This window comes from Mycobacterium sp. AZCC_0083 (genome assembly GCF_014202335.1).
Taxonomy (GTDB): Bacteria; Actinomycetota; Actinomycetes; order Mycobacteriales; family Mycobacteriaceae; genus Mycobacterium.
Window position 1 is genome coordinate 1 of record NZ_JACHGP010000020.1, and the last position, 56,827, is coordinate 56,827.

Genomic DNA, 56,827 nt, shown 5'->3' on the forward strand with positions numbered 1-56,827 from the left:
CCGCTATACCAGCGCAGACCCCGTCCGCAACCGCAACCGGCGCGCACAATTTTCGATCACCACGGTGGAGAGCGAAGCGCCCCAGAGAAGCTAATCTGAATCAATCATTGCCCGCGACCGGGGCACTATCTGCGGTTACGATCACGCTCTGGGGGAGGGGAGTGGATCGAGATGGGCGCTCCGCGCACGCTGGACGCGCGGGCTTCTGTGGCGTGGCTGCGACGTTTTGCCCGCACGACACCTGGTGTCGTCGCCGTGATCGCGGTCGCCGTTACGGCGGGCTGCGTGATCGCTGGGTTGGTGTGTGGGGCGCAGCTCGACGGGCGGATCGCCGAGCGCAACGCCGTACTCGACCATTCCGAGCCGCTCGCCTACGCAGCGCAGAACCTGTACGCCGCCCTGTCGGCCGCCGACGCCGCCGCAGCAACGGCATACCTCTCCGGGATCGAGACACCCCCGCAGCGGGCGAAGTATCAGCAAGCCCTTGCGGACGCCGCATCGGCACTGGCGGATACGAGTGCGGGAGCCACCGATGCGGATACCCGCAAGGCGGTGGCGGAGATATCGGCCCAACTGGCTGCGTACACGGGGCTGGTTGAGTCGGCGCGGGCGAACAACCGGCAGCTGCTCCCCGTCGGGTCCGCCTACCTACGGGAAGCGTCGTGGTTGATGCAGACCACGCTGCTTCCCGGTGCCGAGAGGATCTTCACCGGCGATCTTGCCGGGGTCGACGACGACCAGCGCGCCGTCGGCTCGGCGCCGATAGTCGGCCTCGTATTGCTGGTGCTGGTCCTGGTGGCCGTCGGCGTCGGCTCGGTGATGCTCAGTGGCCGCACGAACCGGCAGTTCAACATCGGGCTCGTCGTCGCCGCGGCCGTAGTGGTGCTGGTCATCGCGTGGATCGTCGTGGCCACTCGCTTGGCGGCAAGCTCCATAGAGGACAGCCGAGCCGAGGGCACCGCGAGGTTCGAACAGCTCGCGAAGGCTCGCATCCTCGCGCAGCAGGCCCGGACCGACGAGACCCTGCAGCTGATCGCGCGTGGCGACGCGACCGCAAGTGAAGCATCGTTCAATGGCCATATCGACGATCTGCGCACCCACCTGGGCACGGGATCGTCCGCCGCAGCGGACGGCGTCGCGAAATGGACCGCCAGCCACCACAAGCAGATGGAGGCGTACTTGGGCGGTGATTACTCTGCCGCGGTTACGCAGGCGATCGGCACCGATCCCGGCGCTTCGGCCGCACAATTCACCGCCGTCGAAGCCAGCTTGCGCAGCGAGATCGAACAAACGCGTGCCACGCTCCGCGATCGGGTGTCTGCAGCGGGGACGCGGTTGGCGTGGAGTCCAACAGGGACGCTCGTGATGATGGTGGCCGCTGCAGTGGCGGCTGTCGTCGGTTTGTGGCCACGGCTCAAGGAGTTCCTGTGAGAGTCCTAATTGCGACAACGCTGTTCGCACTTGCGCTCGCCGCCGCCGGATGCGAATCCTCGGCGTCGCCTGCGCCGGTGACGGTCTCGCCGGTCGCGGTGTTGCCATCGGGTACGCAGTACGTCACGACCGCCCCGGATGCCGTAAATACAGACTGCGGCGATCCCGAGGCCAGCCTGCGCCCGGGGCCGTTGCCTGCTCCTGGCGCCATGCCACCGGGTTCGACGATGGCGGAGATCGCCAAGCGCGGCCGGCTTATCGTCGGTGTCGACCAGAACACGTATTTCTTCGGCTCTCGAAATCCGGCTTCGGGCCAGCCGGAGGGCTTCGATATCGACCTCGCCAAAGAGATTGCCCGCCGCATCTTCGGCGATCCGGACCGCATTGATCCGCGTGTGGTCGATGCGAGCCAACGGGAATCGGCCTTGCAGTCGGGTTTGGTCGACCTCGTGGTCCGGACCTACACGATCACCTGCGCCCGCAAGGAAAGCGTCGACTTCTCCACGGTGTACTACACCGCCCACCAACGCATCCTCGCCATGAAAGGTTCAGGAATCGATTCTCCCGCCGCACTTACGGGCAAGCGGGTGTGTGCGGTGTCGGGCACCACCTCACTGTCGAGATTGTTCGCGCTGAACCCCAGGCCGACGCTGTTTGGTGTGAGTACCTGGACAGACTGCCTGCTGCTGCTCCAGCAAGGACAGGTCGACGCAATCAGCACCGACGATGTGGTGCTGAAGGGCCTTGCAAAGCAGGACCCGAACGTGGAAGTGGTCGGTCCCGACATGAGCGTCGAGCCGTACGGCGTCGGCGTCAAGAAAGAGAACAGCGACCTGGTCGGGTTCGTCAACGCAGTCCTCGAGCAGATCCGTGACGACGGTACATGGGAGCGCCTCTACGACAAGGATCTGCTGGTCGCCCTCGGACCGTCGCCCGGTCCGCCGATGCCGCGGTACCGGAACTGATCATGACCGAGGAAGGCACCGAAGCGATCGATCGCGAACTCGCCTCGCGCACCAAGGAAGTCGCAGCCATGTCGGCGACGTTGATCGAGCTGGAAAGCCACCAGGGACTGGAGCACGTGCGTCGCTATGAACCGACGGGCATGACCGCGCAACGATGGGCTGTGATCGAGAAGACGTTCGCGCAATTGTGGGAGGACTTGGGCCGGATGACGTCGATCCTGGACTCCGCGCGGACGGTGCGGGCACGCCGATCGAAGCCGGATGACGACGATCGCGCCGAGTTGACGAGATTGCTGTTCGGGCGTCCGCTCGAAGTATCGCGCCAGCGAATCCCGTTGGCTCAGCGCACGATCACGGGTCCCGCTGAAACGGTCGAGTCGGTTGGGCTCGCCGGCATCGTGGATCGGATGCGCGCCGACTACCCTGCGGTGGCGGAGTTCTTCGACTCCGTCGACCGAGTCAACTCGCTGGTCGCGGAACGGCTCGCGCCGGTGCAGGACCGGCTCGACGAGGCGGGCGCGGCAGGCCCGAAGGAGATCGGCGACCTGCTGGCTGTTTCCGCGACCGATCCGCTCTCGTTGACCCTGCATGAAGTCGAGCGGCGCATCGGCGCCATCGAGGACGATATCGAACGCCGATCAACCGAACTCGCTGAGCTGGCTGCGCTGCAAGGGAATTGGCCCGATGTCCTTGCGGCGACGGCCTTGCAGCTGGATGCGCTGCGCGACGCGACACAGCGAGCGGCACGGGTACGCGCGCACGCCGAACAGAGGGTGGTGTCCGGGCCGCTACCGGTGCACGCCGATGCCGAACCGGACCTGCGCGTGGAGCTCAAGTCCATCACCGCAACGGATCCGGCGGCGCTACGGTCGCTGCGGCAACGGATCGAGGCGGCACTGCGGGTCGTTGGCGAGGACGAACAGCTCGCGCAGGGCCTGCTGGACCGTCGCAGCGAACTGTCGGGGCGGCTGACGGCATACCAGGCAAAGGCGGCCCGGCTCGGGCTTGGGGAGGACCCAGATCTGTTGGCGTCCGGCCGGATCGCTGCCGGCCTGGTGTCACGAAAGCCGTGCGATCTCCGCGCCGTGACCCGGGCGATCACGGACTTCCAGCATATGATCATGCAGAAGCAGGGGAAGACGACATGACGTGCGCCGAACCCGGATGCGAGGGGACCGTCGTCGGCGGCTACTGCGACGTCTGCGGCACCGTGCCCACGACCGCTCCGCCGGAACCGCCGGCGACAGCGAGGGCAGAGAGCAGTCCGAGCGCCCGATCGGCGCGAACAGCTCGCAGCGGGTCGTCGAAGTCTGCCAGCACTCGCGGCCGCCTCGGCGCCGGGGTCGTCGCGATGCCGCGCATACCGAAGGGCGATCCAGCCGCCGCGATCATGACCAACCCGCAGGTGCCGGAGGGTAGCCGATTCTGCGGCAACCCCGAATGCAACAAGCCCGTCGGGCGTGAACGGGACGGACAGCCCGGGCTCACCCAAGGCTTCTGCACCCAATGCGGCACGCGATACTCGTTCGTGCCCAAGCTTTCTCGCGGGGACCTGGTGGGCGGACAGTATGAGGTGCAGGGTTGCATCGCGCACGGCGGACTCGGCTGGATCTACCTGGCGATCGACCGCAAACTCGACAACCGCTGGGTGGTGCTCAAGGGCCTACTGAACTCCAGTGATGCCGACGCGATGGCCGCCGCCGCCGCTGAGGTCAACACGCTCTCGAACGTCGATCACCCGAACATCGTGCACGTCTACAACTTCGTCGAGCATCCCGACGAGGGCGGCGTCCCCGTCGGATACATCGTGATGGAGTACGTGGGCGGCAAGTCGCTGAAGCAGATCCGCAAGGGGCGGGGTGGTCCTCTTCCGCCGGACCAGGCTGTCGCCTACATCATCGAGATCGCTCCCGCGTTGGACTACCTGCACACGCAGGGCCTCGCGTACTGCGACTTCAAGCCGGACAATGTGATGCAGACCGACGAGCAGCTCAAGCTCATCGACCTTGGTGCGGTGATCGCCATGGACGACGAGGAAAGCGCGATCTTCGGGACCGTCGGATATCAGGCGCCCGACATCGCCAGGACCGGCCCCACCGTCGCCAGCGACGTCTACACGGTCGGCCGGACGCTTGCCGTTCTGGTGATGGACGTTCCGCAGGAGAAGGGACACTTCGTCGAGCAGCTACCCGGGCCCGCGACGGTGCCGGTGCTGGCGAAGCACGAATCGTTGTACCGCGCGATTCTCCGCGCCACCGACGCCGATCCGGAGCGACGGTTCGCGTCGATGGCGGAGATGGCCGACCAGCTGACCGGGGTGCTGCACGAGATCGCGGCCGCAGACACCAACATTGCGCAGCCCCGAATGTCGAGCTACTTCAGTCCGCAGCGCGCGGTCTACGGCGCGGGCCGGGACGTGCCGGTCGAACCCGCTGACGTGATCGCGGCACTGTCGGTCCCCGTGGTCGACCCGAGCGACTCCGGCGCCGCACTGCTGGCTACCACCAGCGGCACGCCGCCCGCCCAACTCGAGCACGCGCTGCACCTGGCCCGAGGCGGCGAGAACCAAGCGAAGAGTTCCTCGGTTGAGATACCGCTGCGACTGGTCCGCGCGTCGCTCGAGATCGGTGCCCCAAAGGACGCCAGGAAGCGGCTTGCCGAGCTGGAGTCGGTGATGTCCGGAGACTGGCGGCTGACCTGGTACGGCGGACAATGCGCACTGCTGGAGGGCGAATTCGACAAGGCCGCCGCCGATTTCACTGCGGTGCTGGCCGAGTTGCCCGGCGAACTCACCCCCAAACTGGCGATCGCTGCCACCGCCGAATTACGCGACGCGCACGATGACGCTGCGCGCTACTACGAGATGGTTTGGCGGACCGACCACAGCTACGTCAGCGCCGCGTTCGGACTGGCGCGGCAGCGTGCCCGGGCGGGTGACCGGGTCGGCGGGATCACGGCGCTGGACCAGGTCCCCACTGAGTCGGCGCATTTCGCCACCGCGGCCGCGATCGCGATCGAGATCCTGCTCGACGGCCGAACACCCAAGGACCTGAACGAGCGCACGTTGCTCGATGCCGGAAAGCGTGCCTCGGCATTGACCCTGGAGTCGGCGGCCAAACGGGCAACGATCCGGCGGCTCGCGCTCGGTGCGGCGCTCGGCTGGCTGCAGGCGGGGAACACGCCCAAGGCCGCGCGGTTTCTCGGCGAGGACTTCGACGAACCCGGCATCCGGACCGGGATGGAACACTGCTACCGCGAATTGGCGCACGAGACGACCGGCACGTGGGAGCGCATCGCGTTGGTGGAGAAGGCAAATGCGATTCGGCCGAGGACACGGGTATGACTGGGTTTGATGTCACCGGCCTTCCGGCTCCCAAGGAGCAGGCGGCGTGCCCGCATTGCGCTGCGATCGGGGACAGCGCGGACCGGTTCTGTGGGAGCTGCGGCGCAACGTTGTCGGACATCCGCCGGGTCGCCATCCCGCGAGGCCGAGACGCCATTGAAGGCGCCGAGGCGCCGTGCTCCGATTGTGGCAACGCGACCTTCGTCGACGAATACTGCACGGTGTGCGGTCACCGCAGGGCCGAACCCGATCGGGACGAGACGGAACTCGGTGCCATCGTGTTGATCACCGACCGTGGCATCGAACACGCCCGCAACGAGGACGCCGCCGCGGCGGGAATGGTGGTCGACGGCGGCACGGAGCGCCCGTACGCCGTTGCCCTCGCCGTGTGTGACGGCGTCTCCACGTCGGGTGACCCACAGATCGCCGCCGTGGCCGCGTCGAAGGCGGGCGTCGATGCGATGCTCGCGGCGCTCGCCGCGGCAGGCAGGGGGCGCGCCGTCGTGCTGGCAGGTCTGGTCGCAGCGGCGAATGCTGCGGCGACGGCGGGAACGGATCCGTCGAACCCGCCGTCGTGCACGTACACCGCGGCGGCCGTCGTCCCGACCCCTGAAGGGACACTGCAGATTACGGTCGGGAACGTCGGCGACAGCAGGGCGTACTGGTTCCCCGAGGAGCCGACGCCTCCCCAACAGCTGACCGTCGACGATTCGTTGTCCCAAGAACTGATCGCGGGCGGTGCGTCGGCCGAATCGGAGGTGGTGCAGCGCGGCGCTCACACTCTGACCCGTTGGCTCGGCGCCGACGCGGAACCGAAGCCGTGGTCGGATTCGAGCGTGCTCACGGTCACCACCGCGGGGCCTGGTTGGCTCTTGTTGTGCTCGGACGGACTCTGGAATTATCTGCCCGAACCGGCCGACATCGCACGGTTCTGTACCGGTGTCGAACCGGCTGCGGCGGCACGTGCGCTCGTCGGGCATGCGTTGCAGTGCGGTGGCCACGACAACATCACCGTCGTGGTGTTCCCGATCGGAGGAGTTCATGAGTTCGCCTGAGGTATCTGGCATTTCCGTTGACGTCGACCACAATCCCTATCTTGCGGAGGGGACCGGGACGGTCGACGCGATCGTCAGCATCACCGCGGGGGACGACGTGGTTGCTGCGGTGGCCGCGCCACCGGATCGGCTCGAGGCCATCATCATCGACTGCTCGACCTCGATGCAGTCACCCATCGGCAAGTTCGATGCGGCCAAACGCGCGACCGCCGCCGCGATCGACGAGCTCGTCGACGGTACGTACTTCACGATCATCGCGGGCACCGAAAAGGCAAGTGCCGTCTACCCCGACGACGGATGGCCGACTCCGGCGAGCGCCGCGACCAGGGTGGAGGCGAAGCGCGCCGTCGACGGCCTGCGGCCCGGCGGTGGCACGGCGATGGGCACCTGGCTCGCCCACGTCCGCGGAATCGTGGTCGGGCACCCGGGGATGCTCACGCACGCGATCCTGCTCACCGACGGCAAGGACGAGCACGAGACCCCCGAGCAGATGCGGCAGGAGATCGCACTCAGCGAGGGCCAATTCACCTGCGATTGCAGGGGAGTGGGCACCAAGTGGCACGTCGAGGAGCTGCGTGCGATCTCGTCCGCGCTGCTGGGCACCGTGGACATCGTCGCCGATCCCACGGATCTGGCGGACGACTTCGCCGACATGATGCGGACGTCGATGGGCAAGTCGATACCCGACCTGACCCTGCGCATGTGGACACCCGCAGGCGCCCGGATTGCGTTCGTCAAGCAGGTCGCGCCGACCGTGGAAGACCTGACGCACCGCCGGGTCGAGGCGGGGAACCAGCGCGGTGACTATCCGCTGGGGTCGTGGGGCGCCGAGGACCGCGACTACCACATCCAGGTCGAGGTCGAACCCGCCGCGGCCGGACGCGAGAAGCTGGCCGCGCGGGTGAGTGTCGTTGCGGGGGAGCAGGTTGTGGGCGAGGGCTTGGTGAACGCGGTGTGGACCGCCGACACCGAGAAGTCGGCTCAGATCAGCCGGCGGGTGGCGCACTACACCGGCCAGGCGGAGCTGGCGCAAGCCGTCCAGGAGGGTTTGAGCGCACGCAAGAGCGGCGACGTCCCGACCGCAACGGCGAAATTGCAGCGGGCGATGGAACTCGCCGTGGAGTCGGGCAACGACGGAACGGCCAAGCTGCTCAGAGGGGTCATCGAGGTCGACGAGCGGACCGGCACGGCCCGGCTGCGACGCGAGGTGGCGGCGGCCGACGAGATGGCCCTGGATGCGCGATCGACCAGGACCGCCCGGGTGCGGAAGGAGGACTGATGCCGACCTGCATCGAAGGCCACGCCTCAGTTGCCGAGGACTACTGCGACGTCTGCGGGTCCCCCTTGGGAACTCCTGCAGCACTGCCCACTCCGGCACCCTCGGCCGGGGTGAGGAAGTGTCCCGCGTGCGAGGCGCCGGTCAGCGGCCGGTTCTGTGAATCGTGCGGGCACGACTCGGCGTTGCCCGAACCGGCCAGGTCCGGTTCAGTGCCGCCCCCGCAGCAGGGCGGCGTGGTGTGGACCGTCGTCGTCGCTGCCGACCCGGAGTTCTACGAACGCGTCCTCACCCGCGGAGGCCCCGATACGGTCGACTTCCCGCCGTACTTCCCGGAACGCCGAATCACGTTGCAGACCAACACCGCATTGATCGGCAGGCAGAACCGCAACCAGGGCGTGCAACCCGAGATCGATCTCGGCATCCACCCCGCCGACCGCGGCGTCTCCTCACAACATGCGGTGCTGCGGATCCGCGATTCGGGGCTCACCATCACCGACATCGGATCGACCAACGGCACGAGCCTCAACGGCAGCGATGACCTCCTGGAGAGCGGCGAGGAGACCCCACTCAACGACGGCGATCGCATCCACGTCGGTGCGTGGACCACGATCACGGTGGTGCGAGGCCGGTAATAGTGCGCTTGTCGTGGCCGTTGACCGGCCGTTCGGAGGAGATGCGTGCCATTGAGGCCGCCGTCTCGGATCCGGACGTCTCCGGGATCGTGGTGGGTGGGGCGGCAGGGGTGGGAAAGAGCCGGATTGCGCGTGAGGCGTTGGCGGCTGCGGTAGCGCGGGGCTGCGAAAGCCGGTGGGCGGTCGGCACGTCCTCGGCGCGGACACTTCCACTGGGTGCCTTCACGGCGTGGGAACAGTCGGGGATCACCGACACCGTTCAGTTGGTGCGCGGGGTGATCGAGTCGCTGACGGCCGCGCCCGCGGGCACCACGGTGGTGGTCGGTGTCGATGACGTGCATCTGCTCGATGACCTGTCGACATTCGTCGTGGAGCAGATCGTGCAGCGCGGCGCGGCGAAACTGGTGCTCACCGTGCGCGACGGTGAACCGATTCCCACCGCGGTACAGGAGATTTGGCGGGGCGGCCAATTCGACCGGCTCGAGCTGCAGCCGCTGTCGCTCGACGAAGCCGTGAACCTGATCTCGGCCACGTTGGGCGGATCGCTGGATCCGGACGCCGCTGCGCGGCTGTGGACGCTGACTCGCGGCAACGCCTTGTATCTGCGCAACATCGTCGAGCAGGAGGTCGCCGACGGTCGGCTCGAGTTGGTGGACGGGTACCGGGGCGAGCGAAGCGACGGGAAAAGCCGCTGGCGGTGGACCGGTGACCCGATCGTGGCGCCGGGGCTGGTTGAGCTGATCGAATCCCGCATCGGGGACCTGCCCGCGCCGGTCGCCGATGTGATCGATGCGCTGGCCGTGGGGGAGCCGATCGGGCTGGCGACCCTGACCAGGATCACTGATCCGGCGGCGGTCGAGGAGGCGGACACGCGTGGCCTGATCATGCTGGAGCCCGCCGTTGGCGGTGTCGAGGTGCGTGTTGCGCATCCCCTCTACGGTGAGGTGCGCAGGAAACGTGCGGCGCCCGTCCGGCTGCGGCGACTGCGCGGATTGGTCGCCACCGAACTGGCCACAGCCGATGATTGCGACGACGTTGGGGTCGTGGTGCGCCGCGCCACACTGAGTATCGACTCCGACCTCACACCCGACGCAGACCTGCTCGTCAGGGCAGCCCACGGTGCGGTGTGGCTGGCGGATCTACCGCTCGCCGATCGACTGGCGCAAGCGGCGATCGGTGCTGGAGCGGGGCCGGAAGCGAACTTCGTTCGTGCGCACGCACTCTCGTGGCTCAGCCGTGGCGAAGCGGCCGAAGTGCTGCTCGCCGAGATTCCCACCAGCCAGTTGACCGACGTCGACCGCGCCAGATTTGCGTTCCTGCGGGCCAGCAACATGCTCTGGGTGCTTGCCGACCCCGTGCGCGCGAAGGAGCTCATCGACGACGCGTCGCGCACCACATCACCGCAGGCTCGCAGTTATATCGATGCCTTCCTCACGGTGTACTGGTTTGCGGTGGACCAGCCGGGTTTGGCCACGCAGGCGTCGGAACGGCTTGCGCTGGATGACCTGCCCGCCGTCGTCGACGCCGAGATTGCCTGGGCGCTCGCTGCCATATCCGCGGATGCCGGGCGCACCACCGACGCGGTGGCCGTCGCCGACGCCGGATACACCGTTGCGACACGCTCTTTCGACGCTCCGCAGATGAGGTTCAACATCGCCGATGCGCACGTCAGTGCGCTGTTGCTGTCCGGCCGGGTCACCGAGGCCGTCGAGGTGGCCGAGCGGGTGCACGAGCAAGCAGCCGATCTCCCGGGAGCGGCACACTTGCTCGGCGCCGCGGTGGCCGGTCGGGCCGCGCTGGGTGCCGGCCACCTGGACACCGCGTCCACGATGCTCGAGCAGGCGGCAGTGGCATTGTCGGCTTCGGGTCACGCCCTCGGCTGGGGATACCGGTATCACTTCCCACGCTCGACTGCCCTCGCCATCCGCGGTGCAACGGGCGAGGCGGCCGCTGCGCTTGCCGCGCTCGATGAGCTGCGACGTCCATTCCGGTCGCTGGACTACGAGCGGAGCCTGGCCCGCGCGTGGCTGGCCGCCGGTCAGGGCGCCGTCAGCGAGGGGATCACCATCCTGCTGTCGGCGGCCGAAAGGGCCGGAGCGAGCGGTCAATTCGCGGCGGAAGTGAGCTGCCTGCAGACCGCCACCCAGTTCGGGGACCGTTCGGGCGCCCCCCGGTTGCGCGAGCTCGAGGCGATCGTCGAGGGGCCACGCGTCGGCCTTGCTGCCCGGTTCGCCGAGGCGATGCGAGACGGGGATGCCGCGGAATTGTCCGCGGTGTCAGAGGAATTCGAGCGGATGGGCGACCTCGTCGCGGCCGTAGATGCGGCCGCACATGCCGCCACCGGATATCGCCGCCACGACCTTCGCGGATCGGCGTTGGCATGTTCGACACGCGCGGACGAACTGGCTGAACAATGCGGCGGCGCCAGCACCCCCGCGCTTCGTCAGTCCAGCGAGCAGCTGCCGCTGACCGATCGCGAACGTGAGATCGGCATGTTGATCGCCGACGGATTGTCGAACCGCGCAATCGCCGAGCGACTGAGTCTCTCGGTACGCACAGTCGAAAGCCACATCCACCGGGCCATGAAAAAGACCGGAACCACCAGCCGCGACGAACTCGCCAACCTGCTACGCCGCCACAGGCCCTGAACGCCATCGGCGCTGCTCAGCGTCGCGGCTAAGTAGTACTGCGCCCACCTCGGGCGAGATTGCAGTAGCGCGCTACTGGTCTCGTTCCACCGGACGCGAGCGACGATTCCATTGCGGAGTTACTGCAAGACAACTGAATCCGCATAGGAACACGAGAAAGGCAGAACCATGAAGAAACTCATCGCTTCCCTCGCTGCCGGCGCGCTCACCGCGGCAGCCGTCGGATTGACCGCGCCCGCCAACGCGGCCCCGGCCGGCCCATCGTCGGTCGATGCCACGATCAACCAGCTGCGCGCGCAGGGCTTGCAGGTCGTCGTGAATCGCACCGGCACCGCCCCACTGGATCAGTGCACGATCAACTCAGTTCGCCCTGGTCAGACGTTCTCGCGCACCGATACCGGATCCGGCAATCCCGGATCCTGGGACGACCTCGTCACCACGATGATCAGCAAGACCGTCTACGTCGACCTCACCTGCTGACATCCGATCGGACGCGCAGGTGGCCGGGTCCGTGCTCTGACTGTGAACCCGCACCTGCGTTGCCCCGACCAGCGTTTAATGCACAGAGTGTGACGAGGTCCGGAAGGGGGGATTGTGGCCGATTCAAGCGAACGCTCGTCTCGCACTACACGCATCACCAGGGACTCGGCCCGCCAGTTCCAGGACTTACGGGACGCCCGCCATCAGTCCGCGGCGAGCCGCGACATCCTCGCGGCGCTTGGCCGTGCGGCCGACAACCCAGGCGAAGTACTCGACACCGTCCTCGCGTACGCCGCACGCCTGTGCGGAGCGCAGGCCGTCCAGCTGTTCCTCCTCGACGGCGACGTGTTCCGCGTCAAGCGAGTCTCCGGTGAGACCCCGGAGTACTACCGCACCTACCTGCAGGACCACCCGATTGCCAGGAACCGATCGTCGACGGTCGGGCGCGCGGCGGAGGACATGCGTACCAATCAGATTGCCGACGTGCTCAACGACGCGGAGTACGGACGCCACGACCTCCAGAAACTCACCAATTTTCGCACCCTTCTCTCCACGCCGATGATTCTCCAGGACGAGGTCGTCGGGGTGCTCTCCATGTGGAGGACCGACGTCAAGCCCTTCGACGACCGTGAAACCGAGCTCCTCGAGGAATTCGCCGCCCAGGGTGCGATCGCGTTGCGACTCGAGTCCAGGGGGGCCGAGCTGGCCAGCAAGGTTGCGCAGCTGGAGGCTCTCCGTGAAGTAGGCGAGGCCGTCGGCTCGAGCCTCGACCGCGACGAGGTCCTGGACCGGATCGTCAGCAACGCCGTGCGGCTCACCGAAACCGACGGCGGATCGATCATGGAGTACGACGAGTCGGACGACTCGTTCCAGGTCCGTGCCGTCTCCGGCAGCAGCCCTGACCTAGTGGAACAGTTGCGGGCGATCACCATCCGCCGGGATTCGACGTTGGTGGGTCGGGCAGCGCTCGCCCACCGGCCGCAAGAGGTTCCCGACCTGGCTCAGGCAGAGCTCGACCCCCATCTGGAGATCCTGTTCAGGGACGGCTGGCGCTCAGTGCTCGCGGTTCCCATGCTGCGCGGCGACAAGATGGTGGGCGTACTGGTGATCCGGCGCAGGAGCACGGGCGCCTTCCCGCCCGACATGACCGAGCTGCTCCAGACCTTCGCCAGCCAGTCGGCGCTGGCCATCGTCAACGCGCGCTTGTTCGGGGAGCTGCAGACGAAGACCAAGGAACTCGAGATCGCCAGCCAACACAAGTCGGACTTCCTGGCCAGCATGTCCCACGAACTGCGGACCCCGCTGAACGCGGTGATCGGCTTCTCCGAGGTGCTGCTGGATCGGATGTTCGGCGAGATCAACGAGCGCCAAGACGAGTACCTGCACGACATCTTGAACTCGGGCAGGCACCTCCTCTCGCTGCTCAACGAGGTCCTCGACCTGTCGAAGGTCGAAGCGGGTCAGATGGTGCTCGAGCCAAGCACGTTCGGGGTGGACAGCGCCCTGGATTACATACTGAAAATGGTCCGCGAACGCGCGACTCAGCACGCGATCGCCGTCACGGTGGAGGTCGGTGACGACATCGGGACGATCGACGCTGACGAGCTGAAGTTCAAACAGGTGGCGCTCAATCTGGTGTCCAACGCCGTCAAGTTCACGCCAGACGGCGGCAGCGTTTCCGTCCGCGCGTACCGCGAGGCGACCGACCTCGTGGTCACAGTCACTGACACCGGCATCGGGGTGCCTCCCGAGGACCAGGAACGGATCTTCGAGTCCTTCCAGCAAGGCCGCCGGGGGGCTCCGAAGGAGGAGGGCACCGGTCTTGGACTGACGCTGTCACGACGGTTCGTCGGTCTGTGGGGAGGCCGGATGTGGCTGGAGAGCACGCCCGGTGTCGGAAGCACATTCGGCTTCTCGGTCCCGGGCCTGCCGGAGCAGGAGGACGATGTCGCTTCCCCCGAGCACGACAAGCTTCCCGTCGTCGTCCTCGTCGACGACGATCGGGCGTCGCTGGATCTTTTCTCTGCCTACCTCGATGGTTCAGGGACTAGGGTGCTGCGCGCCCGTGACGGCGTCGAGGCTCTCGAGCTGATCCGCAGGGTGCCGCCGGTAGCCGTTGTGCTTGACATCAAGCTGCCACGGCTCGACGGCTGGGAGGTACTGGCCGAGCTCAAGGCAGACCCCGTCACCGCCGCCATCCCGGTGGTCATCGCCTCCGTCGTCGACGATCGGCCCCGAGGTCTGGCGCTCGGCGCGGATGAGTATCTACTCAAGCCAATTAGTCGCGACGAGCTCGTCGATGCGCTGAGGCGTCTGGGTGTCCTGGGGGAGTCGACGTGACACCTCGCAGAATCCTCGTGGTGGAGGACAATCCGTTGAATCTCAAGCTGGTTCGCGACGTTCTCCAGTTCGCCGGGTACGACGTCAGCGAGGCCCAATCAGGGGAGGAAGGTCTCCGCGTCGCCCAGCAGGATCCCCCTGATCTGGTGCTGATGGATCTGCAACTCCCCGGCATCGACGGAACCGAGACGCTGCGCAGGATGAGAGAGGGCAGCCTCGGACGGGACGTACCGGTGGTCGCCGTCACCGCCTTCGCAATGGCCGAAGACCGGGAGCGAGCCTCTCTGGCCGGCTTCGACGGATTCGTCGAGAAGCCGATCAGCGTGCGAGAACTGCCGGGCCAGGTCGAGGCGTTCATCAACAGGCGGGCGGTCTGATGGACATCCCGGTCACTGCACTGGCCGTCGACGACGAGCCGGCCAACCTGAGACTCCTCGACGCAGTCCTGACGCCTCGCGGATATCGAGTTCTCCCCGCGCCGTCGGGAGCGGAAGCGCTCGCATTGCTCGCGACCGAGGACGTCGACCTCGTCCTGCTCGACATAGTGATGCCAGGCATGGACGGCCACGAGGTCTGCCGGAGGATTCGAGCCACGCCGGCGACGGAATTCCTTCCGGTCGTGATGATTACGGCCAGTGGAAGTGAACAACGTCTGGCCGCACTCGAGTCGGGTGCCGACGACTTCGTCACCAAACCGTTCGACAAGAGTGAGCTGCTGGCGCGGGTGGCGTCGTTGGCACGGATCAAGCGGTACCACGACACCATCCGGCGGCAGGCCGACGAGCTGACCGAATGGAACACCGAGCTCGAGACACGGGTCGCCCAGCAGGTGGCCGAGTTGGAACGCACCAACCGCCTGCGCCGCTTCCTGTCGCCTCAACTCGCCGATCTGGTGGTCGGCGACGAGACCCTCCTCGGCAGCCACCGCCGCGAGATCGTGGTGGTCTTCACCGATCTCAGGAACTTCACCCCCTTCGCGGAAGCCAGCGAGCCCGAAGAGGTGATGAGCGTTTTGGGCGAGCATCACCGCGCCATCGGGGCGTTGGTCCACGCCTACGAAGGCACGCTGGAGCGGTTCACCGGTGATGGGGTCATGGTGTTCTTCAACGACCCGATCCCGTGCGATGACGCAGCGGACCGTGCGGTTCGGATGTCGATCGACATCCGGGACGCCGTGCGCGAGCTTTCCGCGGGCTGGCTCCGCAAGGGCCATGATCTCGCGGTTGGAATCGGAATTGACCAGGGCTTCGCGACTCTCGGCAGGATCGGCTTCGAGGGCCGCTTCGACTACTCGGCCATCGGCAGTGTCACCAATCGCGCCGCCCGGCTGTGCGCCGAAGCCCGAGGCTGGCAGGTACTGGTTAGCGATCGCGTGCTCGCCGCCGTCGAGCACGTATGCGTCTCGGAAGTGATCGGCGACCTGCAGCCCAAGGGATTCAGCCGCTCAGTGCGGGTCCACAACATCAGTGCAGTACACGACAAGTAGGTGAGGTCATGACACAACTACAGGTTTCCGACCAACCGACCGCGGGTCGACGTCTGTCGCAGCTCGACGAATCAGAGCGCTACGGCGTCTTCGACGATCTGCAACGAACGATGTCGACCGTGTGGGAGTCGATGCGGCTCGGCTTCGACGACGAATCGGTCGTCGTGGTGCCCTCGATCAGCATCGAGCGAAGAACCCCCGGGAGCGGCACCATCATGCAGGCGATGGAGGAACGCGCACTGTTCCTGCTGCTGCTGTTGCGCCAACCGCAGCTACGCATGATCTACGTGACCTCGCAGCCGGTGTCCGAGGCGATCGTGGAATACTACCTCGGGCTGCTGCCCGGAGTGATTCCCAGCCATGCCAGGGCGCGGCTCACGCTGATCCCGGTCGGTGACGCGTCCGCGATCCCGCTCAGCGCGAAACTGCTTGCACGACCACGACTTCTGCGCGAGATTCGGAACCTGATCCCCAACGCGGCCCGAAGTCACCTGATCCCCTACAACACCACACCGCTCGAGCGGGACGTCGCGCTGTCCCTCGGTCTTCCGATGTACGGCGCGGATCCCCGGCTGGCGGACCTCGGCAGCAAGACCGGCTGCCGCAGGATGTTCGAGGAGCTCGAGGTGCCGTGCCCGGTTGGAGCGGAGGACCTCCACACGGTCGATGAGATCGTGGCCGCCGTACAGGGCATGCGCACGAGGCGGCCCTCACTCGATCAGGCGATCGTGAAGCTCAACGAGGGTGTCTCGGGTGCCGGTAACGCTCTGGTGGACCTGACTGGGCTGCCTGCCGCGGGCTCGCCGGACGAGGCGACCGCGATCAAAGACCGTATTCTCGGCATGCAACTAGAGGCCGAAAACCTTGCCCTCGAGGTGTATCTCGCCTCGTTCGAGAAGCACGGCGGCATCGTCGAGGAGCGGATCACCGGAGTCACACTGACCAGCCCCAGCGTCCAGATGCGTGCGTTGCCGGACGGAACCGTCGAACTGCTGTCCACCCATGACCAGCTCCTCGGCGGTAGGAGCGGCCAGAAGTATCTCGGCTGCGTGTTCCCCGCCGATCCCGCTTACGCCGCGGCGATCGCGGAGCCCGCGATGGTGATCGGACAGCATCTCGCGGGGCTCGGTGTGCTCGGGCGGTTCGCGGTGGATTTCGTTGTCGTGCAAGACGAGAGCGGCGCCTGGACGCCGTATGCGATCGAGCTGAATCTCCGCAAGGGCGGGACCACCCATCCGTTCCTGACGCTGCAGTTCCTCACCGACGGGAGCTACGACGGTGAGCGCGGGGTCTTCCTGACCCCCAGCGGCAGCACCAAGTACTTGGTCGCGACCGACCACCTCGAGGACGAACGACTCAAGGGACTGACCGTCACGGACCTCTTCGACATCGTCGTCAACCACGGCCTGCACTTCGACCAGGCCCGCCGCACCGGCGTGGTGTTCCACATGATCAGCTGCCTGACCGAATGCGGTCGCGTCGGCCTGACCGCGGTGGGAGACAACCCCGAAGAGGCGCGGCGGATCTATGAAGAAGCACAGTCCGTCCTCCTTCGGGAGGCGGGAGTGGCGCTCGAGGAAGGCTGCGTCGTCGGTTGAATCTGCTTCTGGCAACCGAGGATCCGGTCTGGTACGTCGCCTACGGATCGAACATGAATGCGGCGCGTTTCGGCTGCTACCTCTCGGGTGGACGACCGCGAGGCGCCCGTCGCACCTACCTGGGATGTCGTGACCCATCGCCACCCGTTCGCGACGTCGGGATTCGCCTGGCCGGTGGTCTCACCTTTGCGGGTAGTTCCACGGTCTGGGGTGGGGGCATCGCCTTCTTCGACCCGCGTGCCGATGGCGAGCTGGCCGCGCGGGCGTACCTGCTGAGCTTCGGACAGCTCAGCGACGTCGTCGCCCAGGAAACCAGGCGCCCGGTCGGCAGCGATCTGGCGTTGGGCAGCGGGGTCGACCGTCGATGGGCACTACCGTCGGCTGCCTACGAGACCCTGCTGCACGTGGGGGAGCGGGACGGGTTGCCCATGTTCACCATCACGTCCCTGCAGAACCTCGACCCCGCACCGCCATCGGCGGCCTACGTTCATACGATGCTGGACGGACTCGGCGAGACGTTCGGCTGGACCGCGGACGAGCAGGTGCAGTACCTGTTGCGTGCGCCCGGCGTCGCCCCGGCGTGGACCGCCAGCCAGCTCGTCGAGCTGTGCGACGGTGGTGTGGTGAGCGAGCTGAAATAGGCTCTTCGCTGCGAGGGCCCCCATAGCCCAATTGGCAGAGGCAGCGGACTTAAAATCCGCCAAGTCTGGGTTCGAATCCCAGTGGGGGCACGGTATTTGTGCTGGTAGGTGCGCTTTTGGGTACGAAGGATCAGCCGTCAGAACCCGTCGAGGTGTCACGAATCGTCACGGCCCACGAGCAACGGTCGCGCTCGGTCAGAGGCGGACCTTGGCGCCGGCGGACGTCGGCGACTCGTGCAACTCGATCTCCGTGACCTTGGGCTCTCTTGGCACGTCGAAGCGCATCGCCACCTCGATGACCTCACCGGGTTTCACGACCACAGTCTTCGTCTCTAGTTTCGCCGCCACCACATCCGCCGACATTGCCGCGTATTTGCGGCCCGCCGCATTGATCAACTTCTGATTCTGGACGTCGAATGACCGAGGCTCCTTGCCCATGTTGGTCACGTTGACGTCGGCAATGAAGTACACACCCGCGGGCTGAGGGTCACTTTGCATGTTGGCCTTGCCGACACTGGTGACCACGAAGCGCAACGACCCATCGTCGACGGGATCGCCCGTGGTGGCCATGCGTGCCGCCGAGATCACCGACGAGATCGAACTGCGCTCGGACACCAGGAACGTGCCGCAACCACCAAGGAGCAGAAGCAGGACAAACAGCGACGATCCATGGCCACACCCGGCGTTTCCTGACCGGAGCGACCCCCTGATGATCAGTCCAGCTCGCGCCGTCGAAGTGGCGTTGACCGCCCGCGCCGGACGGGTCGGGATACCAGCCGGCCGGCGTGGTCATTCGTGACCCTCCACGGCTGACGATCATAACGACGGGCCGGTGCGCTCGGTCGCCGGAATCGTTCTGGCCCTGCGAATTCGACGGGACAGTCCCGAACGACGGCAGCCTTGCTATGAAGGCATTACGGTAGATCGACTTCGGAGTTAGCGATTCGATTCGATGTTGAGGTGCCGCCGGTGGCACTAGGTGTTGCCGGCCGTCTCTGTTTGAGCAATGGAGGATCGAGAGGTGCGGCGAATCGCGAAGTTCGTGTCGCTGGTGGGCACGGTGTTGCTGCTCGCAGAGATAGCCGGGGCGCCGGGTGTTTCAGCGGATCCTGCTGGAGCGGGCAGCGATGGCTATTACCAGCCGTACTTCAATGACTTCAGCGGGATGGAGGGTGCCTGGACCGCGGAGAAGGACGGGCCGCAGGTGCACTCGCAGGTGCACATCGACTGGGACGTGCCGATCACGATGAGCGACGGAACGGTGCTGAAGGCCAATGTCTATCGGCCCATGGACGACGGCGTGGTGGACGACGAGCCGTTGCCCACGGTGCTCAACGTGACGCCGTACACCAAGTGGTTGATGGCGATCATCACCAAGCTCGTCAATGCCCCGGGAATTCAGGACGGCATCATGCGCGGCCTGGGCAGCCTGGAGAGCTCTGATCCCGCTCTGAAGAACCTCATGCTGCTGCTGCAGATGTTGGACGGCGGCTTCTTGCAGACCATGTCCGCCGACAAGCAGCTGGTGAGAAGCGGTTATGTCTGGGTCGATCTGGACGCTCGCGGTACCGGGTACTCCGAGGGAAGATGGGAGCTCACGGGCCCGCGGGAACAACAGGACGCCGTCGAGGCCGTCGACTGGATCAGTAAGCAGCCGTTCAGCGATGGCAAGGTCGCGATGACCGGGGCGTCCTATGACGGCATCACCGCATTGCAGACGGCAGCGCACCGACCACCGGCACTCAAGGCGGTCTTCGCGGTGGAGCCCGCCACCGACATAGTCCAGGATGTGGCGTTGCGCGGCGGGGCCGTCAACGTCGGGTTCCTGCCGTTCTGGTTGTGGCTGGTCAACGGGACCAAGCGTGTGCCCGACGTGCAATCGATGGTGCAGGGCAACTACGAGCAGCTGTACCAGCAATGGATCCAGGACCGCAACGAAGATCCCACCACCATGTCCAACGCGATGTACACCGCGCTCAATGCCCGCACCATGGACGAGGTGTACAGGTCATCGGAAGCGATGATGCTCTATGACGCACAAGGTCCGTGGCGCAAGGCGACTCGCACCGACATGGCCAACATAAACGTTCCCACGATGATCACCGGTCAATGGAGCGATCTGTTCCGCAACGCGGAGTTTCGGTCCTATCAGGATCTGAGCGGGCTCAAACCCGGGGAGAAGCAGCTGATCATTGGACCGGGCTATCACGTCACCGCCGGCGGGGGATACGGAAAGCGGGATGCTCCGCCGCGGCTGGACGTGCTGCAGAAGGCGTGGTTCGATCATTGGCTCAAGGGTATCGACAACGGGGTCGAGACCCTCGGGCCCGTCTTGGAGCAGATTCCGGGAGCCCAAGGGTGGCAACGGATCTCGCAGCTGCCGCGGCCGGGGATGACCAACCAGCGGCTGTATCTGAGCAGCGACATCAGCGGTACGGCGGTGCGCACCCAACATGACGGCTCGCTGTCTGCTGCTATGCCCACCGAACCCGACCAGCTCACGGTGAAGGTTGGGGTGGCGAGCCTGTGCTCGGACATCACCAATACTCAGTACCTGGGGCCTTCGGCGATCCTGATGGCGTGCGCGCAGGACGAGCGCACGCACGAGGTCGACGGGCTGACCTTCACCAGTCCACCGGTGTCGGTGCCGACGGTGATCTCCGGCCCCGTCGCGGTGCATTTGAACACCCAGCACGAGGGCACCGACGGCTTCTGGATGGCCACCGTCAGCGATGTGGATCCGGATTCGGGGAACTCGCTGCCGCTGAGTACCGGGTGGGTGGTGTCCTCGATGCGCCAGGTCGACGAGGCGCGAAGCAAGCGGGGGCCCAACGGGGACTACGTCGATCCGATCCAAACCCTCGATCTTCTTCGTGGCTACCACCCGGTTGTCCCCGGCCAGCCCACGACCATCGATTTCGGCACCTACCCGTTGGACGCGGTTCTACAACCAGGTCATCGGCTGCGGGTCAGCGTGTACTCGAGCAACTATCCGTCGGCGGTTCCACCGATGCCGATGATGATGGCCGCCGGGCTCACCCCACCCCCGTATGACGTCCGCGACGCCGTGCTGCTGTTCACCCCGGACAACACCTTCTACCCCGAACACCTCAACATCGACCCCGCAGCGCCGAGCTGGATCAGCATCCCCACCAGCGACCCCATCAACTGACGAAGCGTAAGCGCCGTCCGTCACCGCGGATGGCAGAGCACGATGTCGCTTTCTCGCAATCGGTGTGCTTTAGTGCCGACGGGACAGTCTGGCCACTGACGCCGCCGTGGAGACCCAAATGCACGCCAATTCACAACAAACACGACCTGCTCACTCTCCAACGAAACCCCAAACCTCACGCACCCGGGGCCGAAGTTGGCGATCAGTGGAACCAAACACTTTGCGAGACAAAGGTACACCTAACTCCTGCGAACAACGACCGGGTGCTGCACACGATGGTGGCCAAATCCACAACGAGCAGACCGCAGCCAGAGCAACTTCCCGATCGGTTGCGTAAAGGGCGCCTTCGGCGTCACTACCCCATGGCTTCGCGGCCGTTGACACACCGACCCTCACCGCAGGATCGCCGGGTATCAGGAAGCCGCTGATCTGTTGAAGTGTCTGGCCGCCAACGAATATCAGCTCAGTGCCGTCGAAGAAGTCATCACCGGCGAGCGACCCGGTGACCAGGTCTTTGAGGGGACCCTGACCGGCGACCACTGACATCTACAGCCGCAGGCCCTCGGTGAGGATATCGGCGGTAAGCGCGGCGTGCCGTTCGATTTCGTCGGCATCGAGCGGGTCCGTGCCTCCGAAGCGCCGCGCGTAGGGGCGGAGTGTGAACGGTGCGGCACCGCCCTGTGCGACAAGAAAATTCAGCGTCCGGACCGACACGGGCCGGATTCGGCCTTCGGCGGCGAGGTGTTCCACGAGCCGCTTCAGCGGCGCGAGGGCGGGTTCAACGTAGGTGTCGTAGATGTAATCGAGCCGCTCGGTGTCCAGGCCCGCCTCGATGTTCATCAGTGCGAGTAGTTCGGGATGACGCGCGGAAAAAACGAGGAATCGACGGATGGCCGTTTTGAGGTGCTCGAGTGGATCAGTAACGGTCGGGTCGAACACGGCGGCAGGGTATTTCACCAGAGCGCCGAAGCCGTGGTCCACGGCGGCGCGCCACAATCCTTTCTTGCAGCCAAAGCGCTGATGGATCAGGTTGTGGCTGACGCCGAGTTCGCGGTTGAGCGTGCGAATCGACACCCCGTCGTAGCCGTATCGGGCGAATGCGCGCAGCGCAGCAGTGAGGATCGTCGTCTCGGTTGCCGGTGACTGATCCGATTTCGGCCGCCCGGCCGGTTTGACAGTCTCCGTCATGCGTCGAGTCTACGGGATGGATGCCAACAATTATGTTGCTAATTGACAACATCATGGTCTACGGTCGAACCATGCCGGTCGTAGTTCCCGTCGTTACCCACGTGCGTGCCCGCGACGGCGCCGTGCACTCGCTTTGCGCCGTTGCGGCGCTGACCCTTGCCGTCTCGTTGATCACACTGGAGGTTGTCCGATGACGTCGACTACAGAAAAGATCCCCACGGAATTCCGCGCGTACTGGACGGCGATCGAGAAGCCCAACGTCATCCGTGTGCGTCGGATCGTCCAGCGTCTCTTCGGTTTCGACCTAGTGCCGAATGACGAGCGGCTCCTCGACCTGGCACATGGGCACTACGATGCCGATCCGGTGGCTGAGGCGTTCGTCGAGGAGGCCTACATCCGTGGCAACTCGTCGGACGGTCGCGCAATGCTCGATCAGGCGATTACGCACGGCATCGAATCGGTCCCGAACGCACCGGCCTCCATGCACCGGCTGTTCGAGGAGTTCGAGCGCGACCCGGACTGGGTCGACCACCAGCTGGTGGAGCGCGGCGCATTTCTGTTCCGCCGCTTCGGGCCCGCCGTGTTCAGCTTCGAGGGGGCCGGAACGCTGCTCGCCTACACCGAGAGCTCGATCGCGCGGCCACTCGGTATGACCGGACGTTACGCCGGTGATGCCGCGCTGAACCGATTCATGGAGACGGCCCGGTTCTGGATCGACACCACCGATCCCGGCGGACTGCGCCCCGGCAGTCCCGGACGTGCAACCGCGATGCGCGTGCGGGTCATGCACGTGTTCATCCGGCAGAAGATCATGGAGCATCCCGAATGGGATCTCGACGCCTGGGGCAAACCGATCAACCAGTCCGACGCGCTGATCACACTGCTCGCCGGGGGATACGCGGCAGGGGTGGCAATGCACTTGCTCGGCTACCGCTCCACCGCCGCGGACATCGTGGCGATGATGCACTTCTGGCGCTACGTCGGGCATCTCATGGGCGTACAACCTCGCTGGTATCCAACGAATCTCGCAGAGGCGACACAGATTTCGGCAACGTTCTTTCTCAAGGCGGCGAACACGGCAGGCGCCGATGGAGTGGAACTCATCGAGTCGTATCCCCGCGCATTCGCCGCGAAACCTGGTTCGTCGACCCGCAAGCGGCTCCGCGACGCGTTCAACTACCGGATGCAGCTCGGCTACACCCGGCATTTTCTACCTGGACGGTTCTACCGCCGCTACGACATGCCCAATCCATGGCCGTGGGCAGTGATTCCGCTGCTTCAGATTCCCGCGAACCTCACGGTCGACCTGCTCGCACATCGCAGTCCCGCGGTCGCCCGGCTGCAGGACCGGTACGCCATGTGGCGGCGCAACACGTGGTTCCACAATGAGATGGGCGAGAAGCAAGCAGAATTCAAACCGGCCGAACAGTTCCGACGATAGCCACCGGAACCGGAGCGGCATCGCGGCGCGGGATGGTCCAGCGCAACGCCGGGCTGCACGGCTACGGGACAGGTAATAGTCAAAGAATGGATGATCTGTTGTGAACAATGAAGTGAGTGCCGGCGAGTGGACCTTGGATGCCACCGCGACGGCGATCGGTTTCCAGGCGAAGGCGGCCTTCGGCATGAAGGTCAATGGCCGGTTCGACCAGTACGACAGTGCGATCACGGTGGGTCCCTCGGTGGCCGAATCCGCGATCTCGGTCACCGTATTGACCGACAGCGTGGATACCGGCATCAAGATGCGCGACGCGCATTTGAAGGCAGACAACGTGTTTGCGACGGTGCGGTTTCCAACCCTGGAGTTCCGCAGCACGGCCGTCGTTGAAACGCCCACCGGACTCAACGTGACCGGCACCCTGCGCATCCGCGACATCACCCAATCGGTCAGCTTCGACGCGACACGGTCGACCACGGCGGGTCCGCCACACTACGACGCCACGCTGGTGGTGGCACCCAAGGAGTACGGAATCACCCGATTGGGCACCACCAAGCCCGTCAAGGTCATTCTCGACGCCACCCTGACGCAGGCCTGACAGACCCAACCGGCTGTGGAGTCAAGGGGATTCGTGTCAAGGGGATTCGAACTCCGGTTGACTGCCGCAATCGATGTCGTCGTCGGGGGACGCGCAACCCCGTTCGCACAGCGAAGAAGATCGCCACACTCGACTACATTCTCGAGTGGCCGACTGGCGGTCGGTTTCAGGCCTGGGTATCAGAGTCGCTGGGCCCATTCGGGTTCAGGCAGTTTCGCCACGCCACGTTGGCACGGACGTGCTCGGCTTGTAGGTCCGTCAGGGGTGGTTCTGCGATCGGCTCCGCTGTGGGCCGCATGCCGGCCAGCATGATCGCTAGCTGTCGGCGCCAGGCAGTGGGCGCTACGTCTTTGGATGCTTGCATGATGCCGGCCATCGACCACAGCGCGAGGTCGACGTCGGTGACTTGGATGTTGGGGCCGATGCGTCCGTACTCCTGGGCGTCGGCCAGCAGCTCGCTCATCCAGGTCCGCAACTTCAAGCTAGTTACGTCGGTCTGAAAGGCGCCCAGGGTCTTGGCCAGGAGCAGCAACCCCCGGCGTTTGCTCAGCATCTCGCCGGCACGGTACATGAATTGTTCGAGCCCCATTCCCCGGGACACCAGCCTGGCCGCTTCGACCTGCTCGGTGAACTCGACCACGAACTGTCCCACCAACTCGGCGATCAGCGCATCCTTGGTGGGGAACCGACGATACAGAGTGCCCATGCCCACACCGGCCCGCCGAGCGATGTCCTCCACACTGGCGCCGAATCCATGCTCGCCGAACACCTCCTCGGCGGCCGTCAATACCCGGGCGCGATTCAGCGCGGCGTCCCGGCGCAAGGTGGGCTCGCTCACGCCCAAACTCTAGCGCGCTTTGTTGGCGAGAACTTGCGAACCGGATGGTGTCCGGGTCAATGGACTTCATAAGTGGAGTGCGAAGTCCGGTTATGGTCAAGACTTGCGGTCCGACGCCTCGACTATCCAACTCGCCAATCGGGCTGAAATCAGCTGTGAGATAGCTGAAGAACGCGTCCGGCACAACGACTCCGTCCGCGTGGCGATCGCATGGGAACGAGCATACGAGTAATATGGAGTGAATACTCCGCTTGACGGTCGCCGGGCGCTTAGGAGGACGGATCAATCGGCATTACAGGTGGCGCCGTTGTGCCGATCGATGGAGAAATGCGCGCGACTGATGTGCGCCTCCTGTTCTCGTGGGACGAGATCGAGGTGGCCGCGGATGAGCCGGCGTGTCGCGTGAAGGTCAATGGCGATGTTCTTCTGGCGTGGAAGCAGATCGTGAGGAGGTCCCTATGACCGGTCGGGAGTCGAAGCCCAGGATCGATGACTATTTGAATTCGGCGGGCAACATCGCGCTGCCTGAGGGTATGACGTTGATGTCGAATCTGTCGGAACTCGTTGCCGCTTATGGCGAGATGCCGGCATACCGGTATCTGGATTACACACGCGTTGACGAGGGTGCGGCGATCGAATTGACCTGGGGCCAATTGGGGGCCAGGTTGCGGGCGGTTGGTGCCCGGCTACAGCAGGTGACTTCGCCGGGTGACCGGGTGGCGATTCTGGCCCCTCAGGGTCTCGATTACGTGGTCGGTTTCTTCGCAGCCATTGCGGCCGGCAACATCGCTGTCCCGCTATTCGCACCGGAGCTGGCCGGGCATGGCGAACGGCTTGACGCGGTCCTGGCCGATGCCCGTCCCTCGGTGGTTCTCACTACCGTCGGCGCTGCTGAATCGGTCGGGGTGTTCCTGAGGAGACTTCCGCGGTGGCGGCGACCGCGGGTCATAGCCGTGGATGCGGTGCCGGACTCGGTGGGCGCGACGTTCATCCCCGCGGTGCTTGGCACCGATGAGATCGCCTATCTGCAATACACGTCGGGCTCCACCCGCACTCCGGCCGGTGTCCAGATCAGCCACCGCGCGGTGTGCACCAATGTCGTGCAGATGATCATCGCCGGCGGCCTTGACATGAACATTCGGAGCGTCAGCTGGCTGCCGCTCTACCACGACATGGGTCTGATGATGATCATGTTCCCGGTGTTGTGCGGCGGGCACATCACGCTGATGTCGCCGCTGGCCTTCGTACGGCGACCACAGCGGTGGATCAAGGCACTGGCCGCCGAATCGGCGCACGGACGTACCTTCGCCGCGGCGCCGAACTTCGCCTTCGAGCTCGCCGCCCAACGCGGCGTGCCGGCCGACGGCGAGACCCTGGATCTCAGCAACGTGGCCGGTCTGCTCAACGGATCCGAACCGGTCACCATCACGGCGATCGAGCGGTTCACCGAGGCGTTCGCGCCGTACGGGTTGCCGCCGACGGCGATCAAGCCGTCCTACGGAATGGCCGAAGCAACGTTGTCCGTGGCCAGCATCGCGCCGGACGCCCGACCGAGCGTGATCTACCTCGACCGCGAGCACCTCAGCGCCCACCGGGCCGTTCCGGTGTCGCTCGACGCCGCCGGCGCGGTGGCCCACGTGTCCTGCGGCCAGGTGATCCCCAGCCAATGGGCGGTCATCGCCCATCCCGACAGTGGTGTCGAGCTCGCCGACGGTGAGATCGGCGAGATCTGGTTACAGGGCGACAACATCGGCCGAGGCTACTGGGGCCGAGAAGACGAGACCGAACTGGTGTTCCGCAACAAGCTGCAATCACAACTGGAACACCGCAGCCACGCCGAAGGCTCTGCGGTGAGCGGCTTTTGGTTGCGGACCGGAGACCTCGGCGTCTATCTCAACGGCGAGTTGTACATCACCGGGCGGATCAAAGACCTCGTCATCATCGACGGACGCAATCACTACCCACAGGACATCGAGGCCACCGTCTCGCAATCCTCCCCGGCGATACGCTCAGGATTCGTCGTCGCGTTCTCCGTGCCGGCCAACGAGCTACCCGGTGCCGCCACCGACGACACCGGCGAGCGGCTGGTGATCGTCGCCGAACGGGCCGTCGGCGCCGGCCGCGCCCAGCACCCGCCGGTGGCCCAGGCAGTCCGGGCGGCGATCTCACGCAACCACGCCCTTGCCGTGGCCGACGTGCAACTGCTCGCCGCCGGCGCCATCCCCCGCACCACCAGCGGCAAGCTGGCCCACCGCGCCTGCCGGGCCGAGTACCTCCGAAACGCTGCGAGCCACCCGACCCCGAGCATCGACAGCGGCCTGATTCCTGCCCGAGAAAGTGCCAGATGAATACCTGCACATCGATGTTCGGTATCAATGACCGACTCGCCGACATCGCCCTGCGGCACGTCACCGACACGGCCGCCCCCAAGATTCTGGACTTGACATCGGGCAATGGCGGTCTGTCGCGCAGACTGCTGGACAAACACCCCTACGTCGAGGTGACGGTCACCGACCTGGATCCAAAGGTTGTTGGTGACCTCACCCTCAGCGACCTGGGTAATCATCCTCGTGCGCTGGTGTGTCATGCCACCGGCATCGATGCCCCCGACGGGTATTTCGACCTCGCGGTCTCCGTGCGGCGATATTGCCGCGTGCCACCTGTGAGGCCGACCTGGATCCTCGGCGAGGGGATCCGCGCCGCGCCGAAGTTATTGATCATCGACCTGGGGAGGTCACTATCTCCGCCACGGACGCGCTGGCGACCGACCGTCTGTCCGTCGCTTCGGCCACCACCGGCCAGGCGTCACCTGCCTTCAACCTGAATCCACCGCCCCCTTTTGACGGTGCAGCCGACGCCATCCGGTTGGCGAGTGACTCCCGGTATGGCCTGAACGCCATGGTGTTCACCAAAAATGCGCGCCGCCCGCACCGTGTGGCACGCGCTGTGCGCGCCGGCACAGTCTGGGTCAACTGCGACTTCGTTCGTGATCTGCGCGCACCATTCGGCGGCTTCAAAGACAGTGGAATCGGCCGCGAAGGCGGCAAGCACAGTCGCGAATTCTTTACCGAAGCCAAGACCGTAGTCATGGAATTGTAGAATCCTCAAACATCAACCGCGCCAACCAGAATCGGGCCACAGGTACGACAGTCGCGAACTTCATCAGAGGTGCTCGATATCACCGCGGCCGGGCCAACGGTGCCGGGAATCCGGTTCGGGTGCAGGAGTTCTTCAACGGCGGCTGGATGCGGGGCCGCGAACGCACCGTGGCTCCGGGCTGAAGAAGTGTCCACGCGTGCACGAACTCCGCCACACCTACGCGTCCTGGATGATCCAGGCGGGCGTCCCGTCATCCAGCAGCACTGTCAATCTACGAACTTCAGCGAGCTCGGTGCGGCTGGAGGCGTTGAGTCCGGTCATGGCGCAGGAGGCGCAATCGAACACAGACCGGCCGACCGCAACGGTGCCATTTCAGTGGCGGACACGATGGCGTCTCAAGACCAGTTCTGGCAACAACTGAAACACGGGCATCGCAATTCGTGCGCACATGTCGACGGCCGTCGGATTTACCCCGCGGAATTCGGTACGACGGTCATATGCTGATGGCGGTCATCGAATTCAAGATCACGCCTGCACCAGATTTCCTCCGACTGTAAGGAAGCCTCATGAGTACTGCAGCGGAACGTGCGGCACACCTGGATCTGGTAGCGCGCTTGAAGTCGTCCTACCCGGAGATCGTGGATGCGCCGACTCCCGATCTCATCGACCACGATTACTTCACCGCGTACATGAAGACGTCCCACGACGTGGGCGGTGAGCCGGATGCGCCGATCAAGTACGAGAACAAGCAGTACGAGAAGTGGGAAGAACTGACCTACGTCATGTGCGAAGTGCTTGGGGCGCGCGGAATCTGGCTGTCGGAGGAACGTCGCAGGATAGGCAATGTCGACGTCGGGCGCGCGATCTATCTCGGGCTTCCGTATTACGCGCGATGGCTGTGGGCGGTTGGCCGCGTCCTGGTGGAGAAGCACCACATCAGCCTTGGTGAGTTGAACGACCGGATGCTGGAGGTCAAGGAGCGCTACGCCGGCGGCATCCAGGGCAGGACGGTCGACGCGGAGCCGAAGTTCGAGGGCGACGGTGCGAACGTCAAGCGCAACAGTCACCACATCGAAGCGGTCGGCAAGGGCGACCCAGGGGTGTATGCCGGTAAGGCCGGACCTGCCAAGTTCAAGGTCGGTGAGCCGGTGGTGGTTCGCGAGGAGCCCGCCCTGTTCTACACCCGCACACCGGAGTACGTCCGGGGTGCCAAGGGTGAGATAGCCGCGCTCGCCTACGAAACCCCCGCGGCGGAGGACGAGACCTGGGACCGCCCCGACGCCAAGCCGGAATGGATGTACGTCGTTCGGTTCAACCAGTCCGAGCTCTGGTACGGCTACACCGGGACCGCGACCGACACCTTGCAGACGGAGCTTCCCGAGCGCGCACTCCTCGCAGCCAACTGACCCAGCACCGCCGAGCCATCGACGTCTTGCCGAGAGGGATCCACATGACTGACCACGACCACGATCACGACCGCACCGTGAAGCCCATGGTGGACGAGATCACCGACTTCGAAGTCCTCGAGATCGCATTACGCGAATTGTGCATCGAGAAAGGGATTTTCACCCTTGAGGATCATCGGCACTTCACCGAGTTCGCCGAGCAGATCGGACCGACTCCCGCAGCACGGCTGGTGGCCCGGGCGTGGCTGGACCCGGCGTTCAAGGAGCTAGCGCTCACCGACCCGATGGCCGCCAGCAAGGAGGTCGGCGTCGACTGGTTCGAACCCACGGGATGGGGTACGCCCAGCGACTTCATGGCGTTTCAGATCCTTGCGAACACACCGACGGTGCATCACGTGATCGTCTGCGCGTTGTGTTCGTGCTACCCGCGACCGATTCTGGGCAATTCACCGGAGTGGTATCGCACCCCCAACTACCGCCGGCGGCTGGTCCGTTCGCCACGCCAGGTGCTCTCGGAGTTCGGGCTCTATCTGCCCGACGACGTCGAGGTCAGGGTGGAGGATTCCAACCAGAAGCACCGGTTCATGGTCATGCCCATGCGCCCCGAGGGGACCGACGGCTGGACCGAAGACCAGCTGATCGAGATCATCACGCGCGACAGTCTGATCGGCGTCGCTGTGCCGAAGGCCGGCGTCACCACCAACGTCATCACCGACACCCGGCCCGCCGTCCACCCCTGACCATCTGAGGGACGAAAACGTGAGTACGACAGAGGATTCCGGCTCGATCGAGCCTGCCACCATCGCGCCGTTGCAGAACATCGTGCAACGCAATCAGGTGTGGCCGGTGATGGCCGCCAAGTACGGCGTCGAGAACCCCGTGCCCCCGTGGAAGACCAGTCTGGACGGACTCTGCGACGCGCTCGACCACGCCGCCTGCGACGCCGACATCCCCAGCTTCAAAGAGCGGCGCGACGAGGAAGACGTCCTGTCGGCCACCGTGTACTCCAGCCTGCCCTATCCCGAGAGCCAACTGGTGTCACTGGCCCACTCGTTGGTCGCTCATGGCGTCATCGACGACGCCGAGCTGCAACAGCGACTCACCAGCATCCGCGCCCGACTCGAAGCCTGAACCCCGTACTTTCTCGCATGGTGTGGCGACACCTGGCGCCGACCGGAGGACCATCAGAACGATGAGCACCATGCGGTCTGTCGTCGCCGAGAGGATGGGCGAGCCGTCCGAGGTCCTGCACCTGCAGACGCGCCCGATTCCGGAGCCCGGCCCGGGCCAGGTCCGGATCCGGGTGGCAGCGGTGCCCGTCGAGGCCAGCGATCTGCACACCATCCGCGGTAGATACGGCTTCACCCCGGAGTTCCCCGCCGTGCCCGGGATCGAATCCGTCGGTGTGATCGACGAACTCGGCAGCGGCACAGACGGTCTGACCGTCGGGCAACGCGTCGTCACCGTCGGGGTCACGGGTACGTGGCAGGACTACGTCGTTGCCGATGCGGAGCGGGTCCTGCCCGTTCCCGCGGGCATGAGCGACTCCACCGCCGCCCAGATTCTCAGCAATCCGCTCACCGCCGTGATCTTGACCGGTGATGAACTCGACGTTCGACCGGGTGAATGGCTCTTGCAGACCGCGGCCGGTTCAACCGTGGGTCAGATGGTCATCCAGCTCGGCGCGCACGTCGGCTTCAAGACCCTCAACGTGGTCCGCCGTCGGTCCGCCGTCGAGGGCATCCTCGGGTTGGGGGGCACGGCGGTGATCTGCACGGAGGATGAGGACCTGCGCGCGCGGGTGGCCGACATCGTGGGCCATGACGGGGTGTCCAAGGCGATCGACGGTGTCAGTGGTCAGGTGGGTGCGGACGCGTCGCGCGCGCTGGCACCGTCGGGTGAGCTTGTCGTCTACGGTGCGCTGTCCACACATCGCCAAACTGAGCCGGACAAACTCACCATCCCGATCTTCGCGCGCTCACTGATCTACGAAACCAAGACCGTTCGGGGGTTCTGGCTGTTTCGGTGGTTGAGTCAGACACCGAAGGATCGGATGGCCGCAGTGATCGACCGGACGATTCAGCTCGCCGACAGCGGCGCGCTGCGCGTGCCGGAAGGCCAGCCGATCCCCGTCGAAAAGTTCAGCGAAGCCGTCCATTTGGCCGAAGCTCCCGAACACGGAGGCAAACCGCTGTTGGTGTTCGAACCGTAGGGGATCGTGCTGGCACGCTTTGCCGCGACGGGCACGATCAAGAAGCTTTCCAGGGCGACACAATCAGTAAGGCCCTCTCAGGGGTAGCTGAGTGATTTCGTCGGTGTGGTGCGCTCTGAATCCGTGACGCGCCAACGCAATCGGCGTAGTCTTGGTTTGCATCAGCCCTCAGAACAAGGAGGTTCGCGATGGCTATCGTCTTGAAACCCGGCGATGACAACGACTTGGTTCGGATGCTTCAGGCCCGGCTGAACCGCGACTACCCCCTCTACTCCAATCTGGTCGTTGACGGCGACTATGGGCCGGCGACGACCGCGGTCGTCAAGGAGTTCCAACGACGTTCCGGGCTGCAGGCCGACGGCCTTGCCGGGCCGCTGACCTTGGGCCGGCTCGGGTTGAGGTTCGATCAACCATCCCCGCTACCGACCAACTTGCCGTTCTTCTACAACGCCTCCGGTACCTGGAGCACCCCGTTCCAGGGACCGCAGTTCGACGTGGGTTGGCGCCTCGAACAGATGGGTCGCGTTCGCAACCAACCGGTCGGATACCCCGCCTCGGGGTTCCTCTATCCCAACCCGTTCCTCAGCTACAACGAGTCGGTTGCGCTCGGTATGGCGGAACTCGTCCGTCTGATCTTGATGAATGCCGGCAAGTTCTACCTCTGTGGCTACAGCCAGGGTGCTGAAGTCGTGGTGCGCACGTTGGGTTTGATGCTGCCCGGTCAGCCACTCGCCCATCGTGCGGGCGATCTGCTGGACGTCGTCACCTTCGGCAGCCCCTGTCGCGCACCTGGGCCGACGCTGCTCGGCAACGCCCCCGTTGGCGCCGGAATTTCGAGAGTCTTCACACCGATCGAGTTCCGGTCGCGCACCTACGATTTCGTGCTCGATGGGGACATGTACGCGACCGCGACCGACGACACGCTGCTCCACCTCGGGTATGAGGCGCTGACCGCCCTCGAACTCGACCTGCCGTTCGCACTGAAGATCATCACCCTCATTCAGAGCAACGAGTTCCTAGCCCTACTGAACCTCGCCAACACGCCCGAGACGTTCGCGAAGGTGGTCAAGACGGCGATCGTGGTGGGGGACTTCCTCGTCCGCAATCCGCACATCCACTATCAAGACTGGATTGCGTTCAACGGCCAGACGGCGGTCGACCGCGCAGTTCAGATCCTCGCTGCGACGCCTGTAGCGGCGGCGTCAGCGTAGTTTCGCGTTCAGGAACTCGACGAGGTCACCCATCACGGTCGTCGTCGACCACAGCTGCGCCGACCCACCGAGGTCTCCGTGACCCGCGCCATCGATGACGTAGCGGGTGCTGTCCGCACCGGCCGCGCCTAACGCGTTGTGCAGCAACAGCGTTTGACTCGGCGACACGATGCGGTCGTCGCTGCCGTGGAAGAACAGGAACGGTACGTCGCCTGGGGCGACCAAGGTCATCGGGTTGGCCGCCCCGGCCGGTGCGCCTGCGAAGTACTGGTGGCCGACGAACTGCGGCGACGCCAACGCGGACGCGGTCTCCTCGTCGAAGTCGGCGCCGAGGCGCGACATGTCCGATGGGCCGAACTTGTCGACGACCGCGGTCACGGCGCTGCTCTGGTTGAGGTTGTCACCGAGGTCGAACTCGGGGCGTCCAGCCGTCAGCGCCGTCATCGCGGCCAGATAGCCGCCCGCGGACTCGCCCCACAAGACGACCTCGGTCGGGTCGATGCCGTACTCGTCGGCATGCGCGCGCAGAAAACGCACCGCGGACTTCACGTCGGCCAGACCGTCGACGTAGCGTGCGCCGTCGGTGACGGTGCGGTATCGGATGCTGGCGACGACGTAGCCCGACTCGGCAACATAGGTTCTCAGGCCCAGGGCACCGCCCTTGTCGGCTTGGACGAAGCCGCCGCCAGGTACGTAGATGACCAACGGCGTGGGGCCGGGGGTGGCCGGCGTCAGCACGTTGAGGGTGAGCGCACCGGGACCGGCGCCCGGAGTCGAATAGACGACGTCGTTGTGGCTCGTCAATGTCACACGGCCGCACTGGATCTGCGGATCGCCGTCGACCTTCTGGACGACGCTGGTGCTCAAGTCGCTGGGCGCCACCGTCTTCGCGGCGGGAAAGGGCAGGTTCGGCGGGGGAGCGCCGGCCGGGGCGCACGGGCGCAGCCTCTCGTCGTCGTCCGGCGACGCGCCGACAGTGTCCGGCGCGCATGAGCAGAGGAGGGCGGCGAGTGCCACCACGGCAAGCACCTTCGAGGGTCGGATCGTCCTCGGCATCGCCGTCCTCCCATTAAGCGGACAAGTAATGTCCGGTTAATCGATTTCTATCATAACCGGACATTAGATGTCCACTTTCCGGTAGCATCCGCGGCATGAGACGGGATGCCCGCGAGAACCGCGAGCGGATCACCCGGGCAGCCAGGGCGGTGTTCGCCGTGCGGGGACTCGGGGCCACCCTGCATGACATCGCCGATCACGCCGGTGTCGGCGTCGGCACCGTGTATCGGCACTTCCCTGGGAAGGAACACGTCGTGGCGACCGTGTTCGACGAGGAGGTCGACCGGGTGGTGGGGCTGGCTGAGCGAGCGCTGCAGCATCCGCAGCCGTGGGAGGGTTTCACCCAGTTCTACCTCGACGTCGCAGGCGAATTGACGTCCGATCGCGGACTTCAGGAGGTGATGTTGGCCGCCGACGCCGACGCACCCGCCGGATCCTCGGCGCAGGCGCGGCTGGCGAAGTCGGTCGAGGCGGTCGTGGCGCGTGCGCAGGAGTCCGGTGAGCTGCGCGCCGACTTCAGCGGCTCCGACTTCCCGATGATCGCCCGCATGTTGTGCGCGGTGAGCAACGTCGCCACTGACGGCGATCGGCAATTGTGGCGTCGCTACGCGATGTTGGTGCTCGACGGGCTATCGACCCGGTCCACCGCGCCCCTGCCGCTGCACCCCGGCCCACCCGATGCGGCGGGTGCATGATGCTGCGGGGCATCGACTTTCGCGCGCGCAACTCGGACTAACGAGATCACTAGTCCGAGTTGATGGCATTTAGTCGGACTTACGTCGGGCGAGTTGAAGCGCTTCTCCTCGAGCTCGAGGATCTGGATGCGGTGCTGACCAAGGTCGACGTCGCCGCACTGGCGGCGGGTGCGCTCGACGCTGAGCTGGATGAGTGGCGACGCTCGGTGCGTTGGTATGAACGTGCCCGATACTCGCCTCACCGACAGGACCGTGATCGTCACCGGAGCTGGATCCGGGATCGGTCGCGCCACCGCGATCGCGTTCGCCAATGCGGGAGCGCACGTTCTCGGCATCGGACGCCGCGAGGCCAGCTTGCTGCAGACCGCTAGCGAGCATCCTGCGGTGGCGACGTTCGTCGCCGACGTGTGCGCCGACGGCGCGCCTGAGGCCGTCATCGAGGAGGCGGCTCGTCGGTGGGGGAGAGTCGACGTGCTGGTGAACAATGCGGGGGCCGCTGCGATCGTTCCGCTCGGTGAAGTCACCGGCGCTCGCATCACGGAGTTGTTCGCCCTCAACGTCACCGCTCCCAGTTTGCTTGCCCGCGCAGCTCTGCCGTATCTCCGCGAGGTGCATGGTTCGATCATCAACGTTTCCAGCACCTTTGGGCACAGACCACTGCTTGGCGGATCGCACTACGCGGCAAGCAAGAGCGCCATTGAATCACTTACCCGGAGCTGGGCACTGGAACTCGCCGCGGACAACGTGCGGGTCAATGCAGTCGCCCCGGGCCCCACGGAGAGCGAGGCCCTCGCCGCCGCAGGGTTGCCCGAAGAAGTGGTCGAGAAGATCAAACGGGATGAGGCAGAACAGATTCCGCTCGGGCGGCGCGGTAAGCCCGAGGAGGTCGCGGACTGGATCGTGCACCTCGCGGACCCGGGATCCACATGGCTGACGGGACAGATCCTCACCGTCGACGGCGGCCTAGAACTCACCTGATCCCATCGGAGATAAGCGACCGGTCGGCTAATATTGAGCGCATGCCACGGCCGCCCAACCCCGATGTGCGCCGCCGCTTGCTGGAAGCGGGCCTCGACCTCGTACATGCGCGTGGATTCGCCGCGAGCGGGGTCAAGGACATCACCGATACGGCAGGCGTGCCGAAGGGGTCGTTCTACGCGTACTTCCCCAGCAAGGAGGCCTTCGCCGCGGCGATCCTCGAGTACTACTGGTCGGACATCGAGAAGCGACTAGTTCCGATCCTCGACGCGGACGGGTCGGCACAGCAGCGAATCACCCGCTTCTTCCATGCGCTGGCCGACGAGCACGAGGCCCGCGATTTCCTGCTCGGCTGTTTGATCGGCAACCTGTCGCTCGAGCTTGGTGGTTCGAGTGAACCGGCACGCACTGAACTCCTCCGCATTCTCGATCGCTGGGACGAGGTTCTCACGGCGCGTGTGCGTTCCGGTCAGGGCGACTCCGGTGGCATCCGGACTGACCTCGATGCCGCCGAACTTTCCGCCCTGCTCATCGAGGCGTGGGAGGGCGCGGCGCTTCGCGGAAAGGTGACCCGCAGTCGCGCCCCGTACGACCGGCTCGAAGCAGTCACCATCCCGGCGCTTCTGCGCTGATCTGTCACGGCGAGGTGGATCACACCTTCACGGGACTATTTATAGACGACTGGTCGTCTATAAAGGTGAGTACCGATCATCATCGACCAGCGAGGAGCCATGACAGACCAGAGCATCTACGCCGAACCAGAGAATCCCGCGCTGCCGAAGTCCGGCTTCGTACTGGATCTCGAGCACGCGGCGCTCGTCGTCACCGATCCGCAGATCGACTTCCTCAGCCCGGACGGTGTGTCGTGGCCGGTGTTCGGCGACAGCGTCACCGAGAACGGCACCGTCGCCCACATCGGCGAACTGTTCGACGCCGCGAAGGCTGCGGGCATCACCGTCGCGGTGTCGCCGCACTACTTCTATCCGACCGACAAGCAGTGGCGGTTCGGCGACCCGCTCGAACAATTCATGGGCTCCGTCGGCATGTTCGCGCGCCAAGGCGCGTACACGACGGCCGGTTTCACCGGTTCAGGCGCCGACTTCCTGCCCGACTACCAGCACCACATCCACGACGGGCAGACCGTCATCGCCTCCCCGCACAAGATCGTCGGACCCGAGTCCAACGACCTGGTGCTCCAGCTGCGCAAGCGCGGCGTGAACCAGGTCATCTTGGCGGGGATGGCCGCCAACCTCTGCGTCGAAGGCCACATGCGCGAACTCGTCGAGCAAGGCTTCGAGGTCGTCGTCGTCAAGGACGCCACGGCAGGTCCACGCCTGCCCGAAGGCGACGGCTACCTCGCCGCGTTGGTGAACTACCGATACCTCGCCAGCGCCGTCTGGACGACGGCCGACGCCATCGCCCATCTCAAACAGTCGTAATCAACCGAAAAACAACTATTAGCAAGGAGTTCGAAGGACATGACAACGATCGAGAACCCACGCGAGTACCGGTTTGCACTCAATAACGGCGACGGAACGATGCCTGCACTCGGGTTCGGCACGCTGGTGTCGAATGCCGCGGAGACGCGCAATGCCACCAAGGCCGCGGTCGAGGCGGGGTTCCGCCACCTCGACGCCGCCGAGCGGTATCGCAACGAAGCGGAGGTCGGCGCAGCGCTCAAGGAGCTGTTCGCCGAGGGCACCGTCCGCCGTGAAGACCTGTTCGTCACCACCAAGCTGTGGAACAACAACCACCGGCCCGCACGGGTGAAGCCCGCCTTGCAGGCCAGCCTGGATCGGCTGGGGCTGGACTACGTCGATCTGTACCTGATGCACACCCCCTACGCGTTCAAGCCCGGCGAGGACCAACATCCGCGCGACGAGCACGGCGACGTCGCGTACGACGACGGAGTCACCTTGGAAGAGACCTGGGCGGCGATGGAAAACCTCGTGGATGACGGACTTACGCGGGCCATCGGCGTCTCCGACATCGACGTCGAGCGCACCAGACGGATCGTCGACTCCGCCAGGATCAAGCCTGCCGTGGTGGAGGTCGAATCGCACCCGTATCACCCGCAGTGGGACTTGCAGGAACTGTGCACGACGGAGGGCATCATCCTGCTGGCCTTCGCTCCGCTTGGCCATGCGATCGAACCGCGGCTGCTCGACGACCCGCTCATCGTGTCGCTGGCCGAGCGTTACGGGAAGACTCCCGCACAGGTGCTGTTGGCCTGGGGCATCCAACGCGGCACCGCCGTTCTCACGTCAACGGTGAGGCCGGCGCGCATTACGGAGAACTTCGACGTCACTGCACTTCCCGAGAGCGCGATTCAGGAAATCACCGACCTGGAGACCCGCTACCGGTTCAACTCCGTCGTCGAGACGGGAATCCCGGGATTCATCGAGGTGCCCAAGCACGGCTGAACGCCGTTTGGTGCTCACCGAATGAACGACACTGAAGAAGCCAACACACTTCACACCAACCTTCGGGAGTGCTGCGATGACTGATGCATTCGTTCTTGGCGGGACACGCACACCCTTCGCGCGGTACGGCGGATCCCTGTCGCACCTGCGAACCGACGATCTCCTCGGGATGACGATGCGAGGCGCCTGTGAACGTGTCGGGATACCGCTCGATCAGGTCGAGGACATCATCGCCGGGTGCGTGAACACGGCCCACGAGGGCATGGGAGACATCGCCCGTTGGGGTGCACTGGCCGCAGGCTTCCCCGACAGCGTCCCTGGCGCCACGATCAACCGGTTCTGCGGGTCGTCGGTGAGCGCGACCGTCAACATCAGCCACGCGATCAAGGCGGGAGACCTCAACCTCGGCATCGCCGCCGGCGTGGAATCGATGTCCCGTTCGGGCTGGGCTCTGATGAAGGGGGACGCGCCGTTTGCGCCGCGCGGCCCCGTCTTCATGCTCGACACGATGTGGGCAGGGGCCGGCGGCCCGCCGAACCCGGTCCTGTTGGCGCGCAACGCCTATATCTCGATGATCGAGACGGCTCAGAACGTGGCGGACCGCTACGGGTTCACCCGCGAGGAGATAGACGCGTTCGCCTTGCGGTCCCAGTTCCTTGCCGCGGCCGCCCGCGACTCCGGTCGGCTGGCCAAGGAGATCATGCCTGTGCCGATAGCGGCCACCAAGACGACACCGGCACGCACGTTCGAGCACAACGAGTTCATCCGCGATGACACCACCGCCGAACGGTTGGCCGCGCTGCCTGCCCAGTCCGGCACCACGCAGATGACCGCAGGCAACTCGTCACCGTTGACCGACGGGGCCAGTGCGATCCTGATCGCATCGGGCGAGAAGGCGGCCGAACTGGGCGTCGAACCCCTCGCCAGGGTGGTGTCGTCAGCGGTGTACGGCATCGATCCGCTGATCATGGGGCTCGCGCCGGCATTTGCAATTCCCATGGCGCTCAAACGCGCCGGGCTCACCCCCGACCAGGTCGACGTGTGGGAGATCCACGAGGCCTTCAGCGCCCAGGCGCTGGGAGTGGTCCGCGAACTGTCCAATCAGCTGGACGGGTTCACCATGCCGGATGCCTTGCTGACCCCCAATGGGGGAGCGGTCGCCACCGGGCACCCGTTCGGGGCATCGGGCACCCGATACGTGCTGACCGTGGCCACGGAACTGCGTGAACGCAACGCACGGTACGGGGTGATCGGCGTGTGCATCGGTTCGGGGCAGGGCATCGCGCTGGTCCTGGAGAATCCGCAGGCGCGATGAGGAAAGCCCAACGGCGACGGGCACATCGGGGCGTCAGGTGAAGGCGATGGCCGGTGTCGGCATCGAACCCCACCTGCCTACCGTCGTGACTTCGGGCGACGGCGTCACCCGGTGCCGTTGGGCCACCGAGACCAGTCGTGACCTGACGGGGTATCACGATCGCGAATGGGGTCAGCCGACGCACGACGAGGCCACCCTGTTCGAGGTGCTCGTGCTGACGTACTTCGAGAACGGCCTGTCATGGGGGATCGTCTTCGACAAGCGCGACGACTTGCGGTCGGCGTTTCACCGATTCGACCCGGCCGCCGTTGCGGCGATGACACCCGGCGACGTCGACCGATTGATGGCCGATACGTCGATCATTCGGAACCGTCGAAAGATCGAGGCCACGATTCACAACGCGGGTCTGGTGTCGAAGTACTCGCTGTCGGAACTGGCGTGGCGCCATGAACCGCGCGAGCACCATCGACTACGCACCTGGGCCGATGGCCGGATGGACAGCCTGGAATCCCGCCGGATGTCCAAAGCGTTGCGGGAAGCGGGGTTTCGAATGGTCGGCTCGGTCGTTGCCCACTCGTTCATGCAGACCGTCGGCATCGAGAACGGTCACTTCGAAGGTTGCTTCCTCGCGGCGACACACTAGTTGGTCGAGGGTGGTGGTTGGGGTTGGAAGGGTTGGTACCACCACCAGTCGGCGCGTTCGCCGGTCGGCCCGGAACACGGTTTGACCGCGGGTGGGGGTGTGGTCGGGGGTCGCGCCAGTGATCCGGCCTTCAGTGGTCTGTTGTCTTGGTCGGTGACGACGAGGTGTTGGGCGGGTCCGGTGATCGTGATGACACCGCGATGGTGGGCCCGGTGGTGATACGGGCAGACCAGCACCAGGTTGTCCAACTCGGTGAGTCCGCCGTCCTCCCAGTGCACGAGATGGTGGGCATGCAACCCGCGGGTCGCCCCGCAGCCGGGGACCACGCAGCAGCGGTCGCGGTGCTCGAGAACGCGGCGCAGCCGTCGGTTGACGGTGCGGGCCGCCCGTCCTGAGCCGATCACCCGCCCGTCGCGCTCAAACCAGACTTCGCAGGTCGCATCGCAGGTCAGGTAGCGGCGATCGTCATCGGAGAGCAGCGGGCCCAGATGCAGTGCGGAGATGCGTGATTCGATGTCGAGGTGCACGACCACGGTGGTGCGCTGCCCGTGCGGACGCCGGGCGACATCGGCGTCCCAGCCGGCCACGACCAGGCTCATGAACCCGTCCACGGTGTTCGGCATCGGCGGTGCGCCGTCGGCGCCATCTTCGTGGTCACGTTTCCACTCGGCGATCAGCGCATCCCGATGCGAGCCCAGGGCGGCGTCGAAGACCGCCGCCTCGTCGTGCGGCAGGGTGATCTTCCACGTGGCGGATTGCTCGTCGGAGGTCTTGCTGATCGACCGAACGGGTTCCGGCTTCACCTCGGGTTCGGGTCGCGGTTCCAGCTTGATCGCGGTGCGCAGCTGGGTGACCGTCGAGTAGCCGGCCATCTCCGCGTAATGCGCATCGGACCCGTCGGCGGCCTTCTCGGCGATGACACCGACCTGATCCACCGAGAACCGGCCCTCCCGCATACCCGCCGCGCACTTGGGGAACTCCTCGATCCGGTGGGCGATGGCGGCGATGGTTTCGGCGTTGCGCGGTGACACACCGGTCATCCAGGCCACCAGTGCGGGGATCGAGCGTGCGCCGGTCATGCCGCACAGTTCGTCGTGTTCGATCTCGGCGACGATCTCCACCAGGCGGCCATCGATCGCGTTGCGCTGACCGGTCAACTCTGCCGCCTCGTCCAACAACACCTCCAGACGCTCCTTCGGGGACACCCGAGGAGCCAAAGGGGTTGCCGGCGAAGACATAACTCATCAAAGCAGAGGGGTCCGACAAAAAATGGCGGTCTGCTAGCCCTGCCACGCGCGGGCAGCGAGGAGTTCGGGCACCAGAACCTCGGTGAGAAGCCGAACGTCGTCGTCGGAATCGCCAGGATAGCCCAGTTCGTACCGCGCCCCTGGAACACTTCCACCGACGCTGACGACGGTGCTGCCGCGCTCGGTGGTCCACTCCGCCAACTGTGCCTCCCAGGAGGACCCGGCGAAGACGAGCAAGCGGTAGTCGGTGGTCTTCGTCAGGTAGACATCGACATGGCTCCAGTCGCCGGTCTCGCACCCGACCGCGGGCAGGCGCGGCCCCTCGCGCAGCATCAGCGCGCCCTGCTGGGCCGAGCAGAACCGGTGCGCCGGCGCCGCAAGGTGTGTTCCGTCGGGGCCAAGGAGTAGATCGGAAAGTGTTGGTCGCCAGTCTGACTCGGTCTCGATGAGGTGGGCGGTCGCGGTGGCCGCCGACGCGACGGTGTTGCTGAGGGCGGCCGTGTCGGTTCCAGTGAGGTGACACTCCAGCGCCATCAGCAGGGCCAGGGTGTGCTGGTAGCTGCGACAGGCGACCCCGCCTACCTCCGGCTCGGCAGCGAGGTCGACGACGGCGTCGCAGCGCTGCGTGATCGCCGAGCCAGGTATGTTGGTCAACGCGACCGTTCGCACCCCCTGGGGGAGCCGACTCAGCGCGTCGAGGGTCTCGACCGAGCCTCCGCTGGCCGACGTCGCCACCACGAGCGTTCCCGGTCCCCAGTCGGGTAGCAGCCGCGAAGAGGCAAGCTCCGAGGTGACGACCAGACCCCGGGCGCGCATCCTGGCCGCGGCGACGCCCCCGGCATACGCCGAGGACCCCATGCCGAGCAGAACCACGCGGTCGACGTCGTGCGGCACCACGTCCGCCCACGGGTTGCCTGCGGTCAGCGTCGTGGCGAGGTGGTGCAGCACTTCGGGTTTGCGGTGCAGGTCGGCGGCGAAACCATCGGGCTTCACGTTTGCGTCCCTTCGTCGAGGAGAGCGGGCAGGGCTGCATCTGGGACATACATCCATCGAGGAAGATGCCGTGCGGCATAGACGATCTCGCGGAGAACCTGTTGTACCCGGAAGGCGTGCATCGCACCCGCCTCGTACACCTCCGCGTGGCCGAGCCCGGCCAGGCTGCGCGCGTAGGCGTCGAGGAACGCCGCGCGGCCAGCCCCGTCGGCATCTGTCAGTGCGGCGGCGTCGAGTTCGGTGTACTTGCGGGCGACGATCGCGGCGTGAGCCAGCGACTGGGACATCCCTGCGACGTCGAGGGCGGCCGGAACCGGCAGCATCCGCTGCGGTGCGGGCAGCACGGGGTTGCCGTCGAAGTCGGTCACCACGAATCGGTTGCCGCTGTGCAGGATCTGGCCGACGTGCAGGTCGCCGTGGCCTTCGATGATCGGTGTGCCTGCCAGTGCGCCGAGGCTGTCCAGGAGGGCCTCTATCTCGTGGCGGCGTGCACGTGCGCACGTCACGGCCGCGGAATCGCCTAGTGCACAGGCATTCTCGAGGGTGGCGAGGCTGTCGTCCCGCCACCGGGCGGCGTCCTGGCGCGTGGCGACGATGGCGGTGCTGGACAGCGCGGCGTGCAATTCGGCGATCACCCCGCCGACCTGGGCGGTTGCAGCGACGAGCGGCTCCGTGTGTCGGGCACCGGCGGCGTCGGTGATCAAGTCGACGGCCCAGGTCCACCCGTCCACCGCGCTCGGCAGGTACTCGTCGACGTTGGCCACCAAGGTCTCCGCGCCGCCAGGAGGGTGCCACGTGACCAGCCCCCACGGTGAGGGCATGCCGCCGAAGCCGGCATCGTGCAGCACGCTGATCCGGCGCGGCGCCGGGTGCGGGCCGTCCTGCAGGTGGGTCGCCCACTTGACGACGGCGGCGTCGCCGACGATGACCGACTCGTTGGTTTGGTCGACGCCGACTGAACGCTCGCCCGTCGCGGCGTACCGGGCCCAGGAGCGGAAGGTGAACCGTCCGCGCGTCGCCGATCCGGGCACCTCGGCCAGAAGAACGAGCAGGGCCTCGGCAACGCCGTCGCCCGGCTGCGCTCGACGCCACTGTCCGTCACTACCGCGCAGCATCGGGACCGCCGCCAGGCCTCCGGCCGTGGAGATCACCGAAAGACGTTTGTCCTCAGTGAGTTCGAGCGTGTCGACGGTGTCAGTCAACCGACGCTCGGTGCTGGGTACCCACGCGCTCGATGACGTCGGCACCCACGCGCAGGCCGTCGCGGGCGCGGATCGCCGAACCGATGTCTGCGAGCCGCGCGCGCAGCTCGGTGTCGGTCAACAGGCGCTCCACGGCGTCTGTCAGCTCGGCGTCGGGGAAGGCATACGTGTCCAGCCGCACTCCGAACCCGAGTTCGTCGACGCGCTGGGCATTTTCGTATTGATCCCAGAACAGGGGCAAGACGATCAGTGGCTTGCCGAAGTGCAGTGACTCGGTGACGGTGTTGTTGCCACCGTGCGAGATCACCAGGTCGACCTGTGGGATTACCTTGGTCTGCGGAAGCATCTGAGCTCCGACCATGTTGTCCGCCAGGTTGATTCGATCGGCCTGTGGCCCCTTGCTGACGATGAAGCGGTGCCGGGTGGTACCCAGCACGTCGACGAGGCGCTGCATGAGCTCGACGTCGGCCCCACCGAGCGAACCCAATGACAGGTAGACCAGCCCGACGCCGTCGGGCCGGTTGGCGACCTCGGCCGGGAGTGTGTACTCCTCGTCGGTGCCACGCACGCTGGAGTCCATCCGCGTCCAGCTGTCGTCGAGCGGCCTGGCGTCGAGGTAGTCGGCCTCTGCCGGGTACACGTAGAGGTTGGCGGCGTTGCCGCGCGGCATGAACTCCCGCTCGAGCAATGCGTCGGCACCCTGGGCCCGCACCCAGGAGTCGAAGTCGGTCCACAGGGCGCGGTGGGTGCGGTCGAACTCGGCACGGTAGGCGTCCCATTGCGACGAGTCGGCGCTTGGCAGCCCGGAGAACGGTGGTGGCACGCCGGGACCGGGCACCTCCAGCGGGCTGCACGACACGATCCGCACGAACGGCGCCCCGGAGGTCACCAGCGCCGGGAAGAGCACGACGTTGTCCTCGACGATGACGTCGGGGCGGTGCGTGGCGATGATCTCCCGCAGCCGGGGCTCGCAGTACTTGGCCCCGTCGATGAGCGCCTGATACGTCGGCTGGATGAACGTCGCCAGCTGTTCGATGGTCGGTTTGCGGAACTCGGGCGCGGTTTCGGCGATGAAGTCGGTCCAGAACTTTCCCGCATCTGCTTCGCCGGCGTCGTCTCCCGAGGCTGGTTCGGCCAGCTCGACGAGCTCCTCGACGAAACCGAACGGCTCGAGCTTGCCCGCCCACGAGCTCTCGGCCGCGAACACGATGGTGTGCCCGCGATCGCGCAGGATGGCTGCCAGCCCGATGCATTGATTCGTCGGCCCGTACGCCGACTCCGGCCAGAACATGATCGTCAATGGCATCGGCTGGTGTACCTCCCACGGTCGGACGGGCGCATGACTGATGGACCGATGTGGACGATACTGCTCAGTGCCCGCCGTGGGTGCTCATGTCCATTCCCGGGTCCATCCCCGGCATCGCCATCGGGGCAGGGACCTGGTCGGGGCCAAGCACCAGGAACTGTCCCATCATTCCCTGGTCCTCGTGGTGCAGCAGGTGGCAGTGGTACATGTACGGGAACGTCGGGTCGGAGTAGTCAGCGAAGCGCATGGCCAGGGTGTAGGTGCGACCCGGTTCGGCGTACACGGTGTCCTTCCACCCGGACAGCTGCAGCGGGGCGCGTTCCCGTCGATCGCGACGACTTGGAACTGGACGTCGTGGACGTGGAAGTTGTGCGGCCAAGTATGAGTGTTGCGGACCGCCCAGACCTCCGTGGTGTCGACCGGGACGGTGAGGTCGATGCGGTTCATGTCCATGCGTTGACCGTTGATCATGTACCAGTGCAAATCGAAGGTCCGGGTGGCCGGTGTGCCGGGCGCGACCAGATTGGCGATGGTGGCCAACGTGTCCGGAATGGGCGGCGCCGCAGTCAGTTCCGGTGCGGCCCGCAGCACGAGGATGCACGCTGGCGGGCTCGGGCAGACCGTTGGTGACAATGGCTGCGACCGTCTCGCCGCGGCGGGCGCGCAGCGTCGGGCCCATCGGATGTTCACGCAGCCCTGAGTTGGTGACCCCAACGAGGTCCGCGGCGGACTTAGCCGATTGATCGTTCATGACCATCCCCGATTAATATTAGTGACATTAATATGAAAAACACGATTTCGTGATAACGTTGTCAACACCAAATTCTGGTGATCGTCACTCGGGGGTCGCCCGTACTGACCGGAGTCGCACCGCACGATGAAAGTTCCTCGTTCCTATGACATGACCACTCGGTCGGTCGCCGCAGCAGAGACCGCAGAACGGATCGTCGCCGCGGCGACGACACTGCTGGAATCCGCGCCGATCACCGACATCACCTTGGGGGAGGTCGCCGACAACGCAGGGGTCACCGTGCAGACCGTGCTGCGCCGCTTCGGCGACCGGGACTCGGTGTTCGCCGCGGCCATCGAACGGTTCGCCCGCGAGGTGTTCGCTCAACGGGGCGCGGCCGAGCCCGGCGACACCACCGCAGTCGTGGCGAACTTGATCGACCACTACGAGCGGTTCGGCTCCCTGGTGCTGAAGTTGATCGCCCAGCAGGGCACCTCCCCCGCGGTGCGGGCCATGGTCGAAGGCGGCGCGGACTACCACCGGGACTGGTGTGGACGAGTTTTTGCGGCGTCGCTGACCGATCTCACCCGCGCTCAGCGGGCCCGTCGGCTGGCCCAATTCACCGCAGTCTGCGACGTCCGGACCTGGCACCTGCTGCGCCACGGCGGCTCGCTGAGCCGCGCCCAAACCCACACCGCGCTGCTCGAGCTGCTCGAGCCACTCCTGAGGCGCACCGGCTAGTGGCCACCATCCTGGCCTACACCTCACCGGCGCTGGGCCACGTCTACCCGATCACCGCGCTGCTCCTGGAACTGCGATCGCGCGGGCACCGGGTATTGGTGCGGACACCGGCTGCCGCCGTCTCGTTGAGTCGGGCCGCCGGATTCGAGGCCGCCGCCGTCGACCCGCGCATCGAGGGGGTGGCCTTGAGAGACTGGACGGCCCGAAACCCGCTCGGCGCACTCAAGCTGACGATGGAGGTGTTCGGCGCCCGAGGCATGCTCGAGGTCGACGACACCCGCCACGCCATCGACGAAGTCGCACCCGACGCTCTGATCGTCGACGCCAACTGCTGGGGCGCCGCCTCGGTAGCCGATGCCGCCGAGCTCCCGTGGGCAGCGTTCTGGCCATACCCGCCGTTCCTGCGCTCACGCGGCGTACCGCCGTTCGGGCCGGGATTGGCGCCGTGGCCGGGCCTGGCCGGGCGGCTGCGCGACTGCGCACTGCGTCCGCTGACCACCGGTGCACTCGAACGCGCGATGCTATCGGCACTTGCTCAGGTGCGCAGCGCCGCCGGCGCCACCGTTGTACACAGCGCCGATGAGTTCGTCGCCCGCGCACCACTGCTGCTGCTGGCGAGCGCCGAGCCCTTCGAATACCCCCACCCAGACTGGCCCGCAACGGCGCACTTCATCGGCCCGTGTGCCTACGACCCCGCTCCCGCAACCGTCCCGCCCTGGCTCGCCGAAATCGATCAACCAATCGTGCTGGTCACCAATTCCACCGAGTATCAAAACGATTCGGCGCTGCCCTTGACCGCCATGCAGGCACTGGCCGACCATCGGGTGCACGTCGTGGCCACCTTCCCCTCTGGCGTCCCGCGCGAGGTGATCCCGCCACCAAACGCCACCGTCCGCCAGACCGCCCCCCACGGCCTGATCCTCGATCGCGCCGTCTGCGCGATCACCCACGGCGGCATGGGATCGACGCAAAAGGCACTTGCCCGGGGCGTGCCGGTGTGCGTAGTGCCCTACGGACGCGACCAACTGGAGGTCGCGCGCCGCGTGGAAGTCGCGCAATGCGGAACCCGACTGCCAGCCCGCAAGCTCACCGTCCAGCGGCTGCGTCGCGCAGTCGACGAAGCGCTCCTCATGACCGACGGTGCCCGCCGCGTTGCCGAGGGCTACGCGGCCACCGGCGGCGTCACCAAGGGTGCCGTACTCATCGAACACCACCTCTTGGGCAGCAGACCGGCCTGACCCATCCGCGGGGGCAGCGTGATGCGCATCGTGTGCCGTTCGCCGAACTTGGCGAAACCCATGCCACGTCAGCTGTAGTCGTCGCCGACGCCGTCAGGGGCTGTCCGCGATGGACATCGACACGGCATCTGAGTAGTCCTACCGATGTCTTCCACTCGTCTGTCCGGAACCGTAGGTGTCATGCGCGACGGATTCCCCGAGTACACCAGTCGTGAGTCACGCACGCGGCCAGCGGGACTCGGCAGGCTGTTTGGCGTGCTCTCGGTGCTCGGTTACGGGCTGGCGGGACTGCTCGACGTGTCGATCATCGGGACCTCGGCGTTCGCCGCAGACTTCGATGGCGGCACCCGGACCGCGGATGCGGCGGACACCACGCACTTGGCCACCGGTCTGCTGGTGGCCGGTGCGGTGATGGCCCTGGCCGCGATCATCCGGGGTGGGGGTTACGCAGTGCGGGCAGCAGGCGTGCTCCTGCTGGCGGTGGGCGGAGCAGTCGCGTACATCACGCTGCCGCTTCTTTCGTACTACGGCTGACCGCTGTGGCAAATCGTCTCCGCCGGCGTGGCACTCGCCCACCTGCATAGTGCCGGACTAGCCGATTAACGAGTAAACCTGCTGTGAGACAGCTCTTCTCGGCATGGCCGAAGACACACCACGATACGTAGGCTGTTGTCGGGGGCGAATACCGCCGACCATCGAAGGAGTTTCTCAGTGCCGCAGACCGGACGATGGACCGGCGACCCGACATGGCTCGCCGACGTACTCCGTGCGGAAGGCGTCAACCTCGTCGAATACCCCGGCTGGCGCGATCGCGGTCATGGCGACTTCAAGGACATCCGCGGCGTGATGGTGCATCACACCGGGTCCGACACCGCCACCGCAGCCTCGATCGCCAACGGGCGCCCCGATCTGACAGGTCCGTTGGCCCAGCTGCACATCGCGCGGGACGGCACCGTCACCGTCATCGCGGCCGGAGTCGCGTGGCACGCCGGCATCGGCATGTATCCATGGCTGCCGACCAACATGGGCAACTGGCACATGATCGGCATCGAGTGCGCCAACACCGGCACCAGCCCCTCAGCGCCGCACCGGCAGAACTGGCCCGACGCCCAGTACGACGCCTTGGTCCGGTGCTGCGCCGCGATTAATCGCCGCCTCGCGCAAACCTCCAGCCGCACCATCGGGCACAAGGAGTACGCCGGTCGCGCACAAGGCAAATGGGACCCTGGCGCCATCGACATGGACATCCTGCGCCGTGACATCCAGGCCCGCATCGGCGCGGTTCCCGATCCGGCGCCGACCCCGAGACCGCCCGCCCCGATCGGCGAGTACGCCGACATCCTGCTCTTCGCTGGTTCCTCCGGACCGGAGGTCGCCGAACTCCAACGCCGGCTCAAGGAGACCTATGCGCAGTACGCAGGGGATCTCGTCATTGACGGCCAGTTTGGCCCGGCCACCGAGGCGGCGGTCAAGGAGTTTCAGCGACGTACGCCCGGCTTGAAGGTCGACGGCATCGTCGGGCCGGCCACTGCCGCAGCCATGAGGTTGAAGGTGGTGTCCCACGAGCAGGCGTTCGTTGGGGTGGATTAGCGGCTTGGGCCGGAATCGGCGAGAAACGGAGCGGTGCGCGGCATGACGACGACCGCGACGGCCGTCGCTGCGGCAAGGATCAGCACGCCGATGAATACCGCAGCCGCGCCCGATTGAATGGCCGCCGGGCCAATTGATTGGATGTCACCGGGGCCGAAGATCGAGTTCGCGATCGCACCGAAGATGGCGACGCCGACAGCACTACCCAGTGAACGGGCGAACATGTTGTTGCCCGTGACGACGCCGCGCTCGTTCCAGTCGACACTGGACTGCGCGGCGATCAGTGTGGGTACCGCCAGCAGCCCCATGCCTGCGCCGATCACGAAGCACACCGCCGCGACGACGGCGACGTTCGGTCGGTGTGCTATGACCACCAGCACCGATGCACCAGTGGTCACCAGTCCGGCGCCAACCACTGCAGTCTTCTTGAATCCCCAGCGCAGATACAACTTCCCGGCCACGGCTGCCGTGGTCGGCCAGCCGATCGTCAGCGCGGCCAGCGCTGCACCCGCGACGATGGGGCGCACGTGCAGCGAACCCTCGAGATAGGTGGGCACGTAGGAGGTCAGCCCCATCAGGATGGCGCCGACGCCGAACGCCACGATGGTGGTCACACACAGCAGGCGGCGGGAGAACACCCACAGCGGCAGTATCGGTTCGGCCGCCCGGCGCTCCACGAGGACGAAGAGGGCCAACAGCACCACGCCCGCCGTGAACGCGCTGATGCTCTGCGCAGAGCCCCATGGCCAGGACTGGCCGCCGCCGAGGACGGCCAGTACTAGCGACGTCATCGCCGACGCCAGCAGGAGAGCGCCAAGGGCATCGACCGTGTGGTGCCGGGGGGTGATCGTCTCGTGGAAGTGCCGATTGAACATCCACGCCGCCAGCAGGCACAGCGGGATGTTGATGATGAACACCCCGCGCCAGATCCCAAGCTGTGAGAAGACGCCGCCCAGCATTGGGCCGACGACCGAGGAAATGGCCCACACACTGGCCAGATAGCCCTGCACTCTGGCGCGTTCGGCCACCGTGTAGATATCCCCGACGATCGTCATCGCCGTGGGTTGGACCGCGCCGGCGCCGAGGCCCTGAATCGCCCGAAACACGATCAATGTCAGCATGTTCCATGCCGCAGCGCACAGGATCGAACCCAGCAGGAACAGCGCGACTCCCAGCAGTAGGATCGGTTTGCGGCCGAAGACGTCGGAGAGCTTCGCGTAGATCGGCGTGGTAACCGCTTGTCCCAGAAGGTATGCGGAGAACAACCAGGGGAATTGGTGGAAGCCGCCCAACTCGCCGACGATGGAAGGAATGGCCGTCGCCAGTACCGTCGAATCGATGGCGACCAACCCGGTGCTCAGCATGACCGAGATGAGGACCGGTCCGCGCTCCGAGCGGAACCCGACCGCGGCCGTTGACGTCGAGCTCACTGCGGCGCGTCGATGCCAGGAACGGGTCCGCCTGGGGCGAGCGAAGCGACGGTCGGGTGGACGACTGGGGCGAGCGAAGCGACGGGGGGTAATAGCTGTTCGATGCTGGCCACCAGTGCATCTGGTGTCGACAGCTCGTAGTCCTGGCCGTTGATGCGCACCGTGGGCGTGTGCTCGACGTTGGTCGCGGCGGCCATGCCCGAAACCGTCCCGGTATAGGTGTCGGCGTTGATGCAATCGGCGGTGGCGTCACCGGCGCCGGCCTGGCGTGCGAGGTCGATCAGCGCGGCGTTGTCGGGAAAGCTCGCAGCGCTCTCTGCGGGCTGGTGGGCGTAGAGCGCGGTCTTGAAGCGCCGGAAGGCGTCGATGGACTCGTCGGCCACGCAGTAGGCGGCGGCGCCGGCGCGTGACGAGTAGTCCCGGTTCGGCCGGTCGAGGATGGCGACCATGTAGTAGTCGGCCGCGACCGCGCCGGTTGCGATGAGCTTGTCGACGGTCGCGCCGAAGGTGTGCTCGAATTTGCGGCAGTACGGGCACAACGAGTCCTCGTACATCGACAACACCACCGTGGGCTGGCCGTCGGGGTCGGTGATCAGATGGCCCGACGTCACCCGGATCGCCTTGGCGTCAACGGCCCTGGCCGTGGGGCCGGGGGACAGCATCAGACCCGAGGTCACGGCCGTCACCAACACCACCGCGGTCACGGCAATTCGGGTCAGCCGGAGCAGGCGTTTGACGTTGGGCACGTAACCCAGCTTATCGCCCGCTCGGAACCGGTCGGCATGGCGTGGACCGACGGGTTCGCAGCACTTTCACAGATGGTCGCCGTGCATTACCTGTGAGGGAATCGACGGGAGCGTTCGGTTGCGTCCACACTCGTCGTCAAGTAAAGCAACTGTCGCGAAAGGGATTCCGTCATGACCGACCTGATCACCAACTACCTGGCCTGCTGGAACGAGACCGATGCCGAGGCGCGCCGCGCACTCATCAACCAGCATTGGAGCCGGTCCGCCACCTACGTCGACCCCATGGTCGACGTCGTTGGGCACGATGATCTGAGCGCTGCGATCGATGCCGTGCACGAGCAGTTCCCGCGCTTCGTCTTCACGCCGGTTGGCGACGTCGATGCCCACCACAATCAGGCGCGCTTTCAGTGGGGTCTCGGGCCCGCCGACGCCGAACCCGTCATCGTCGGATTCGACGTCGTCGTCACCGATGGGGACGGACGGATCGAGCACGTCCTCGGGTTCTTCGATCGCGTTCCCGGATGATGCCTACCGGGTCGCCCGCTCATTTGTGCAAGCCCGCGTGCCGACGGAGGAATTCGACCTCGAGGTGCAGTACGTCATCGGATGCAAGGCCGCCTTCGCGAATGGAGCCGGCGTGGCGGACGGGCCGGTGCATGGAGATGCTCAGTAGTGAACGGTCGGTCAGTCGGTTGTTCCAGTCGACCGATTCCCTCGGTGCCACCATCGTTTTGCCGAAGATGGCGTCTGGGGTGTCGGAGACACCCCACTGCCTCGGTGCCACGCTGATGGGCAGGTAGATCGGGCCCGCCGGAACAGGGAACCGAAGACATTCCGCCGCCGCGACTGGCCATATGCCCTTCTACATCAAGGGGATTGGCACGGAGGTGGTCGGCATCGAGGATGCCGCGGACGCCGGCGGGGCAGCGCGAACCCGCGTCGGCATCCCGCTGTCCGTGGCCTAGGCACTGGCTTTCGGCGGATACATAGCCGCGACGGTGTTCCGGCGCGATGTGCGTTTGTCGACGCTGATGGTCAGGCTGATGCACATCATGTCTCCGATGGACCATGGGAAGGCCCGCCGGGAACTCGGGTGGCGGCCAGCACCCATTCGCGACGCGATCCGCAAAGCCGTCGAGTTCTACCGCGGACGGGCCAATGACGTGGCCCGCCAAGAGTTCTCAGGCGAATGAGCCGGCGGCACTGATCGTCGGCAGATCAAGAAACGAGCAGACCCCAGGCGGGGCCGCACACACGATGGAGATCGAGTTCACGGCCCTGGCGGCGGTGCCCAGGCAACCCGCGACCGTCGGGTCGTCCTCGTCGAAGACGACCTCGGCAGTGAAGGACGGGGTGCCTTCGATGATCACCCGAAAGCCACCGGGACCAAGCGACGGCCAGTCGGGGGCCACGTCGGGGTGGATCCGGGTGACGTGTTCGACGGCGATCCTGGCCTCCGCGCCGACCATCCCGAGCAGCTCGAAGCGGTATCCGGCCACCGTGCCCTTGGCAATGGGTCCCATGGGTACCTTGAAGTCCACGCCGGCGGCGGCAAGGTCGACTGTGGCGGTGATCTCGTCGAGCGTCACCCCGAGAGCATCGGCGAGGAGCTGTACCGGCCCGCCCATTCCGGCCGCGAGGATGTGCTCGGCGAACGCGTCGGAATAGGTCCTGTCGCACGGTGCCCCCCAAATTCCGCCGTGCGAGACGTGATAGTTCGGCTGGTCGTAGGTCGCGTAGCTGAGGCATTCCTGTGCCCGGATCGACCGGATGTCACGGGACACGCTGCTGAGGCTGAGGGCCAGGGCGTCGCACATGAAGCCCGGTTCGATCCCGGTACCGAAGAATGTCGCGGCGCCGGACTCGGCCGCCAGACGCAGGCGATCATGCACGTCGTCGCCATAGGCCCGTGGGTTGGTCAGCCCGGAGATCCCGGTGGCCACGACATTCTTGCCGCTGGCCAGCAGGCGGCAGATGGTGTCGACGCTGTGCCAGCCGTCGGTGCCGGGCTCGTTGGGAGATCCGCTGGGCTCCGCTGCCATGTACACCACGCAGTCGGCGTCCAGGCCCACGATTTCGTCCACCGCATTCGTGGCCGACGGCCCACCGGCCGACAAGCCTGCGAGCTCGCCGGCGCTCCGCCCGACGTTCTGCTCGCGGCTCACCCACACGCCGGCGACCTCGAATGCGGGATCCCCGAGCAGGAAGCGCAGCGTGTGGGCACCGGTATTGCCGGTGCCCCACTGGATCACCCGATACGGCACGGTCAGGTCGCCGGCGTTCCCGTGTCGCTGCTGTCTGGGACTGCGAAGAGCTGGCTCAGGTCGAGCTGGCCGGATTGCACGGCGGCGAAGAACCCGCCGTCAGTGACCAGCGCTTCGCCATTGATGTAACTCGATCGGGGGCTGTTGAGGAAGATCAGTGGCCACGCCTGCTCCTCGGGGGTGGAGCGCCGCCGGATCGGCCCCACGAATGCGTCGATGATGTTCTGTCCGGCGAATTCGACGAAGTGGGGCATCATCGCGGTGTCCGTGGGGCCGGGATTGATGCAGTTGAGCCGGATTCCGTCGGTGATCAACGTGGCGGCGCGGGAGGCCACCCACGCGTTGATCGCCTTCTTGGAGAATGGGTAGGCCCCGGATTCCACCATCTCGCCATTGGCCTCGCACCACCGTTTGCCCGCGTCGAATCCCTCGGTGCCGACCAGTCCCATCAGTTGCTCCAGTTCGAGCTGCCATCCCATGGCGGCGTTGGAGGCGACAACCGCGATCGCGCCGCCAACCGGGATCTTCGGCAGGACGAGGTCGATCAGGTGACGCGCTCCGACGAAGTTGACGAGCATGACGTCCAGTCCGGAGAACGGCGGTCCGGGCAGGCCGGCGCAACCGAAGTAGGCGTGGATCGGTCCTTCGATCGATTCGGCGGCCGCGTCGATGGATGCGCGGTCGCGCAGATCGACTTCGAGCACCTGGTCGACGGGCAGCTTGGTGGGCCGGACGTCGACGGCGGTGACCTGCGCGCCGAGGCCGGTCAGGATCGCGGCGGTCGCTGCACCCATCCCGGATGCGGCACCGGTGACCACGACGTGGCGGCCTGCGTAACCCAGTACGTCTTCCAAGGTATCCCTCCGGCTTTGTCGATGCGAAGATGTCATGTGCTCGCTGACGATAGCTCAGGTGCTTCCTAATCACATAGTGTTCTCTTCAGAAGAATGGGCTGCTACCGTGATCCGGACATCGCCCCTCCGTTCACGGGGACCTTGGATGGGGCGCACATCAGATGTGCGAGACGGAGGTAGCGAGCGGTGAGTGGCCGGTGGGATTACGACAGCATGTTCATCGACGGAGCCTGGACGACCGACGACGCGGTGGGCGTCATCGAGGTCATCGACCCGGCCACTGAGGACGCGATCGGCTCGGTTCCCGACGCGGGCCTCAAGGCGACCCACTCCGCGATCGCCGCCGCCAGGCGGGCTTTCGACGATGGGCCCTGGCCGCGGAAGTCCCCTCGGGAACGGGCGACCGTGCTGCGCCGGTTCGCTGCCATCCTCGATGAGCGCCACGACATGCTCAAGGAACTGGTGATGGCCGAATCGGGCTCGGTCGGATTCCTCGCCGACATCATCCAGGTGCGCGGCACGATTGACATCGCCCAGTGGATCGCCGAAGCCATGGAGCTTGGGGTGCAGTGGACCGAGGTTTCACCGCCGGCTGGTGGTCCGACCGGAATGGCAGGCAATGCCGTGGTCCGGGAACCGGTCGGGGTGGTGGCGGCCATCACGCCATTCAACTTCCCGTTCTTCCTGAACATCGTGAAGGTGCTGCCTGCGCTGGCCGCAGGCAGCACCGTGGTGCTCAAGCCGCACCAGTGGACGCCGCTGGACGCGTTCGAGATCGCCAAAGCGGCTCAGGACGCCGAGCTTCCGCCCGGTGTTCTCAACGTCATCGCCGGCGGTGCAGAGGTCGGCGAGGAGATGACGACCCACCCGATGGTCGACATGGTGACCTTCACCGGATCCACGCCAACCGGCCGGGCGATCATGGCGGCCGCCGCACCCACGGTGAAGCGGCTCCAACTCGAGCTCGGCGGAAAGAGTGCCTTGATAGTCCTGGATGACGTGTCCGAAGAACACGTTGCCGGGATGGGAATCATCTCCTCGATGATCCATGCCGGGCAGGGTTGCGCCATTCACACCAGGATTCTGCTGCCCGAACACCTGCTCGACGTCTACGTCGAGGGCGCCAAGAAATCGCTGTCCTTCCTGAAGGTGGGCGATCCCAGAGAGTCCGACACCCTCATCGGGCCCCTCATCCGCGAACAGCAGCGGCAGCGGGTCGAGGGCTATGTGCAATCAGGCATTGACGAAGGGGCAGAACTCGTCTTCGGCGGCAAGCGCCCCGAGCACCTTGCCAAAGGCTTCTTCTATGAACCGACGCTGTTCATCAACGCTCGCAATGACATGCGTATCGCCCAGGAGGAGATCTTCGGTCCGGTCCTCACGGTGATCACCTACAAGACCGAAGACGAGGCGATTCGCATCGCCAACGATTCGATCTTCGGGCTCGGTGGGGGAGTCGTGGCCGGCAATACCGCACGTGGCTTCAACGTCGCGCGGCAAATCCGCGCCGGCAACGTCTCCGTGCAGACGGCCGGACATCCGGTGAGCAACTTCGAGACGCTCGGCAGCTCGGGGCCTGGCTGGTCGGCGGATCAGCCCAACGGAGTGGGCATCACCGGTGTCTTCGGCGGCTTCAAGCAGAGCGGTGTCGGCCGCGAATGGGGGCACCACGGCATCGAAGAGTTCACAGAACTCAAGTCGATCGCCTGGAGCTGAGGTGCGCTGGGTCTGCGCCTGCGTGCAGGCGTTGTCGGAGTTCGGCCTTGCGGACCTTTCCGGTGGCAGTCCGCGGTAAGGAGTCGACGACCTCGAGGCGTTCGGGCGTCAGTTGCCGGGCGGTCCCTGCGGTCGAGAAGTGCGCGCGGCGTTGTGAAAGACGACGCGAAGGTCGGGTCGGGCAGTCGACGCCCCAGGATGGCATCGGGCAGTGTGAGGTTTCCGTAAACGCCGGTCGCATACCAGTGCCGTGGCGAATCGTCGGCCGACACTGTCACGTCTGCCTGTAGACGCCGAACGCCGCGGCGCCGGCTGCGACCACCGCGCCGTCGCCGCCCTCGTCGACGAGGGTCAGGCGGACAACCACCCGCCCGCCCAGAACTGCGCTCGCTTCCGCGAGGACGAAGAAGGGGCCGACACGGCCGGGACTCACGAAGTGCACATCCCAGGCTTGGACCTGCACTGTGTCGGTGCCGGCCAGCTCGGCGGCCAGTTCCATCGCGGCGGCTTCGAACACTACGTGGATCGGTCCCAGGTGCAGAGATGCGGAGGTCGAAGCGAGACGAGACGTCAGGGCGGGCAGCCGCCAGCCGTCGGAAC

The 56,827-nt window shown here is 65.9% G+C and carries 55 protein-coding genes, 1 tRNA gene and 2 pseudogenes (1 of these 58 cut by a window edge); 42 read left to right on the plus strand and 16 right to left on the minus strand.

The window, feature by feature from the left end; translation table 11 throughout:
- Positions 1-171: 171 nt before the first annotated feature.
- Entirely contained in the window at positions 172-1,431 is a 1,260-nt protein-coding gene (locus HNP02_RS35450; RefSeq protein WP_255507337.1) for a hypothetical protein, read from the plus strand.
- Here HNP02_RS35450 and HNP02_RS43210 read toward each other — a convergent pair.
- Positions 1,415-1,675, minus strand: coding sequence for a hypothetical protein (locus HNP02_RS43210; protein ID WP_255507338.1), 261 nt, complete (start codon positions 1,673-1,675; stop codon positions 1,415-1,417). The genes HNP02_RS35450 and HNP02_RS43210 overlap by 17 nt on opposite strands.
- On the opposite strand from HNP02_RS43210, the gene HNP02_RS35455 reads away from it, so the two are divergent.
- From HNP02_RS35455 to HNP02_RS35520, 14 genes are all read left to right on the plus strand, one after another.
- On the plus strand, positions 1,659-2,396 hold the full coding sequence (locus tag HNP02_RS35455) for a glutamate ABC transporter substrate-binding protein (protein WP_255507339.1): 738 nt from the start codon (positions 1,659-1,661) through the stop codon (positions 2,394-2,396). The two genes, HNP02_RS43210 and HNP02_RS35455, sit on opposite strands and share 17 nt — an antisense overlap.
- A 2-nt stretch (positions 2,397-2,398) precedes the next feature.
- Complete coding sequence (locus tag HNP02_RS35460; protein ID WP_184445344.1) at positions 2,399-3,544, plus strand: hypothetical protein; 1,146 nt, start codon at positions 2,399-2,401, stop codon at positions 3,542-3,544.
- On the plus strand, positions 3,541-5,739 hold the full coding sequence (locus HNP02_RS35465) for a serine/threonine-protein kinase (protein ID WP_184445345.1): 2,199 nt from the start codon (positions 3,541-3,543) through the stop codon (positions 5,737-5,739). Before HNP02_RS35460 ends, HNP02_RS35465 begins: the two co-directional genes overlap by 4 nt.
- Positions 5,736-6,794 (plus strand): zinc ribbon domain-containing protein, encoded by a 1,059-nt coding sequence (locus HNP02_RS35470; protein ID WP_184445346.1) that lies wholly within the window; start codon positions 5,736-5,738, stop codon positions 6,792-6,794. The genes HNP02_RS35465 and HNP02_RS35470 overlap by 4 nt, the downstream gene beginning before the upstream one ends.
- On the plus strand, positions 6,781-8,073 hold the full coding sequence (locus HNP02_RS35475) for a VWA domain-containing protein (RefSeq protein WP_184445347.1): 1,293 nt from the start codon (positions 6,781-6,783) through the stop codon (positions 8,071-8,073). The genes HNP02_RS35470 and HNP02_RS35475 overlap by 14 nt, the downstream gene beginning before the upstream one ends.
- Positions 8,073-8,705: an FHA domain-containing protein gene (locus tag HNP02_RS35480; protein ID WP_184445348.1), complete on the plus strand. Its 633-nt coding sequence runs from the start codon at positions 8,073-8,075 to the stop codon at positions 8,703-8,705. The genes HNP02_RS35475 and HNP02_RS35480 overlap by 1 nt, the downstream gene beginning before the upstream one ends.
- Before the next feature lie 2 nt (positions 8,706-8,707).
- Positions 8,708-11,353 carry a LuxR C-terminal-related transcriptional regulator gene (locus HNP02_RS35485; RefSeq protein ID WP_375373745.1) on the plus strand — a complete coding sequence of 882 codons (2,646 nt, stop codon included), beginning with the start codon at positions 8,708-8,710 and terminating at the stop codon, positions 11,351-11,353.
- Between the two features lie 168 nt (positions 11,354-11,521).
- Entirely contained in the window at positions 11,522-11,833 is a 312-nt protein-coding gene (locus HNP02_RS35490) for a hypothetical protein (protein ID WP_184445350.1), read from the plus strand.
- A 114-nt stretch (positions 11,834-11,947) separates the two neighbouring features.
- Positions 11,948-14,173, plus strand: coding sequence for a GAF domain-containing protein (locus tag HNP02_RS43885; RefSeq protein ID WP_184445351.1), 2,226 nt, complete (start codon positions 11,948-11,950; stop codon positions 14,171-14,173).
- On the plus strand, positions 14,170-14,550 hold the full coding sequence (locus HNP02_RS35500; protein ID WP_184445352.1) for a response regulator: 381 nt from the start codon (positions 14,170-14,172) through the stop codon (positions 14,548-14,550). Before HNP02_RS43885 ends, HNP02_RS35500 begins: the two co-directional genes overlap by 4 nt.
- Positions 14,550-15,659 carry an adenylate/guanylate cyclase domain-containing protein gene (locus tag HNP02_RS35505; protein WP_184445353.1) on the plus strand — a complete coding sequence of 370 codons (1,110 nt, stop codon included), beginning with the start codon at positions 14,550-14,552 and terminating at the stop codon, positions 15,657-15,659. The genes HNP02_RS35500 and HNP02_RS35505 overlap by 1 nt, the downstream gene beginning before the upstream one ends.
- A gap of 8 nt (positions 15,660-15,667) precedes the next feature.
- Positions 15,668-17,257: a peptide ligase PGM1-related protein gene (locus tag HNP02_RS35510; protein WP_184445354.1), complete on the plus strand. Its 1,590-nt coding sequence runs from the start codon at positions 15,668-15,670 to the stop codon at positions 17,255-17,257.
- The gene (locus HNP02_RS35515) at positions 17,254-17,898 is read left to right on the plus strand and encodes a histone deacetylase (protein WP_184445355.1); all 645 of its coding nucleotides are present in this window, start codon (positions 17,254-17,256) and stop codon (positions 17,896-17,898) included. The genes HNP02_RS35510 and HNP02_RS35515 overlap by 4 nt, the downstream gene beginning before the upstream one ends.
- A gap of 16 nt (positions 17,899-17,914) precedes the next feature.
- Positions 17,915-17,988: transfer RNA gene (locus HNP02_RS35520), tRNA-Leu, on the plus strand.
- A 105-nt stretch (positions 17,989-18,093) separates the two neighbouring features.
- On the opposite strand, the gene HNP02_RS35525 is transcribed toward HNP02_RS35520, so the two are convergent.
- The gene (locus tag HNP02_RS35525; protein WP_309241801.1) at positions 18,094-18,513 is read right to left on the minus strand and encodes a DUF4352 domain-containing protein; all 420 of its coding nucleotides are present in this window, start codon (positions 18,511-18,513) and stop codon (positions 18,094-18,096) included.
- Between the two features lie 100 nt (positions 18,514-18,613).
- Positions 18,614-18,718 (minus strand): annotated as a pseudogene (locus HNP02_RS43890) (DUF2510 domain-containing protein); the annotation flags it as partial.
- A gap of 201 nt (positions 18,719-18,919) precedes the next feature.
- Here HNP02_RS43890 and HNP02_RS35535 point away from each other — a divergent pair.
- Positions 18,920-21,070: a CocE/NonD family hydrolase gene (locus HNP02_RS35535; protein ID WP_184445358.1), complete on the plus strand. Its 2,151-nt coding sequence runs from the start codon at positions 18,920-18,922 to the stop codon at positions 21,068-21,070.
- Between the two features lie 546 nt (positions 21,071-21,616).
- On the opposite strand, the gene HNP02_RS35540 is transcribed toward HNP02_RS35535, so the two are convergent.
- The gene (locus HNP02_RS35540) at positions 21,617-22,258 is read right to left on the minus strand and encodes a TetR/AcrR family transcriptional regulator (RefSeq protein WP_184445359.1); all 642 of its coding nucleotides are present in this window, start codon (positions 22,256-22,258) and stop codon (positions 21,617-21,619) included.
- A gap of 71 nt (positions 22,259-22,329) precedes the next feature.
- On the opposite strand from HNP02_RS35540, the gene HNP02_RS43225 reads away from it, so the two are divergent.
- The 3 genes from HNP02_RS43225 to HNP02_RS35550 all read left to right on the plus strand — a co-directional run bounded on the left by HNP02_RS43225 (position 22,330) and on the right by HNP02_RS35550 (position 24,294).
- A complete protein-coding gene (locus tag HNP02_RS43225) occupies positions 22,330-22,452 on the plus strand; it encodes a hypothetical protein (protein ID WP_255507341.1) in 123 nt (40 codons plus the stop codon).
- Positions 22,449-23,699, plus strand: a complete 1,251-nt coding sequence (locus HNP02_RS35545) for an oxygenase MpaB family protein (RefSeq protein ID WP_184445360.1) — start codon at positions 22,449-22,451, stop codon at positions 23,697-23,699. The genes HNP02_RS43225 and HNP02_RS35545 overlap by 4 nt, the downstream gene beginning before the upstream one ends.
- Before the next feature lie 100 nt (positions 23,700-23,799).
- A complete protein-coding gene (locus HNP02_RS35550; protein ID WP_184445361.1) occupies positions 23,800-24,294 on the plus strand; it encodes a YceI family protein in 495 nt (164 codons plus the stop codon).
- A gap of 166 nt (positions 24,295-24,460) precedes the next feature.
- Here the strand turns inward: HNP02_RS35550 and HNP02_RS35555 are convergent, their stop codons facing one another.
- Positions 24,461-25,132, minus strand: a complete 672-nt coding sequence (locus tag HNP02_RS35555; RefSeq protein WP_309241802.1) for a helix-turn-helix domain-containing protein — start codon at positions 25,130-25,132, stop codon at positions 24,461-24,463.
- Between the two features lie 458 nt (positions 25,133-25,590).
- Between HNP02_RS35555 and HNP02_RS35560 the strand changes: the two genes are divergently transcribed.
- The 8 genes from HNP02_RS35560 to HNP02_RS35590 all read left to right on the plus strand — a co-directional run bounded on the left by HNP02_RS35560 (position 25,591) and on the right by HNP02_RS35590 (position 33,060).
- On the plus strand, positions 25,591-27,480 hold the full coding sequence (locus tag HNP02_RS35560) for a fatty acyl-AMP ligase (protein ID WP_184445363.1): 1,890 nt from the start codon (positions 25,591-25,593) through the stop codon (positions 27,478-27,480).
- On the plus strand, positions 27,477-27,956 hold the full coding sequence (locus HNP02_RS43230; RefSeq protein ID WP_255507377.1) for a class I SAM-dependent methyltransferase: 480 nt from the start codon (positions 27,477-27,479) through the stop codon (positions 27,954-27,956). The genes HNP02_RS35560 and HNP02_RS43230 overlap by 4 nt, the downstream gene beginning before the upstream one ends.
- Positions 27,953-28,231 carry an aldehyde dehydrogenase family protein gene (locus tag HNP02_RS43235; RefSeq protein ID WP_255507358.1) on the plus strand — a complete coding sequence of 93 codons (279 nt, stop codon included), beginning with the start codon at positions 27,953-27,955 and terminating at the stop codon, positions 28,229-28,231. The genes HNP02_RS43230 and HNP02_RS43235 overlap by 4 nt, the downstream gene beginning before the upstream one ends.
- Before the next feature lie 566 nt (positions 28,232-28,797).
- Positions 28,798-29,637, plus strand: coding sequence for an SH3-like domain-containing protein (locus tag HNP02_RS35570; RefSeq protein WP_184445365.1), 840 nt, complete (start codon positions 28,798-28,800; stop codon positions 29,635-29,637).
- A gap of 44 nt (positions 29,638-29,681) precedes the next feature.
- Positions 29,682-30,377, plus strand: a complete 696-nt coding sequence (gene scnC, locus HNP02_RS35575) for a thiocyanate hydrolase subunit gamma (protein ID WP_184445366.1) — start codon at positions 29,682-29,684, stop codon at positions 30,375-30,377.
- 109 nt (positions 30,378-30,486) lie between these two features.
- Positions 30,487-30,768: a thiocyanate hydrolase gene (locus HNP02_RS35580; protein ID WP_255507359.1), complete on the plus strand. Its 282-nt coding sequence runs from the start codon at positions 30,487-30,489 to the stop codon at positions 30,766-30,768.
- Between the two features lie 61 nt (positions 30,769-30,829).
- Positions 30,830-31,849 (plus strand): zinc-dependent alcohol dehydrogenase family protein, encoded by a 1,020-nt coding sequence (locus HNP02_RS35585; RefSeq protein WP_184445367.1) that lies wholly within the window; start codon positions 30,830-30,832, stop codon positions 31,847-31,849.
- A gap of 188 nt (positions 31,850-32,037) precedes the next feature.
- On the plus strand, positions 32,038-33,060 hold the full coding sequence (locus tag HNP02_RS35590) for a peptidoglycan-binding protein (RefSeq protein WP_184445368.1): 1,023 nt from the start codon (positions 32,038-32,040) through the stop codon (positions 33,058-33,060).
- On the opposite strand, the gene HNP02_RS35595 is transcribed toward HNP02_RS35590, so the two are convergent.
- A complete protein-coding gene (locus HNP02_RS35595; RefSeq protein WP_184445369.1) occupies positions 33,052-34,116 on the minus strand; it encodes an alpha/beta hydrolase in 1,065 nt (354 codons plus the stop codon). The two genes, HNP02_RS35590 and HNP02_RS35595, sit on opposite strands and share 9 nt — an antisense overlap.
- Positions 34,117-34,211: 95 nt before the next feature.
- Between HNP02_RS35595 and HNP02_RS35600 the strand changes: the two genes are divergently transcribed.
- The 7 genes from HNP02_RS35600 (at position 34,212) to HNP02_RS35630 (ending at position 40,170) form a co-directional block, all read left to right on the plus strand.
- A complete protein-coding gene (locus HNP02_RS35600; protein ID WP_184445370.1) occupies positions 34,212-34,811 on the plus strand; it encodes a TetR/AcrR family transcriptional regulator in 600 nt (199 codons plus the stop codon).
- A gap of 222 nt (positions 34,812-35,033) precedes the next feature.
- Positions 35,034-35,789 carry an SDR family NAD(P)-dependent oxidoreductase gene (locus tag HNP02_RS35605; RefSeq protein WP_221318396.1) on the plus strand — a complete coding sequence of 252 codons (756 nt, stop codon included), beginning with the start codon at positions 35,034-35,036 and terminating at the stop codon, positions 35,787-35,789.
- A gap of 41 nt (positions 35,790-35,830) precedes the next feature.
- On the plus strand, positions 35,831-36,421 hold the full coding sequence (locus HNP02_RS35610; RefSeq protein WP_184445372.1) for a TetR/AcrR family transcriptional regulator: 591 nt from the start codon (positions 35,831-35,833) through the stop codon (positions 36,419-36,421).
- Between the two features lie 99 nt (positions 36,422-36,520).
- Positions 36,521-37,228 (plus strand): cysteine hydrolase, encoded by a 708-nt coding sequence (locus HNP02_RS35615; RefSeq protein ID WP_184445373.1) that lies wholly within the window; start codon positions 36,521-36,523, stop codon positions 37,226-37,228.
- Between the two features lie 39 nt (positions 37,229-37,267).
- Positions 37,268-38,212 carry an aldo/keto reductase gene (locus HNP02_RS35620; protein ID WP_184445374.1) on the plus strand — a complete coding sequence of 315 codons (945 nt, stop codon included), beginning with the start codon at positions 37,268-37,270 and terminating at the stop codon, positions 38,210-38,212.
- Between the two features lie 76 nt (positions 38,213-38,288).
- Positions 38,289-39,527 (plus strand): thiolase family protein, encoded by a 1,239-nt coding sequence (locus tag HNP02_RS35625; RefSeq protein ID WP_184445375.1) that lies wholly within the window; start codon positions 38,289-38,291, stop codon positions 39,525-39,527.
- A 46-nt stretch (positions 39,528-39,573) separates the two neighbouring features.
- Positions 39,574-40,170 carry a DNA-3-methyladenine glycosylase I gene (locus tag HNP02_RS35630; protein WP_184445376.1) on the plus strand — a complete coding sequence of 199 codons (597 nt, stop codon included), beginning with the start codon at positions 39,574-39,576 and terminating at the stop codon, positions 40,168-40,170.
- Here the strand turns inward: HNP02_RS35630 and HNP02_RS35635 are convergent.
- The 5 genes and pseudogenes from HNP02_RS35635 to HNP02_RS35655 form a co-directional block, all read right to left on the minus strand.
- On the minus strand, positions 40,167-41,408 hold the full coding sequence (locus HNP02_RS35635; protein ID WP_184445377.1) for an HNH endonuclease signature motif containing protein: 1,242 nt from the start codon (positions 41,406-41,408) through the stop codon (positions 40,167-40,169). The two genes, HNP02_RS35630 and HNP02_RS35635, sit on opposite strands and share 4 nt — an antisense overlap.
- 42 nt (positions 41,409-41,450) lie before the next feature.
- Complete coding sequence (locus HNP02_RS35640) at positions 41,451-42,410, minus strand: SIS domain-containing protein (RefSeq protein ID WP_184445378.1); 960 nt, start codon at positions 42,408-42,410, stop codon at positions 41,451-41,453.
- A complete protein-coding gene (locus HNP02_RS35645; RefSeq protein ID WP_184445379.1) occupies positions 42,407-43,612 on the minus strand; it encodes a glucosamine kinase in 1,206 nt (401 codons plus the stop codon). The genes HNP02_RS35640 and HNP02_RS35645 overlap by 4 nt, the downstream gene beginning before the upstream one ends.
- Positions 43,605-44,918 carry a glycosyltransferase gene (locus HNP02_RS35650; RefSeq protein ID WP_184445380.1) on the minus strand — a complete coding sequence of 438 codons (1,314 nt, stop codon included), beginning with the start codon at positions 44,916-44,918 and terminating at the stop codon, positions 43,605-43,607. The genes HNP02_RS35645 and HNP02_RS35650 overlap by 8 nt, the downstream gene beginning before the upstream one ends.
- 64 nt (positions 44,919-44,982) lie before the next feature.
- Positions 44,983-45,389 (minus strand): annotated as a pseudogene (locus tag HNP02_RS35655) (multicopper oxidase domain-containing protein).
- On the opposite strand from HNP02_RS35655, the gene HNP02_RS35660 reads away from it, so the two are divergent.
- The 5 genes from HNP02_RS35660 to HNP02_RS35680 all read left to right on the plus strand — a co-directional run bounded on the left by HNP02_RS35660 (position 45,388) and on the right by HNP02_RS35680 (position 49,217).
- The gene (locus HNP02_RS35660; RefSeq protein WP_184445477.1) at positions 45,388-45,618 is read left to right on the plus strand and encodes a hypothetical protein; all 231 of its coding nucleotides are present in this window, start codon (positions 45,388-45,390) and stop codon (positions 45,616-45,618) included. The pseudogene HNP02_RS35655 and the gene HNP02_RS35660 sit on opposite strands and share 2 nt — an antisense overlap.
- A 201-nt stretch (positions 45,619-45,819) precedes the next feature.
- Positions 45,820-46,389: a TetR/AcrR family transcriptional regulator gene (locus HNP02_RS35665; RefSeq protein ID WP_184445381.1), complete on the plus strand. Its 570-nt coding sequence runs from the start codon at positions 45,820-45,822 to the stop codon at positions 46,387-46,389.
- Positions 46,389-47,627, plus strand: coding sequence for a nucleotide disphospho-sugar-binding domain-containing protein (locus tag HNP02_RS35670; protein ID WP_184445382.1), 1,239 nt, complete (start codon positions 46,389-46,391; stop codon positions 47,625-47,627). The genes HNP02_RS35665 and HNP02_RS35670 overlap by 1 nt, the downstream gene beginning before the upstream one ends.
- A 180-nt stretch (positions 47,628-47,807) precedes the next feature.
- Positions 47,808-48,161: a hypothetical protein gene (locus HNP02_RS35675; protein ID WP_184445383.1), complete on the plus strand. Its 354-nt coding sequence runs from the start codon at positions 47,808-47,810 to the stop codon at positions 48,159-48,161.
- Positions 48,162-48,338: 177 nt separating this feature from the next.
- Entirely contained in the window at positions 48,339-49,217 is an 879-nt protein-coding gene (locus tag HNP02_RS35680; protein ID WP_184445384.1) for a peptidoglycan-binding domain-containing protein, read from the plus strand.
- On the opposite strand, the gene HNP02_RS35685 is transcribed toward HNP02_RS35680, so the two are convergent.
- Both HNP02_RS35685 and HNP02_RS35690 read right to left on the minus strand, forming a co-directional pair.
- Positions 49,214-50,647 (minus strand): MFS transporter, encoded by a 1,434-nt coding sequence (locus tag HNP02_RS35685; protein ID WP_309241803.1) that lies wholly within the window; start codon positions 50,645-50,647, stop codon positions 49,214-49,216. The two genes, HNP02_RS35680 and HNP02_RS35685, sit on opposite strands and share 4 nt — an antisense overlap.
- Positions 50,644-51,393: a DsbA family protein gene (locus HNP02_RS35690; protein WP_309241804.1), complete on the minus strand. Its 750-nt coding sequence runs from the start codon at positions 51,391-51,393 to the stop codon at positions 50,644-50,646. The genes HNP02_RS35685 and HNP02_RS35690 overlap by 4 nt, the downstream gene beginning before the upstream one ends.
- A 171-nt stretch (positions 51,394-51,564) precedes the next feature.
- Between HNP02_RS35690 and HNP02_RS35695 the strand changes: the two genes are divergently transcribed.
- Positions 51,565-51,918, plus strand: coding sequence for a nuclear transport factor 2 family protein (locus HNP02_RS35695; RefSeq protein ID WP_184445385.1), 354 nt, complete (start codon positions 51,565-51,567; stop codon positions 51,916-51,918).
- Positions 51,919-52,454: 536 nt separating this feature from the next.
- Positions 52,455-52,586 carry a hypothetical protein gene (locus tag HNP02_RS43240; RefSeq protein WP_255507344.1) on the plus strand — a complete coding sequence of 44 codons (132 nt, stop codon included), beginning with the start codon at positions 52,455-52,457 and terminating at the stop codon, positions 52,584-52,586.
- On the opposite strand, the gene HNP02_RS43895 is transcribed toward HNP02_RS43240, so the two are convergent.
- Together HNP02_RS43895 and HNP02_RS35705 are read right to left on the minus strand one after the other, a co-directional pair.
- Complete coding sequence (locus HNP02_RS43895; protein WP_184445386.1) at positions 52,575-53,657, minus strand: dihydrodipicolinate reductase; 1,083 nt, start codon at positions 53,655-53,657, stop codon at positions 52,575-52,577. The genes HNP02_RS43240 and HNP02_RS43895 overlap by 12 nt on opposite strands.
- 2 nt (positions 53,658-53,659) lie before the next feature.
- Complete coding sequence (locus HNP02_RS35705; protein ID WP_184445387.1) at positions 53,660-54,511, minus strand: SDR family oxidoreductase; 852 nt, start codon at positions 54,509-54,511, stop codon at positions 53,660-53,662.
- Positions 54,512-54,697: 186 nt separating this feature from the next.
- Here HNP02_RS35705 and HNP02_RS35710 point away from each other — a divergent pair, with 186 nt between their 5' ends.
- Positions 54,698-56,227 carry an aldehyde dehydrogenase family protein gene (locus HNP02_RS35710; RefSeq protein WP_184445388.1) on the plus strand — a complete coding sequence of 510 codons (1,530 nt, stop codon included), beginning with the start codon at positions 54,698-54,700 and terminating at the stop codon, positions 56,225-56,227.
- Between the two features lie 274 nt (positions 56,228-56,501).
- Here the strand turns inward: HNP02_RS35710 and HNP02_RS35715 are convergent, their stop codons facing one another.
- On the minus strand, positions 56,502-56,827 hold the end of the coding sequence (locus HNP02_RS35715) for a hypothetical protein (protein WP_184445389.1). The gene runs 517 nt beyond the window's last position; 326 of the gene's 843 nt are visible here — the last part of the coding sequence; the start codon falls outside the window, past its right edge — the gene reads right to left on this strand; the stop codon is at positions 56,502-56,504.

What these genes read in the sequence shown, in the direction of transcription:
- HNP02_RS35615 (WP_184445373.1), top strand. Translation starts at nt 36,521, where the DNA reads ATGACAGACCAGAGCATCTACGCCGAACCAGAGAATCCCGCGCTGCCG.
- HNP02_RS35570 (WP_184445365.1), top strand. Translation starts at nt 28,798, where the DNA reads ATGAGTACTGCAGCGGAACGTGCGGCACACCTGGATCTGGTAGCGCGC.
- HNP02_RS35480 (WP_184445348.1), top strand. Translation starts at nt 8,073, where the DNA reads ATGCCGACCTGCATCGAAGGCCACGCCTCAGTTGCCGAGGACTACTGC.
- HNP02_RS43230 (WP_255507377.1), top strand. Translation starts at nt 27,477, where the DNA reads ATGAATACCTGCACATCGATGTTCGGTATCAATGACCGACTCGCCGAC.
- HNP02_RS43225 (WP_255507341.1), top strand. Translation starts at nt 22,330, where the DNA reads ATGCCGGTCGTAGTTCCCGTCGTTACCCACGTGCGTGCCCGCGACGGC.
- HNP02_RS35610 (WP_184445372.1), top strand. Translation starts at nt 35,831, where the DNA reads ATGCCACGGCCGCCCAACCCCGATGTGCGCCGCCGCTTGCTGGAAGCG.
- HNP02_RS35505 (WP_184445353.1), top strand. Translation starts at nt 14,550, where the DNA reads ATGGACATCCCGGTCACTGCACTGGCCGTCGACGACGAGCCGGCCAAC.
- HNP02_RS35545 (WP_184445360.1), top strand. Translation starts at nt 22,449, where the DNA reads ATGACGTCGACTACAGAAAAGATCCCCACGGAATTCCGCGCGTACTGG.
- scnC (WP_184445366.1), top strand. Translation starts at nt 29,682, where the DNA reads ATGACTGACCACGACCACGATCACGACCGCACCGTGAAGCCCATGGTG.
- HNP02_RS35580 (WP_255507359.1), top strand. Translation starts at nt 30,487, where the DNA reads ATGGCCGCCAAGTACGGCGTCGAGAACCCCGTGCCCCCGTGGAAGACC.
- HNP02_RS35470 (WP_184445346.1), top strand. Translation starts at nt 5,736, where the DNA reads ATGACTGGGTTTGATGTCACCGGCCTTCCGGCTCCCAAGGAGCAGGCG.
- HNP02_RS35465 (WP_184445345.1), top strand. Translation starts at nt 3,541, where the DNA reads ATGACGTGCGCCGAACCCGGATGCGAGGGGACCGTCGTCGGCGGCTAC.
- HNP02_RS35665 (WP_184445381.1), top strand. Translation starts at nt 45,820, where the DNA reads ATGACCACTCGGTCGGTCGCCGCAGCAGAGACCGCAGAACGGATCGTC.
- HNP02_RS35595 (WP_184445369.1), bottom strand. Translation starts at nt 34,116, where the DNA reads ATGCCGAGGACGATCCGACCCTCGAAGGTGCTTGCCGTGGTGGCACTC.
- HNP02_RS35460 (WP_184445344.1), top strand. Translation starts at nt 2,399, where the DNA reads ATGACCGAGGAAGGCACCGAAGCGATCGATCGCGAACTCGCCTCGCGC.
- HNP02_RS35630 (WP_184445376.1), top strand. Translation starts at nt 39,574, where the DNA reads ATGGCCGGTGTCGGCATCGAACCCCACCTGCCTACCGTCGTGACTTCG.
- HNP02_RS35540 (WP_184445359.1), bottom strand. Translation starts at nt 22,258, where the DNA reads ATGACGGAGACTGTCAAACCGGCCGGGCGGCCGAAATCGGATCAGTCA.
- HNP02_RS35455 (WP_255507339.1), top strand. Translation starts at nt 1,659, where the DNA reads ATGGCGGAGATCGCCAAGCGCGGCCGGCTTATCGTCGGTGTCGACCAG.
- HNP02_RS35635 (WP_184445377.1), bottom strand. Translation starts at nt 41,408, where the DNA reads ATGTCTTCGCCGGCAACCCCTTTGGCTCCTCGGGTGTCCCCGAAGGAG.
- HNP02_RS35585 (WP_184445367.1), top strand. Translation starts at nt 30,830, where the DNA reads ATGAGCACCATGCGGTCTGTCGTCGCCGAGAGGATGGGCGAGCCGTCC.
- HNP02_RS35650 (WP_184445380.1), bottom strand. Translation starts at nt 44,918, where the DNA reads ATGCCATTGACGATCATGTTCTGGCCGGAGTCGGCGTACGGGCCGACG.
- HNP02_RS35695 (WP_184445385.1), top strand. Translation starts at nt 51,565, where the DNA reads ATGACCGACCTGATCACCAACTACCTGGCCTGCTGGAACGAGACCGAT.
- HNP02_RS35600 (WP_184445370.1), top strand. Translation starts at nt 34,212, where the DNA reads ATGAGACGGGATGCCCGCGAGAACCGCGAGCGGATCACCCGGGCAGCC.
- HNP02_RS35660 (WP_184445477.1), top strand. Translation starts at nt 45,388, where the DNA reads ATGTACCAGTGCAAATCGAAGGTCCGGGTGGCCGGTGTGCCGGGCGCG.
- HNP02_RS35560 (WP_184445363.1), top strand. Translation starts at nt 25,591, where the DNA reads ATGACCGGTCGGGAGTCGAAGCCCAGGATCGATGACTATTTGAATTCG.
- HNP02_RS35490 (WP_184445350.1), top strand. Translation starts at nt 11,522, where the DNA reads ATGAAGAAACTCATCGCTTCCCTCGCTGCCGGCGCGCTCACCGCGGCA.
- HNP02_RS35620 (WP_184445374.1), top strand. Translation starts at nt 37,268, where the DNA reads ATGACAACGATCGAGAACCCACGCGAGTACCGGTTTGCACTCAATAAC.
- HNP02_RS35510 (WP_184445354.1), top strand. Translation starts at nt 15,668, where the DNA reads ATGACACAACTACAGGTTTCCGACCAACCGACCGCGGGTCGACGTCTG.
- HNP02_RS35625 (WP_184445375.1), top strand. Translation starts at nt 38,289, where the DNA reads ATGACTGATGCATTCGTTCTTGGCGGGACACGCACACCCTTCGCGCGG.
- HNP02_RS35675 (WP_184445383.1), top strand. Translation starts at nt 47,808, where the DNA reads ATGCGCGACGGATTCCCCGAGTACACCAGTCGTGAGTCACGCACGCGG.
- HNP02_RS35450 (WP_255507337.1), top strand. Translation starts at nt 172, where the DNA reads ATGGGCGCTCCGCGCACGCTGGACGCGCGGGCTTCTGTGGCGTGGCTG.
- HNP02_RS43240 (WP_255507344.1), top strand. Translation starts at nt 52,455, where the DNA reads ATGGACCATGGGAAGGCCCGCCGGGAACTCGGGTGGCGGCCAGCACCC.
- HNP02_RS35475 (WP_184445347.1), top strand. Translation starts at nt 6,781, where the DNA reads ATGAGTTCGCCTGAGGTATCTGGCATTTCCGTTGACGTCGACCACAAT.
- HNP02_RS35590 (WP_184445368.1), top strand. Translation starts at nt 32,038, where the DNA reads ATGGCTATCGTCTTGAAACCCGGCGATGACAACGACTTGGTTCGGATG.